Origin of the sequence: Pseudomonas huaxiensis, assembly GCF_003231275.1 — a bacterium.
Classification (GTDB): Bacteria; Pseudomonadota; Gammaproteobacteria; order Pseudomonadales; family Pseudomonadaceae; genus Aquipseudomonas; species Aquipseudomonas huaxiensis.
Genome location: NZ_QKVL01000012.1, coordinates 57,672 through 114,644, shown reverse-complemented (window position 1 = coordinate 114,644; position 56,973 = coordinate 57,672). Strand labels below are relative to the sequence as shown.

The 56,973-nt window shown below is 65.1% G+C and carries 51 protein-coding genes (2 of these 51 running past the window's edge); 21 read left to right on the top strand and 30 right to left on the bottom strand.

Annotated features, from left to right (window positions below):
- A protein-coding gene (locus tag DM374_RS33155; protein ID WP_157969700.1) for a hypothetical protein crosses the window boundary here: on the bottom strand, window positions 1–205 show its 5' portion. The gene continues 77 nt to the left of window position 1, outside the view; the window shows 205 of its 282 coding nt (coding positions 1–205); the start codon lies at window positions 203–205; its stop codon lies beyond the left edge, outside the window.
- Between the two features lie 523 nt (window positions 206–728).
- On the opposite strand from DM374_RS33155, the gene DM374_RS15335 reads away from it, so the two are divergent.
- From DM374_RS15335 to DM374_RS15315, 5 genes are all read left to right on the top strand, one after another.
- Entirely contained in the window at window positions 729–1,868 is a 1,140-nt protein-coding gene (locus DM374_RS15335; protein WP_110970622.1) for a tyramine oxidase subunit B, read from the top strand.
- Between the two features lie 33 nt (window positions 1,869–1,901).
- Window positions 1,902–2,324: a RidA family protein gene (locus DM374_RS15330; protein WP_110970621.1), complete on the top strand. Its 423-nt coding sequence runs from the start codon at window positions 1,902–1,904 to the stop codon at window positions 2,322–2,324.
- 30 nt (window positions 2,325–2,354) lie between these two features.
- Window positions 2,355–3,650, top strand: a complete 1,296-nt coding sequence (locus tag DM374_RS15325; protein ID WP_110970620.1) for an NAD(P)/FAD-dependent oxidoreductase — start codon at window positions 2,355–2,357, stop codon at window positions 3,648–3,650.
- A gap of 225 nt (window positions 3,651–3,875) precedes the next feature.
- Window positions 3,876–5,501, top strand: a complete 1,626-nt coding sequence (locus tag DM374_RS15320; RefSeq protein WP_110970619.1) for a methyl-accepting chemotaxis protein — start codon at window positions 3,876–3,878, stop codon at window positions 5,499–5,501.
- 84 nt (window positions 5,502–5,585) lie between these two features.
- On the top strand, window positions 5,586–7,055 hold the full coding sequence (locus DM374_RS15315; protein ID WP_110970618.1) for a glycosyltransferase family 9 protein: 1,470 nt from the start codon (window positions 5,586–5,588) through the stop codon (window positions 7,053–7,055).
- Here DM374_RS15315 and DM374_RS15310 read toward each other — a convergent pair.
- The 14 genes from DM374_RS15310 to DM374_RS15245 form a co-directional block, all read right to left on the bottom strand.
- A complete protein-coding gene (locus tag DM374_RS15310) occupies window positions 7,046–7,846 on the bottom strand; it encodes a glycosyltransferase (protein WP_225422510.1) in 801 nt (266 codons plus the stop codon). The two genes, DM374_RS15315 and DM374_RS15310, sit on opposite strands and share 10 nt — an antisense overlap.
- The gene (locus DM374_RS15305; RefSeq protein ID WP_110970617.1) at window positions 7,843–8,973 is read right to left on the bottom strand and encodes a hypothetical protein; all 1,131 of its coding nucleotides are present in this window, start codon (window positions 8,971–8,973) and stop codon (window positions 7,843–7,845) included. Before DM374_RS15305 ends, DM374_RS15310 begins: the two co-directional genes overlap by 4 nt.
- Window positions 8,970–9,836 carry a histidinol-phosphatase gene (locus tag DM374_RS15300; RefSeq protein WP_110970616.1) on the bottom strand — a complete coding sequence of 289 codons (867 nt, stop codon included), beginning with the start codon at window positions 9,834–9,836 and terminating at the stop codon, window positions 8,970–8,972. The genes DM374_RS15305 and DM374_RS15300 overlap by 4 nt, the downstream gene beginning before the upstream one ends.
- Window positions 9,833–10,861 (bottom strand): radical SAM protein, encoded by a 1,029-nt coding sequence (locus DM374_RS15295; protein ID WP_110970615.1) that lies wholly within the window; start codon window positions 10,859–10,861, stop codon window positions 9,833–9,835. Before DM374_RS15295 ends, DM374_RS15300 begins: the two co-directional genes overlap by 4 nt.
- 90 nt (window positions 10,862–10,951) lie before the next feature.
- Window positions 10,952–12,181, bottom strand: a complete 1,230-nt coding sequence (locus DM374_RS15290; protein ID WP_110970614.1) for a coiled-coil domain-containing protein — start codon at window positions 12,179–12,181, stop codon at window positions 10,952–10,954.
- Window positions 12,182–12,207: 26 nt separating this feature from the next.
- A complete protein-coding gene (locus DM374_RS33475; RefSeq protein WP_175650384.1) occupies window positions 12,208–12,348 on the bottom strand; it encodes a hypothetical protein in 141 nt (46 codons plus the stop codon).
- Between the two features lie 35 nt (window positions 12,349–12,383).
- The gene (locus tag DM374_RS15285; protein WP_110970613.1) at window positions 12,384–13,190 is read right to left on the bottom strand and encodes a ubiquinol-cytochrome C chaperone family protein; all 807 of its coding nucleotides are present in this window, start codon (window positions 13,188–13,190) and stop codon (window positions 12,384–12,386) included.
- A gap of 38 nt (window positions 13,191–13,228) precedes the next feature.
- Entirely contained in the window at window positions 13,229–13,837 is a 609-nt protein-coding gene (locus DM374_RS15280) for a helix-turn-helix domain-containing protein (protein ID WP_225422509.1), read from the bottom strand.
- 595 nt (window positions 13,838–14,432) lie between these two features.
- Window positions 14,433–15,272 (bottom strand): alpha/beta fold hydrolase, encoded by an 840-nt coding sequence (locus tag DM374_RS15270; protein ID WP_110970611.1) that lies wholly within the window; start codon window positions 15,270–15,272, stop codon window positions 14,433–14,435.
- Complete coding sequence (locus tag DM374_RS15265) at window positions 15,265–16,488, bottom strand: LLM class flavin-dependent oxidoreductase (protein WP_177431565.1); 1,224 nt, start codon at window positions 16,486–16,488, stop codon at window positions 15,265–15,267. Before DM374_RS15265 ends, DM374_RS15270 begins: the two co-directional genes overlap by 8 nt.
- Window positions 16,485–18,122 carry an ABC transporter ATP-binding protein gene (locus DM374_RS15260; protein ID WP_110970609.1) on the bottom strand — a complete coding sequence of 546 codons (1,638 nt, stop codon included), beginning with the start codon at window positions 18,120–18,122 and terminating at the stop codon, window positions 16,485–16,487. Before DM374_RS15260 ends, DM374_RS15265 begins: the two co-directional genes overlap by 4 nt.
- Entirely contained in the window at window positions 18,119–18,967 is an 849-nt protein-coding gene (locus DM374_RS15255) for an ABC transporter permease (RefSeq protein WP_110970608.1), read from the bottom strand. The genes DM374_RS15260 and DM374_RS15255 overlap by 4 nt, the downstream gene beginning before the upstream one ends.
- On the bottom strand, window positions 18,964–19,956 hold the full coding sequence (locus tag DM374_RS15250) for an ABC transporter permease (RefSeq protein WP_110970607.1): 993 nt from the start codon (window positions 19,954–19,956) through the stop codon (window positions 18,964–18,966). The genes DM374_RS15255 and DM374_RS15250 overlap by 4 nt, the downstream gene beginning before the upstream one ends.
- The gene (locus DM374_RS15245; protein WP_110970661.1) at window positions 19,953–21,500 is read right to left on the bottom strand and encodes an ABC transporter substrate-binding protein; all 1,548 of its coding nucleotides are present in this window, start codon (window positions 21,498–21,500) and stop codon (window positions 19,953–19,955) included. The genes DM374_RS15250 and DM374_RS15245 overlap by 4 nt, the downstream gene beginning before the upstream one ends.
- A gap of 338 nt (window positions 21,501–21,838) precedes the next feature.
- Here DM374_RS15245 and DM374_RS15240 point away from each other — a divergent pair, with 338 nt between their 5' ends.
- Window positions 21,839–23,206: a tetratricopeptide repeat protein gene (locus tag DM374_RS15240; RefSeq protein WP_110970606.1), complete on the top strand. Its 1,368-nt coding sequence runs from the start codon at window positions 21,839–21,841 to the stop codon at window positions 23,204–23,206.
- Here DM374_RS15240 and DM374_RS15235 read toward each other — a convergent pair.
- A complete protein-coding gene (locus DM374_RS15235; RefSeq protein WP_110970605.1) occupies window positions 23,193–24,197 on the bottom strand; it encodes a P1 family peptidase in 1,005 nt (334 codons plus the stop codon). The genes DM374_RS15240 and DM374_RS15235 overlap by 14 nt on opposite strands.
- A 307-nt stretch (window positions 24,198–24,504) precedes the next feature.
- Here DM374_RS15235 and DM374_RS15230 point away from each other — a divergent pair, with 307 nt between their 5' ends.
- From DM374_RS15230 to DM374_RS15200, 7 genes are all read left to right on the top strand, one after another.
- Window positions 24,505–26,925, top strand: coding sequence for a TonB-dependent receptor plug domain-containing protein (locus DM374_RS15230; RefSeq protein WP_110970604.1), 2,421 nt, complete (start codon window positions 24,505–24,507; stop codon window positions 26,923–26,925).
- 62 nt (window positions 26,926–26,987) lie between these two features.
- The gene (locus DM374_RS15225) at window positions 26,988–28,331 is read left to right on the top strand and encodes an LLM class flavin-dependent oxidoreductase (RefSeq protein WP_110970603.1); all 1,344 of its coding nucleotides are present in this window, start codon (window positions 26,988–26,990) and stop codon (window positions 28,329–28,331) included.
- Window positions 28,328–29,266, top strand: coding sequence for a 5'/3'-nucleotidase SurE (locus tag DM374_RS15220; RefSeq protein ID WP_110970602.1), 939 nt, complete (start codon window positions 28,328–28,330; stop codon window positions 29,264–29,266). The genes DM374_RS15225 and DM374_RS15220 overlap by 4 nt, the downstream gene beginning before the upstream one ends.
- Window positions 29,263–30,279, top strand: a complete 1,017-nt coding sequence (locus DM374_RS15215; RefSeq protein ID WP_110970601.1) for an LLM class flavin-dependent oxidoreductase — start codon at window positions 29,263–29,265, stop codon at window positions 30,277–30,279. Before DM374_RS15220 ends, DM374_RS15215 begins: the two co-directional genes overlap by 4 nt.
- Window positions 30,276–31,304 (top strand): LLM class flavin-dependent oxidoreductase, encoded by a 1,029-nt coding sequence (locus tag DM374_RS15210; protein ID WP_110970600.1) that lies wholly within the window; start codon window positions 30,276–30,278, stop codon window positions 31,302–31,304. The genes DM374_RS15215 and DM374_RS15210 overlap by 4 nt, the downstream gene beginning before the upstream one ends.
- A gap of 39 nt (window positions 31,305–31,343) precedes the next feature.
- Window positions 31,344–32,357, top strand: coding sequence for an LLM class flavin-dependent oxidoreductase (locus DM374_RS15205; RefSeq protein WP_110970599.1), 1,014 nt, complete (start codon window positions 31,344–31,346; stop codon window positions 32,355–32,357).
- Complete coding sequence (locus DM374_RS15200) at window positions 32,347–33,480, top strand: LLM class flavin-dependent oxidoreductase (RefSeq protein WP_110970598.1); 1,134 nt, start codon at window positions 32,347–32,349, stop codon at window positions 33,478–33,480. The genes DM374_RS15205 and DM374_RS15200 overlap by 11 nt, the downstream gene beginning before the upstream one ends.
- A gap of 43 nt (window positions 33,481–33,523) precedes the next feature.
- Here the strand turns inward: DM374_RS15200 and DM374_RS15195 are convergent, their stop codons facing one another.
- Window positions 33,524–34,600 carry a sigma-54 interaction domain-containing protein gene (locus DM374_RS15195; RefSeq protein ID WP_110970597.1) on the bottom strand — a complete coding sequence of 359 codons (1,077 nt, stop codon included), beginning with the start codon at window positions 34,598–34,600 and terminating at the stop codon, window positions 33,524–33,526.
- On the opposite strand from DM374_RS15195, the gene DM374_RS33150 reads away from it, so the two are divergent.
- The 4 genes from DM374_RS33150 (at window position 34,599) to DM374_RS15180 (ending at window position 39,655) form a co-directional block, all read left to right on the top strand.
- Window positions 34,599–34,820: a hypothetical protein gene (locus DM374_RS33150; RefSeq protein WP_157969699.1), complete on the top strand. Its 222-nt coding sequence runs from the start codon at window positions 34,599–34,601 to the stop codon at window positions 34,818–34,820. The genes DM374_RS15195 and DM374_RS33150 overlap by 2 nt on opposite strands.
- A 109-nt stretch (window positions 34,821–34,929) precedes the next feature.
- Window positions 34,930–37,215 carry a TonB-dependent receptor gene (locus DM374_RS15190; protein ID WP_110970596.1) on the top strand — a complete coding sequence of 762 codons (2,286 nt, stop codon included), beginning with the start codon at window positions 34,930–34,932 and terminating at the stop codon, window positions 37,213–37,215.
- 9 nt (window positions 37,216–37,224) lie between these two features.
- Window positions 37,225–38,799, top strand: coding sequence for an alkaline phosphatase D family protein (locus DM374_RS15185; protein ID WP_110970595.1), 1,575 nt, complete (start codon window positions 37,225–37,227; stop codon window positions 38,797–38,799).
- A gap of 88 nt (window positions 38,800–38,887) precedes the next feature.
- Entirely contained in the window at window positions 38,888–39,655 is a 768-nt protein-coding gene (locus tag DM374_RS15180; RefSeq protein ID WP_110970594.1) for a hypothetical protein, read from the top strand.
- A gap of 287 nt (window positions 39,656–39,942) precedes the next feature.
- Here DM374_RS15180 and DM374_RS15175 read toward each other — a convergent pair whose 3' ends face one another.
- From DM374_RS15175 to DM374_RS15125, 11 genes are all read right to left on the bottom strand, one after another.
- Window positions 39,943–40,830, bottom strand: coding sequence for a SphA family protein (locus tag DM374_RS15175; RefSeq protein WP_110970593.1), 888 nt, complete (start codon window positions 40,828–40,830; stop codon window positions 39,943–39,945).
- 93 nt (window positions 40,831–40,923) lie between these two features.
- Window positions 40,924–42,015 (bottom strand): hypothetical protein, encoded by a 1,092-nt coding sequence (locus DM374_RS15170; RefSeq protein ID WP_110970592.1) that lies wholly within the window; start codon window positions 42,013–42,015, stop codon window positions 40,924–40,926.
- Between the two features lie 18 nt (window positions 42,016–42,033).
- On the bottom strand, window positions 42,034–43,050 hold the full coding sequence (gene dmpG, locus DM374_RS15165) for a 4-hydroxy-2-oxovalerate aldolase (RefSeq protein WP_110970591.1): 1,017 nt from the start codon (window positions 43,048–43,050) through the stop codon (window positions 42,034–42,036).
- Window positions 43,051–43,058: 8 nt separating this feature from the next.
- Window positions 43,059–44,519: a 2-hydroxymuconic semialdehyde dehydrogenase gene (locus DM374_RS15160; protein ID WP_110970590.1), complete on the bottom strand. Its 1,461-nt coding sequence runs from the start codon at window positions 44,517–44,519 to the stop codon at window positions 43,059–43,061.
- 10 nt (window positions 44,520–44,529) lie between these two features.
- Window positions 44,530–45,453 carry a catechol 2,3-dioxygenase gene (locus tag DM374_RS15155; RefSeq protein WP_110970589.1) on the bottom strand — a complete coding sequence of 308 codons (924 nt, stop codon included), beginning with the start codon at window positions 45,451–45,453 and terminating at the stop codon, window positions 44,530–44,532.
- 29 nt (window positions 45,454–45,482) lie between these two features.
- Entirely contained in the window at window positions 45,483–45,788 is a 306-nt protein-coding gene (locus DM374_RS15150) for a 2Fe-2S iron-sulfur cluster-binding protein (protein ID WP_110970588.1), read from the bottom strand.
- A 16-nt stretch (window positions 45,789–45,804) separates the two neighbouring features.
- Window positions 45,805–46,728, bottom strand: a complete 924-nt coding sequence (locus tag DM374_RS15145; RefSeq protein WP_110970587.1) for a catechol 2,3-dioxygenase — start codon at window positions 46,726–46,728, stop codon at window positions 45,805–45,807.
- A 126-nt stretch (window positions 46,729–46,854) separates the two neighbouring features.
- Window positions 46,855–47,781 (bottom strand): acetaldehyde dehydrogenase (acetylating), encoded by a 927-nt coding sequence (locus DM374_RS15140; RefSeq protein ID WP_110970586.1) that lies wholly within the window; start codon window positions 47,779–47,781, stop codon window positions 46,855–46,857.
- A gap of 54 nt (window positions 47,782–47,835) precedes the next feature.
- Window positions 47,836–48,027: a tautomerase family protein gene (locus DM374_RS15135; RefSeq protein WP_110970585.1), complete on the bottom strand. Its 192-nt coding sequence runs from the start codon at window positions 48,025–48,027 to the stop codon at window positions 47,836–47,838.
- 21 nt (window positions 48,028–48,048) lie between these two features.
- Entirely contained in the window at window positions 48,049–48,837 is a 789-nt protein-coding gene (gene dmpH / locus DM374_RS15130) for a 2-oxo-3-hexenedioate decarboxylase (protein ID WP_110970584.1), read from the bottom strand.
- Window positions 48,838–48,854: 17 nt separating this feature from the next.
- On the bottom strand, window positions 48,855–49,640 hold the full coding sequence (locus DM374_RS15125; RefSeq protein WP_110970583.1) for a fumarylacetoacetate hydrolase family protein: 786 nt from the start codon (window positions 49,638–49,640) through the stop codon (window positions 48,855–48,857).
- 157 nt (window positions 49,641–49,797) lie between these two features.
- On the opposite strand from DM374_RS15125, the gene DM374_RS15120 reads away from it, so the two are divergent.
- Entirely contained in the window at window positions 49,798–50,691 is an 894-nt protein-coding gene (locus tag DM374_RS15120; protein WP_110970582.1) for a LysR family transcriptional regulator, read from the top strand.
- The gene (locus tag DM374_RS15115; RefSeq protein ID WP_110970581.1) at window positions 50,688–51,644 is read left to right on the top strand and encodes a site-specific integrase; all 957 of its coding nucleotides are present in this window, start codon (window positions 50,688–50,690) and stop codon (window positions 51,642–51,644) included. Before DM374_RS15120 ends, DM374_RS15115 begins: the two co-directional genes overlap by 4 nt.
- A gap of 1 nt (window position 51,645) precedes the next feature.
- On the opposite strand, the gene DM374_RS15110 is transcribed toward DM374_RS15115, so the two are convergent.
- Together DM374_RS15110 and DM374_RS15105 are read right to left on the bottom strand one after the other, a co-directional pair.
- On the bottom strand, window positions 51,646–52,785 hold the full coding sequence (locus DM374_RS15110; protein ID WP_110970580.1) for a glycerate kinase: 1,140 nt from the start codon (window positions 52,783–52,785) through the stop codon (window positions 51,646–51,648).
- Window positions 52,786–53,420: 635 nt separating this feature from the next.
- Complete coding sequence (locus DM374_RS15105) at window positions 53,421–54,515, bottom strand: sugar diacid recognition domain-containing protein (protein WP_110970579.1); 1,095 nt, start codon at window positions 54,513–54,515, stop codon at window positions 53,421–53,423.
- Between the two features lie 161 nt (window positions 54,516–54,676).
- Between DM374_RS15105 and DM374_RS15100 the strand changes: the two genes are divergently transcribed.
- The gene (locus DM374_RS15100; protein ID WP_110970578.1) at window positions 54,677–56,005 is read left to right on the top strand and encodes an MFS transporter; all 1,329 of its coding nucleotides are present in this window, start codon (window positions 54,677–54,679) and stop codon (window positions 56,003–56,005) included.
- 560 nt (window positions 56,006–56,565) lie between these two features.
- Window positions 56,566–56,973 carry the start of an aldo/keto reductase gene (locus tag DM374_RS15090; protein WP_110970576.1) on the top strand. The gene runs 600 nt beyond the window's last position, so the window shows 408 of its 1,008 coding nt (coding positions 1–408); it begins with the start codon at window positions 56,566–56,568; the stop codon falls past the right edge of the window.

Sequence of the window (56,973 nt, the reverse complement as noted above, 5' to 3'; positions counted from 1 at the left end):
TAACTTTCGACATATTGACAACGCAGTCTTCTATATAGCTATACCCATCGATCACCACTACTGATGCACTCCATGCATCGTTTTTATTTGAAGCCGCTGTTATATTTCCACCTTCGCCGGAAGGGCTGGTTCTTGTCGCGGTCGATTGTGTCGCGTACGCAGCCGGGACAAAAAGCAAAAGCGCTACTATTATGAGTTTTAACATGCCTGCCACCACCTCCTGACTTTCCACTCAAACCCTCGCCCCCAGGGATGGGTTGTAGTGGAAAAATGAAAAGCGCCTGCAATCTGCCAGTGGGGCTTACAAAAAAAAATAAGAGCAATCCTAAAAGCACTGAGGAGGTCTAGGCTTTTCATACAGAGCCTAGTAGAGCCGGACGCTCATTCATTGCAGTTCAGGCAACCAGACATGCAGTCAGGCGTTACAGTTAAGCTGCGGATGCAGCATTCACTTAGTAGTGTCCTTAATTCACGACCGTCACACTTCAACGCCTCCTTAAAACCACCCCTGGCAATATTGATTTAAATGCTCATACATGCCAGCTCCCACAGGGTTTGATCAGCCCCGAACCCAGAGCGCGGCAAACCTCCCGCACCTACTCCAGCCCCCCATGTCACGCACAGTCAAACCCTCTGGCGCTCAGGCTCAAGACAGCCTACCGCTCGTTAGCAAAACTTGTCCGACTGCTTTTTCTGCACAAGCCCACCTGAAGCGCCTCGAGACAACCATGACCACCGACACCAGAATCGACTTCATCTACCTCTCCGAACAAGACATGATCCGCGCCGGCGTGACCGACATGCCAGCCTGTGTCGACACCATGGAAGAAATGTTCGGGTTGCTGTACCAGGGCGACTACCGCATGGCCGGGCCGAACAACGATTCTCACGGCGCGATGATCACCTTCCCGGAAACCTCGCCGTTCCCGGACATGCCCAAACCCACCGCCGACCGCCGCATGATGGCCATGCCCGCCTACCTGGGCGGTAACTTCCGCACCGCCGGCGCCAAGTGGTACGGCTCCAACATCGCCAACCGCGACAAAGGCCTGCCACGCTCGATCCTGATGTTTACCCTCAACGACCCCGACACCGGCGCGCCACTCGCGCACATGTCGGCCAACCTGCTCTCGGCCTACCGCACCGGCGCCATTCCCGGTGTCGGTGCCCGTCATCTGGCGCGCAAGGACTCGAAAGTCATCGGCCTGCTCGGCCCAGGCGTAATGGGCAAGACCACCGTCGCCGCGTTCATGGCCGTCTGCCCGCTGGTGGATACCCTGAAGATCAAAGGACGCGGCCAGCGCAGCCTCGACAGCTTCATCAGTTGGGTGAAAGAAACCTACCCGCAGATCACTAACATCCGCACCGTCGACACCCTGGAAGAAGTGGTGCGCGATTCCGACCTGATCACCTACTGCAGCACCGGTGAAGTCGGCGACCCGAGCACCTACCCGCTGGTGCGCCGCGAATGGGTCAAGCCCGGCGCGTTCCTGGCGATGCCGGCACCGTGCAGCATCGACGCCGGCATGGAGCAGGACGATATCCGCAAGGTGCTCGACAACACCGGCATGTACAACGCCTGGTTCGAAGAGCTGCCCAAGCCCGCGCACAACTGCGTGCCGCTGGTGGGTGTGCGCTTCATGGACATGATCGCCGAAGGCAGCCTGCAGCCCGAGCAACTGGAAGACATCGGCAAGATCATCGCCGGTGATGCGCCGGGTCGCCTGAACGATGAGGAAATCATCCTGATGTCGGTCGGCGGCATGCCGGTCGAAGACCTGGCCTGGGGCACCGTGGTGTACCGCAAGGCGGTCGAGCTGGGCATCGGCGTGAAACTCAATCTCTGGGACACCCCTGTCCTTAGCTGAACCCACCATTCGAACCCACACGAGGAATTCCCCATGACGAAGATCGTCAAGGTCAAAAGCGGCTCCATTTTCGAAGAAAAAGCCAGCTACTCGCGGCTGGTCGCCGTGGACAACTGGATCTATGTGTCCAACACCGCTGGCCGCAATCCCGACACCAAGCTGATCCCGGAAGACGTGATCGAGCAGGCCGAACAGGTGTTCAACAACATCGAACGCGCTCTGGCCGCCGTCGATGCCAGCCTGGCCGACGTGGTCTGCTCCCGCGTGTTCATCCAGGACCCGGCCGACGTGCCGAAGGTCATGGACTTCATCGGCACCAAGTTCCGCGGCATCGACCCGGCCTGCACCGCAACCTGCCCGCCGCTGGGCTCGACGGTCTACAAGGTGGAGCTGGAAGTCACCGCCTACCGCGGCGCGTCGAAAGCCGAAGTCGTACAGATCAACCTCGGCCAGTAATCCGCTGAACCTTCATTCATAGAGCCCGCCATGTCGCCCACCATCGATCCCGTACAGACCAGCAACACGCTGCCGCCCGCCACCACCGTGGTGATCATCGGCGCTGGCATCATCGGCCTGACCGCCGCCCTGGCCCTTGCCGAGCGCAAGATCCCCGTGGTGGTGATCGAAAAAGGCCGGATCGCCGGCGAGCAGTCGTCGCGCAACCTCGGCTGGGTCCGCAAGACCAGCCGCCATGCCGACGACATTCCCCTGGCCCTGGCCGCGGATCGACTGTGGGCACAGATGCCGGAACGGGTGGGCGCCGACGTCGGCTACCGCCAGGCCGGGATCATGTTCATCGCCCGCAATGAAACCCAGATGAACATGCACCAGAACTGGCTCAAGAGCGTCGAGCACCTGTCGCTGGATACCCGCTTGCTCAGCAACCGGGAAATCAGCGAGCTGGTGCCCGGCGGCCAGGCCAACTGGGCGGGCGGCATCTTCACCCCGTCGGACGCCCGCGCCGAGCCGACCCTGGCTTCCAGCGCAATCGCTAAAGCAGCGATGGCCAAGGGCGCGGTCATCATCGAACACTGCGCGGTGCGCACCTTGCTGACCAGCGCCGGTCGCGTCAGCGGCGTAATGACCGAGCGCGGCGAAATCCGCTGCGAACAGGTGCTACTGGCCGGCGGCCTGTGGTCACGCAAGTTCCTCGGCAACCTCGGCGTCAACCTGCCGACCCTGCCGCTGACCTGCTCGGTACTGCGCACCAAACCCATGGACGGCCCGACCGACATCGCCGTCGGCGCGCCGGACTTCTCCTTCCGCAAACACCAGGATGGCGGCTTCATCATCACCCAGCGCGGCAAGCTGGACGCCTTCCTGACCCTCGACCACCTGCTGCTGGGGCGCCGCTACCTGCCGCAACTGAAAGCGCAACGCGATTTCCTGAAGATTTCCTTCGGCAAATACTTCTTCAACGACCTGACGCTGGCCCGCCGCTGGCAGGCCGACAGCGTCAGCCCGTTCGAAAAGGTCCGCGTCCAGGACCCGCCCGCCAACCACGGCCTCAACGACGATGCGCTGCGCAACCTGCGCGCCGCCTGGCCTGTATTCGAACAGGCGCAGATCGCCGATGCCTGGGCCGGGACCATCGACGTCACGCCCGACTCCAACCCGGTGATCGGCCCGCTGTCGAGCATTCCCGGCCTGACCCTGGCCACCGGTTTTTCCGGCCACGGTTTCGGCACCTCGCCGGCAGCCGGGCAATTGGCAGCGGACCTGATGTCGGGGGAAACCCCGATCATCGATCCCGCTCCGTACCGTTTCGAGCGCCTGGCCTGAGGCACACGGACGCGGCTAAGGGTGTCGGCTAAGGCTCTGGCGTAAGGGGCTGAAACGAATCACTGGTTTGAAACAACTCTTCACGAATACGGGGTACTCTGCGGGGAACGATGTCTAACTGACATCATCGAACAAAGGCGTCAACGCATCGGCCGCCACCCTGGGGCCGACGTTGGCTGTCCTGGCAGCCGCTTTCTGGCTGCCTGTTTTTCCCAAGGAGTCCCCATGCAGTTCCGCCACATGAAAATCGGCAAACGGGCCGCCAGCTTGTTCACCCTGCTCGGCCTTCTGGTCTTGGCACTCGGCCTGATATCGCTCTACGAGACCCGCCAGATGGACCGCGCCTCGGCTGAAATCCGGGTGACCTGGTTGCCCGCGGTGATCTCCCTGGGCGAAATCGGCACCGACGTCAACCGCTCGCGGGCCATCACCATGCGCAGCTTGCTCGAAGAGCAGCCCGAGGTCCGCGAAGCCACCCTGCACCGAGCAGAGGAGGTCAACCGGGGCTTACAGAAGAACCTGGACTTCTACGAGAGCACCATCATCGAACCCGAGGATCGCGCCCTGTTCGTCACGTTCGTCAACGCTCGCGACCGCTATTTCGGCATCCAGGCCAGCGTTGTCGAGGCGGTACGGAACAACCGCCTCGACAACGCCCGGCAACTGGTCAGCGGTCCGCTGAGCGATGCCGCCGACGCCATGCAGAGCACGCTGCGCACACTGGTCAAATACAACGCCGACGGCGCCGAAAAGGCCTCGCAACGCAGTGCCGATGCCTCCCAGGAATCCTTCTTGCTGATCATCGTTGCGCTGGTGCTGATCATGATCGGGCTGGTCGCCATCGCCACCCTGCTCACCCGCAGCATCGTCGTGCCGCTGGCGGAGGCGTTGGCGGTCGCCGATAGAGTCGCCACCGGCGACCTGACCCAGACGATCAAGGTCGAAGGCCAGGACGAACCGGCGCTGCTGCTTGGCGCCCTGGCCCGGATGCAGAGCAACCTGCGCTCGACACTGGCGCGGATCAGCGCCTCGTCCGACCAACTGGCCTCGGCCTCGGAAGAACTGCACTCGGTTACCGAGGACACCAGCCGCGGCCTGCAACAGCAGAGCGCGGAAATCGAACAGGCCGCCACCGCGGTCAACCAGATGACCGCCGCTGTGGAAGAAGTGGCGAACAACGCGGTCAGCACCGCCGATGCCTCCAAAGGTGCCGACCAGACCACCCGCGATGGCCGCGACCGGGTCAATCAGGCGCTGCAGTCCATCCAGGCGCTGGTCGGTGAAGTCACCAGCACCGCAGGCGATATCGAACAACTGGCAGCCAGCGCCAATGAAATCAGCCGGGTGCTCGACGTGATCGGCTCGATCGCCGGGCAAACCAACTTGCTGGCCCTCAACGCCGCTATCGAAGCCGCCCGCGCCGGCGAGGCCGGGCGTGGTTTCGCCGTGGTCGCCGACGAAGTCCGTGCCCTCGCCCACCGCACCCAGCAGTCCACTGGCGAAATCGAACAGATGATTGGCCAGATCCAATCCGGCACCGAGCGTGCGGTCACCGCCATGCACAGCAGCCAGGGCCGCGCCGCCGGCACCCTGGATGTAGCCGAGTCCGCAGGCCAGGCGCTGGAACTGATCGCCGAAGCCATTGCCGCGATCAACCAGCGCAACCTGGTGATCGCCAGCGCGTCGGAACAGCAGGCCCAAGTGGCCCGCGAGGTGGACCGCAACCTGGTCAACATCCGCGACCTGTCGATGCAAACCTCCGCCGGCGCCAACCAGACCAGCGCCGCCGCACAGGACCTGTCGCGCCTGGCGGTGGAGCTGAACGGGATGGTGGCGCAGTTCAAGGTCTGAGGACGCTGAAAATCAGGGCGCCGTGCTGGTAATAGCCGTTTGCAATCAATACCATCGGCGCCTTGTTCGCTCAGACCTGACCGCATGTGGATCACCCCGCAACACCGCAAGACTGCCGCTCGTTTGCTGATGCGCGTGCTCGCCGATCGCCGCCTCACGGCGCCGCTCTCCCGCGAGCCGCTGCACATCGTGGTGCCCCGCTGGGATGCCAAGCTGGGTGACGCCATCGTGTCTTCGTTCTTCTTTCGCGAAGCGAAAAAACTCAACGTCCGGATCACTGTGCTGACGGTGGAGCCCCTGGCCGATCTGCATCAAGCGCATTTCGGCGTCGATCAGGTCCTTGTCATCGATGAGAACCCCGGTGCCCTCGCGCTGTACCGGCTGGCCCGAAAGCTTGGCCGGGTCGATGTGTTGGTGCATCTGGTGGGGCGAATCCAGCCAGCGGAGATGCTGTTCATTCGGCTGCTCAATCCCGCACGGGTGTATTCCCTCGACGATGCGCTGCATTGCGTCAACCGCAAGTTCGGAGCGGCCAGCGCCGGGCTCGACGTGGCGGGCCGTTTCGCGCAGGTGCTGGCCGACCTTGGTCTGGACGCGATCCAGCGCGATTACATCGTGCCCCTGGCGCAAACGGCGCCGCAGAATCCACCGCACCTGCTGGTCAACCCGTATGCCAGCCGCGAGGACAAAAGCCTGTCCGCCGCCAAGGCGTGCCTGCTGCTGCGAGCCCTCGCCGATGCGTGGCCGGGAAAATCGATTGGCATCCTGTGCAGCCCGGCAAGCCGCGAACAGGCGCGGCGGTTGGCAACCGAGACCGTGCGCGACAACGTTCGCTGTCTGGATGACCTGCGCACACCCATCGACGCGGCCAGCTATATCAGCCGGGCGCAGGCGGTGGTCAGTGTGGACACGGCAATCGTGCATATGGCGGTGGGATTGCGCACACCGTTGCTGGCTCTCTATCCCGACAGCGGAGACGAGTTCAATCCCTGGCTACCGCCAGCCTCGCCGCGCACACGGATCATTTTCAGCCGGCAGTGCCCGGAGCACTACCGCCGTACAGGGAAGAAAGATATGAACGTATTCGCGGTCGAAGAGGTTATCGAGGGGCTCGCCGACCTGCTGCCCGCATCAGCGCCGCGGCCGGCATTGGCACTGGATGCCCGGATCATTGCCGGGCTCGGCGTGGCTCGCGGCACCCTCGCCCGCCAGCTTCCGTTGATCAGCCGCGAATTTCCCGAGGTCCACGCCTGCCATCCCGGCACGCTCAACCTGCAACTGGAGTATCCGCTGCATCTGCTGCGCCCGGATCACCGCACCGCGCCGCTGGCATGGACGCCCAGCGGACGCAGCACCGAAGTGTTCGACCTGCTGCGCATCGAGCTGGAATTCGCCCGGATGCCGGCGCGCATCCCGGCGTGGCTGTATATCGCCCACGGCTCGGTACACCGGCAAACACCTTCGGTGCATGAAGTGATCGCCGGGCGCCTCGACCTGAACGGCGCCGGCAGTTGCCGGATTCATATTCCCGCCGACGCGGTGCGCTACGGCTGATCCGCCGTCAGCCGAGCCGTTTCCGCCAGCCAGTATTCCCGGTCGGGCTCGATATGCAGGAACAGCCGCGCCAACAGGCTCCGGCCATCAAGAAACTGCTCCACCGACTCCGTGCGCGTGCTGGTGCGCTTGAAGTAGGTGTTGTAAAGCTTGAGCAGGCTGATATCGGCCAGCAGAAAGTCGGCGACGGTAACGTCCTCGCGACGCATCACCTCACAACCGTCGAAGTTGTAGCGCGGGTGATAGCCGGGATCGATCAGGTGCGACAAAACCGGCACTACCTCACCCGCCCGCCGCGCGACGATGTCCTTGATGCCGCCTGGGTTGCCCCAGGCGTGGGTTCCGCCCTCCAGTGCCGCAGCCAGCGCTTCCTCCAGCAACGGATTGCCCGCGCGTGAAGCGAACAGGCATTCGCTGTGCCAGTGCAGCTTGTCGCTGACGCCGTCGGGGAACAGATCCGCCGTCGGGTCCCGCAGCAACAGGGTGTCGGCATCGAGCCAGACGCCGCCATGACGGTGCACATAAGCCATGCGGATCAGATCGCTCTTGGCGACGATCGCCTCGATCCCGGCGTCGAGGGTGAAGGCCAGCGGATGAAAACCCCAGGCCTTGTCCACCACCCGCGGATCGATCTGCGCCTCAAGATCATGCGGTGTCAGCAGCGTGAAGCGCTCACCCAGCGCACGCTGAAACGACACCAGCGCCAGCGCGATCCACGGCGGCATCGTCTGGCCGGCGGCGGTCTCCCAGTAGCTGACGTACTGCACTGGCGCATCGTCGCCACGGCTCACCTGCGTACCGTCCTGCCATCGGCCCGCAACAGGCCGGCTTCGACCAGATGCCGGCGAACCCGGGCCAGTGACGGTACGCAACCGTCCTGACGCAGAAACTCGTTGCCCAGCGCCGACCGGTACAAGCGCAGCCAGTTGTCCGCTGGCACCCGTGGCAGAAACGCCTCCAGCGCGTCGCGGTTGTCCGCGCCGAACACCAGGCGCAAGGTGCGCAGGATCGGCTGGTACTGCGGGTCGGACAACAGCCGCGCGAGGTTCTCGCCAAGCCCGCGGCCGATCTGCGTCATGTTCAGGCGCTCTTCGATGGTCGCGTCGCTGAGCGCAACACGCGGATCGACGGCCACCGGATAGATCGCCTGGAACGACTTGGCGCCGGCGTGCATGGAGTGATGGAACACCTTGTCTGCGGTCGACCCGGTGACCAGCACGTCGTCGCCGAAGATCACATGTACCCCGCTCCAGCGATAGAAGTTCTCGGCGGGAATCACATGGTCCTGGACCAGATTGACCCGCTCACGCTCCTCAGTGCTCAGGCTCGCGTAGTTCTCGCAGGGCGGCGCAATGCGCGGCAGCTTGACGTTGATGATGGTCGGCAGGCCCTTGTGCGCCAGTGTGACGTTGATCTCCTCGACCACGATGTCGTAAAGCACGTTCGCCGTGGACGGCACGTTGCGCCAACCGGTGGTCATCATCACCACGTTGTCGCCGTGGACCCGGGCGTCGCTGAACAGTCGGGCCCAGTGCGACAACGGGTCCTCCAGTTGGGCCTCGAGGTAGTCGATCACCTGCCAGGCAAGGTGGCGGATATCACCGATGCTGCCGTACTTGGCGCGGCTGTAGATCGCCGCCAGGTCGGCGGCATCGCTGGCGTCGGCCATGTCGCGGAACACACCCGGCCCTGCCGGGGTAAGGCAGGTCAGCGCATGGCCGGCAAAGATCGACACGTACTGCGCCATGCTGATCAGACCACGGCTCAGCAGTTCTGCGGCAAAGGCACGGAAACCGCCCGACACGTCTTCGGGCCGGGCCAGTGCCAGCGCCTGATGGAACGCCGCCAGTTGTTCGGCTACGGGGGCGCTGTGCAGTTGGCTCCAGTCGGACGGCAAGCTGCAAGGGTTCAGGGTCATGGTGAAACGTATCCATTGATCAGGTGTTCAGCGCTGGCCGTGGTGGCCAGCAGGTCCAGGGGCACATCGACGCGGCGACGGGCTTCGTAGTAACTGATGCGGCGCAGCCCGAGTGGCTGCAACTGCTCAAGCATTTCGCCAATGCCCGCGCCGGCATCACGCGGATCGTGGGCGTCCGAGCCCACGGTGAACGCCGCGCCCCGCTCGACCAGCAGCGGCAGCAGTCCGCGACTCGGATACGACCATTGGCCGTGCACTTCACGCCCGGTGCCTGGCTCCAGGCTCGACTTGCGGATCCCCGAGGCATTCAGCTCAAAGGCCACCCCGCCGTCCGCGAACAACGGCAGCAACGGCTCGAAACGGCGCAGCACGATGTCTTCCGGGACTCCGCGCAACAACGTGTCGGCATGCCCGACCGCGTCGAACAGGCCACACTGCAACAGCCCTTCAAGATCGGCGAAATAGCGATCGAGAAACGCCTGTGCGGCCAGCCGCGGCAACTCCCAGACTTTCACCATGGGCTCGCCGGGCACCTCGACGTAATGCACCGAGCCGATGGCGAAATCCAGCTCATGGCGAGCGATCAACTCACGGTTCCAGGCATCGGCGCCGGGCATGTAGTCGAACTCAAGTCCGCGCAGGATCCTGATCTGGCCCTGGTAACGCTGGCGTGCCTGCTCGATATCGGCGAAATAGCGCTCGAGTTCGGCGTCCAGCAGGCGGTTGTGGGTGTCCACCGGAAACGGTGCGTGGTCGGTGATGGTCAGCACCTTCACCCCGGCGGCAATCGAGGCACGCACCAGCTCGTCCACCGTGCCCACGGCGTGCTTGGAGTAGAAGGTGTGGCTATGGGAGTCGATCATGCCGGCACCAGTTGTTCGAGCAAACCGTCGTGGTTGGCCATTTCCTTGACCAGCCAGTACGGGTTGTTGGCCTTGGCCAGGATCGAGCGCAGCAGGTCCGGTTTGTCCACCCGCGCCAGCAGATCGGCCAGCGGCTGGCTGTAGAGCGCCCGCACCAGCGGCGTCTCGCGCACATGGGACGCCAGGTGTTCCCAGCGGATCCGGTCGAAGTGGATATTACCCAGGCGCTGGTGCTCGATGCCGTACAGGTAGACATCGCCATTGGGCTTGATGGTCAGGTCCATGCCGTTGGCCGCGGGTGGCGGGTTCAGGCTGCCGAGGGTGAAGCGCTTGTTGACCTTGGCCTCGATGGCGCCGATGTAGCCGTGCAGATCCAGGTAGCCGGCGGGCGTGTCGGCTGCGGGATGCACCAGGTTCTTGTAGTCGATGCCGAAACGCGCGTCGCCGACCACCAGCACATCTTCAAGGGCGCTGCGTGGCTCGATGGCCGCCTCCAACCCCCAGCGCTGCAGTTCTTCCAGCAGGTAGCCACGGGTGAATTCACGGTCGGTGTCGATGGAACGGAACGAGAAACTCAGTCCGTCCAGACCCTGCCGGCGCTGGTAATCCAGGCTGAAACCGTGGGCTCGCCATTTGACCTTTTCAATATGGTGGCTGTCGGCACTCAGGCGGATGTTGCAGTGGTCGCCCCGTGCGGTGACGAGCTGCTGGGTGGTGTCGTAGAACGCCGCCATCTTGTCGTGGGGGAAGAAACCGCTGGTGATGAACTCGAACTGCTTGCCGCCGTCGGACAGCCCGAGGATCTCGTGGAACACCTTGGCGTTGTTGAGCGGCTCGCCTTCACCACTGATGGAAATGCGCTTGACCTCCGTGGCATTGATCAGCGCGGCGAGGTTTTCCCGGGCGAGGCTGGACAGTTCCATGCTCATCCCGGACTTGTGCTTGTCCGCGTACATGCAGAACGCGCAACCGATGCCGCAGATCTGGGTGATGTCGATGTACAACAGGTGACCGTGCAAATCCATGTCGATGGGCTCTTTCCTGCCCGCGCAACGGCGCGGGCATCTTTCTGCAAAGGCCCCGCAGGCACCATGCCTCGCGGGACCACCTTGTGTTCAGTAGCGTTGCTGCACTTCCAGTTGCGGGATCTGCACCGAATCGGGGTGGACGATCGGCCGCAGTACCCGCTCCTCGCGCACGGCGGCGCGGTCGGGGTAATCCGCGTAGCGGTCGCGGCTGATGGCGAATACGTTCTGGTCGAACTCCGCCGCGCCAAGCACCGCATCATCGGCATCGGTCTTGTTCGGTGCGATCAGCACGCGCGTGCCGGGAAACACCGTCTGCAACGCTTTTTCGTCCTTGCCGGTGAGTCGGGTGATGCTGGCGTCGAACACCAGGGTGACCTCGTAGCTGGCACACAGCTCCGGCACCAGCGCGCCCAGCGCGGCCAGGCCGATGAAACGTTGCTTGCCGTCCTTGTCATCGACGTAGCAGAGGTTGTTGCTGTCCAGCACCAGCCCGCGGATTTGCTTGTCCAGCAGGCGGGTGATGTCGCGCAGGCGGCGATTGAGCTTTTCTTCATCGCGCTGCAAGCGGCGCTGGGTCATCTGCGCCTCCCTGAGGACCGGCCCCGGACGGCCTTTGCCGCCGCCAAAGCGTTGTTCGCACTGGCTGTGAATAATTGCCCTGTCCTTGGCGCTTTGTGCATTGTCCAGCTCGTAGATAAAGCACTCGGCGTCGATGATGTCCTGCTCCAGTCCGCGCAATTGCTGGGTGATATGGCTCCAGTGCCGGAACACCTCCCCGGCCTTGGCCTCCCAGTGCTCGCTTTCGCGGTACGTCCGCTCGGTGGTTTCGCGCAGGCGTTGCAACTCATCGTTGAGCTGCCCACTCACGGCCTGCGCCTGCAGCGGATCGAAATCCCGGTAGCGCTGCAGTTGGGCGCTCAAGCCTTGCGCCTGACGTTCGTTCTCGCTGAGCTCGGACGCCACGGCGGCCTGGGTGCGCTGGAACTGCTTGAGGCGCCCTTCAAGGGTGGTCACCTGGCGTTTGGCAACGCTGCGCTCCGTCGAAATCCAGTGCGCCGGCGACCAACCGGCCGCGGCTTTTTCGCGGGCCTGCTGTAGCTCGGACTTGCTGGTGCGGACGCTCTTTTCCAGCAGTTCCAATTGTTCGCGGGCGCTGCCGGTGTCGCGATTGAGCTGCGCCAGCCGCGAATGGCTGGCGGCATTGTCGAAGCCCTCGAACCAACGCAGGTCGGTTTGCAGGTGATCAATGCTTGAGGTGATCCGCTCGGCTTCGCTTTTCAGCGCGACGAGTCTGCTGGCGTGATTGTTCCTGTACACGGCTGTATTTCCTTTTCCTGGAGGCGTCAGGCGGTTTTCGCGGAGCGCTTGCCGGCGGCATAGGTGGCTTTTGCCGCGAGCTTGAGCGCCACCACGGTTGCCGCGCCGGCGGCGAAACAGATGGCGTTGACCAGCAGAAATTCGAGTGGGGAAATCGTGTGGTTCATGGATATCTCCTGAAAATGGACCCGCAGTGGCTGTCTCAGCCGTTCAACCGCGTCCCGCACTTGCCGCAGAAATTGCTGCCCGGGGTGATCACCGCGTGGCAACCGGGACAGGTGGACTTGAGCAACATCTTCTGGCGCATATGGCCGATCTGGATGACGCACGGCACGGTCACGCGATAAGCCGGGCTGGCCAGGTCGAAGGCGGTCCAGATACCGGTGATGGCCCAGCCCAGCGGGCCGGCGAGTACCGCCAGGCCACGGCCGAGGGTGGCGGAGCCGGCCAGTGCGACGCCGCGTCCGACCAGGCTGCTCATGGTTGCGCTGGCGACGATGGCCGCCAGGTTGTAGGACGCCAGCCCCGACGCACCCAGCGAAGCCAGCCAGGCCGCCAGCGCCGCCGGGCCCATGCCCGGTTTATAGGCGGCGCCAAGGGACTCGAACAGGGTCGAGCGGTCTGCATCGCTCATGCGCCCCAGCGACTGGGTGAAGACCTTGGCGATGATCGCCATTTCCATCTCGGCGCAGGACGTGCTCGCCGTGGTGGCGGCACTCACATGGCTGGCGACATCGCTCAACAGCTCGCGGTAGGCCACCCCGCTGCCGCCACGGAACAGGTTCATCAGCGAGTTGCCGCCATAGCGGGTCAGCTCCTCGGCGAGCATGGCGCGGCTGGCGTCATTGGCGCCGTTGCTCTTGGCCTCGGTCAATTGCCGGCAGACCGACGCCGACAGCGAGATACGGCCATTGCCGTTGTCCGTGATCACGTCGATAAGCAAACCGAGGTCATCGGTACTGGCGCTCATCAGCACATCGGCAAGATCGGGGTCGTGGATGATCGGCATCTTTCGATTCCTCTGGGAAAAAGTGGGGTCCGGGGTTTTCAGGACGGGTCGTTGGGCGTGGAACGAGCGACAAAGGCACCGGCCATCGCAGTCAACAGCGGACGCAGGTAAACCGAGCTGGCATGACGCAGCATCAAGGCATCGAGCTTGAGGCAGGCGCGGCGGCGCCATTCATCGCGGGCCTTGGCGCGGACCACCTCCGACGATGCGCTGGCACCTCTGGGCAGCACGTCCGGATGGACCTTGCATTCGCGCAGGACCAACTCGACCACATTGATGTCGGACGGCTTGTCTTCCCGGCGCAGCTTTTCCGCGGCGGTCATATAGTCGCGACTGTCGGCGAACGCCGTCGCCAGGTCCGACCAGTCCTGCGGGCGCATCAGCAAAAACGCAGGCGGGACGCCGAGTGCATCGGCGAGTCGGCTGATGGTGGCGAGGTCCGGGTTGGCATCGACGCCGGGGACCTTAAGGGCGCGCAAGGTGCTGCGGGCAATCCCGGTTTCGCGCTGCATCCGCGCCGCGGGAAACGGCCCCGGCTTGTCGCCCTCGCGCGGCGCGCCAGCGACTGCCAGCACTGCCGAGAGGTTCGCGCTGAAGCATTGGCCCAGCGTTGAGGGGGTATCGGGTTGAAGAGAATGAAATTGCATTGCCATCATCCTGCGAGTGAGTGATGGCACTTTAACCACGGTTTTTGGGGTTTCAAAGGATGAATGGAGTGCTAGCGCTCCAGATAATGGAGAATTTTAAAAATGGTGGAGCGCAAACACTCCATTACTACGTAAGCCCCATGGGCGCGGGCTTGAATTGTGCAAAGGCCACGAGTCGCCTGTCAGAGGATCCGGTGATGGCCACCAGGTGCTAGTCGACAGGCCTTTAGCGTCCTTGAGAACGAGCGCCGCCCGCGCGGCGCATCGCCGGCAAGCCGGCTCCCACATTGGTTGCAACGCGCCATGGCCTGTGGGATTGGCGTTGCCCGCCTTGGCGCATGGCTGGAGAGTACGGGGCGGCTAAAGCGTCAGACTTGAAATTGAGCCGAACCACCAAGGCAGTCAACCAGGGCCTGACAGGCATAGGCGCGTTGCAACCAATGTGGGAGCCGGCTTGCCGGCGATGCGCCGCGCGGGCGGCGCTCGATCTCAAGGGCGCTGAAAATCTTTCGGCTAGAGCCTGGTCGCCATTACCCGGTCTACTGGCAAGCGCCTCATGGCCTTAATAGAGCCACGAGATCCCACAGATTCAGCATTAAACCCCACCCGCCAAGGCACGAAACGCCGCCAACACCTCCCCCGGCTTCTCCAACATCAACTGATGCCCACACCGCTCCAGCAACTCGAACTCTCCTCGCGGCAACTGCCGGGCCAACGCTTCGCCGCCGCTGGCGGGGGTCAGGCCATCACGGTCGCCAGACACCACCCGGACTGGCAACGTCAACCCGGCCACGGCATCCGCTTGCGGCCATTGCGCATTCGCCACCAGCGACTTGAACACATACAAGCGATTGCGCCGGGTCAGACCCTCTTCATACGCCACCAGCGCCTGATCCGCCTCGGGGTGCCAGGCTTTTTCACGAAAACCCTTCGACAGCAACGGCCGGATGATCTCCAGCGCCCACGCCGGCAGGTTGAGCAATCCACCACGGGCCAGCGGCCGGTGCAACTGCGAGCCCAGCAGCAAGGCGCCATCGATGCTCACCTGTGCCTGTTCCAGCAGGGCGCTGAGGGTCACGCCGGTGCCAAAGGAATGCGCCACTACCAGGTTGCGCGCGCCGGCATGGCGGCGGACGATTTCCAGTTGGTCCGCCACCAGCTCGGACCAGGCATAAGCCGCCGCCGCACGCGGTTTGTCGCTGTCGCCATGACCGAGCATGTCCCAGGCCACCAGGCTGTAGCCTTCTTCGCCAAGGCTGCGCCACAGCTCGCGCCACTGGTCTTTGTTGCCACCACCACCGTGGGCGAAAAACACCACGGTGTCGGCCCGTTCGGTGCCGGGCTGGTGGGCCACGCTCAAGCGCCGGCCGGGCCGGACTTCCAGCAGTTCGCCGCGAACCCGCGGTAATTCGGAAAATGCAGGTGCATCAGCCATGGGCAGTCAGGGCCTCTTCGGGGTCAAGGTAAGTGGGCCGCGACAGGCCCAGGTGATCGCGCAGCGTGCGGCCCTGGTAGGCGCGGCGGAACAGCCCGCGCCGTTGCAGTTCGGGCACGACGCTGTCGACAAAGCGCTCCAGGCCACCGGGCAGGAACGGCGGCATGATGTTGAAACCGTCGGCGGCGTCTTCGCTGAACCACTGTTCCATGCAGTCGGCAATCGTCGACGGCGTACCGACCACCACCAGATGCCCGCGTGCTGCGGCCATGCGCAGGTACAACTGGCGGATACTCAGGTTCTCGCGACGGGCCACGGAGATCAGCAAGTCGCGGCGGCTGACCCCGGAGTTGGTCGCCGGCAGTTCCGGCAACGGCCCGTCCAGCGGGTACACGGACAGATCGCTACCACCGGCGATATCCGCCAGCAGCGACAAGCCCACCTGCGGCTGCACCAGCGTCTGTAATTGCTGGTACAGCGCCTCCGCGTCGGCCTGGCTGTCGGCAACCACCGGCAACAGACCGGGCATGATCTTCAGTTGCCCGGCGTGCCGGCCGTAACGCGGCAGCAGCGCCTTCAGTTCGCGGTAGAACTGCTGGGCGCCGGCCAGTTCCGGTTGGGCGGTGAAAACCATCTCGGCATGGGCCGCGGCCAGCTCGCAGCCCGCTTTCGACGCCCCCGCCAACACTTGCACCGGCGACACGTTGCGCGCCTTCCAGTGTTCGCGCACCTTGCCGAGGAATTCCCGTGCCAGGCCATAGCGCCGGGCATGTTCGAAATGAGTCTGGCGACCGAAGTTGAAGGCTTCCTCAGCATTGCTCGACGTCACCAGGTTCCAGCCGCCGCGCCCGCCACTCAGCGCTTCCAGCGAAGCAAAGCTGCGCGCCACGGTATCGACGCTGTTGTAGGAGGTGGTGACCGTGGCCACCAGGCCGATACGTTCAGTCACCGCGGCCAGTGAGGCCAGCAGGGTCAGCGGCTCGAAATGCTCGGTACGCGCCATGCGGCTCAGGGCGTCGAGATTGCCCGGCAACATCGCCAGGGTGTCGGAGAGGAACAGTGCGTCGAAGCAGCCACGCTCGGCAGTCAGCGCCAGGTGCTGATAGTGCTCGATATCCAGGCCGCCATTGGCCTGGGCATCGGGGTGCCGCCAACCGGCGACATGGTGCCCGGTGGCCATGACAAAGGCGTTCAGACTCATCATCCCGCGGCTCATGACGCTACCTCCGCACCGCTCAAGTGGTCAGCTTTGGGCAGTGCCAGCGACACGCCGCTGAGCAGCGCGCGGGTGTAAGGGTGTTGCGGCTGGGTCAGCACTTGCGCCGTGGCGCCCTGCTCCACCACCTGACCGCCCTGCATCACCGCGATGCGGTCACACAGCCGCGCGGCGACCCGCAGGTCGTGGGTGATGAAGACAATGCTCAGTTTCAGGCGCCGCTGCAGCGATTCCAGCAATTCGAGGATCTGCACCTGGATCACCGCGTCGAGGGCCGATACGCATTCGTCGGCGATAAGAATCTTCGGCTCCACCGCCAACGCTCGGGCGATGCCGATACGTTGCCGTTGACCACCGGAAAACTCATGGGGAAAACGCTCCAGCGCGGTGGCCGGCAAACCCACCAGTTCCAGCACCTGCCGTGCGCGCCGCGCCGCCTCGGCCTTGCTCACGCCCTGGGCCAATGGTCCGGTCATCAGGATGGTATCGATGCGCTGGCGTGGATTGAGGGAGGCGAATGGGTCCTGGAAGATCATCTGCACATCGCTGCGCAGGCCGCGCAGCCGGCGCTGGGACAAGCCCGCCACTTCCCGGCCTTGCCAGGTGATGCTGCCGGACTCCACCGGCAGCAGCCGCACCAGGGCACGGCCCAGGGTGGATTTGCCGGAGCCCGACTCACCCACGATGCCGAGGGTTTCACCCTGCGCCAGTTGCACATCGACGCCGGCCAGCGCCCGGGTACGTCGGCGTTTCCACCAACCACCACGGCTGGAAAAGCTCTTTTCCAGCGCCCGGGCCTGCAACACCACGGGCGCATCGTGCAGCGCAGGCCGTGCCTCCAGCGGGCTGGCCGTCACCGCCGCGATCAGTTGCCGGGTGTAAGGCTGGTGTGGCGCATCGAGAACGTCACGCGCCGTGCCCTGCTCCACCAGATGCCCTTTTTCCAGTACCAGCACACGGTCGGCGATGGCCTGTACCACACCGAAATCATGGGTGATGAACAGCATCGCCATGCCCTTGTCCCGCTGGATCCGCCGTAGCAACACGAGAATCTGCGCCTGGGTGGTGACGTCCAGCGCCGAGGTCGGCTCGTCGGCGATCAGCAGCGCTGGATCGAACACCAGCGCCATGGCGATCACCACCCGCTGGCGCTGGCCGCCGGACAGTTCGAACGGATAGGCGTGGCGCAGCCGCTCCGGGTCAGGCAGGCCGACATAACCGAGCAGTTCGACCACTCGCTGGCGGCGGGCGCGGGCATCCTTGACACCATGGGCCTGCAAGGTTTCGTCAATCTGCCGGCCAACGCTGAGCAATGGATTGAGGGCGCTCATCGGCTCCTGGAAGACCATGCTGATATCGCGGCCGCGCAACTGGCGCATGGCGTCTTCATCGTGGCTTGCCAGGTCCTCGCCGCGAAACAGCAGCCGTCCGCCATCTACCTGCAACGGCGACGGCAGCAGGCGCAACAGCGCCTTGGCCAGCATGGACTTGCCCGAGCCGGACTCGCCGACCACGCACAGGCATTCGCCGCGTTGCAGCTCCAGCGACAGGTCATACAGCGCGTGGCTGCGGTCGGCACCGGCCGGCAGGGCGATGCGCAGGTGTTCGATGCTCAGCAACGTAGCTGCGCTCATAGGGAATCTCCTGGCCGGCGGGCCGGTTCGAAGGCGACCCGCAGGCCCTCGCCGACGCGGTTGACCGCCAGCACACACAACAGAATCGCCAGACCCGGCAGCAGACTCATCCACCAGGCCTCGCGCAGCAGGCCACGGGACGCGTTGATCATGTAGCCCCAGCTCATGGCCTCGGGGTCGCTGAGACCGAGAAAGGCCAGCGCTGCCTCGGTCAGGATCGCCGTGGCCATGACGAAGGTCATGGTCACCAGCAGCGGCGCCAGGGCATTGGGCAGAATCTGCTGGAACACGATGGCCAGCGGCGATTGCCCGAGCACCCGCGCCGCCTGGACGAATTCACGCTGACGCAGGCTGAGGAATTCGGCGCGCACCAGCCGCGCCACCGCAGGCCAGGCCACCAGCGAAATAGCCAGGACGATGGAACCCAGGGACGGTTCCAGCACCGCCACCAGAATCACCGCCAGCACCAATTGCGGAATGATCTGGAAGAACTCGGCCAGGCGCATCAGCACGGCGTCCAGCCAGCCGCCGAAGTAGCCGGCAAGTGCGCCAACCAGCAGGCCGGTCAGCAGGGTCGCCAGGCTGCTCAGCACACCGACCGCCAGCGATACCCGGGCGCCGTACAACAAGCCGCTGCCCAGATCACGCCCGAGCAGGTCGCTGCCCAACCAGTGGCCGGCGTCCTGCAACGGTTTGAGCATCGGCTGGGCGTTCATTTCCCAGGGCGAACCCTGGCTGATCCACGGCGCTGCGACGGCCAGCAAGGCCACCAGCAGCAGCCAGGCGGCGCCGATCAGCGCCGACGGTTGCGCGAGAAAACGTCGCGTCACGCTTGACTGGCTCATGCGCCCTGCCCTCCGGCGCCAATGCGCGGATCAAGCAGGCGGCAGGCCAGGTCGGTCAGCAGGTTGAAGCCGACCACCAGCAGCGAAATCACCAGAAAACCTCCCATCAATACGCCGTAGTCGCGCTGGGCCAGGGCGTCGTACATCAGCCGGCCGATGCCCGGCCACGAATAAACCACTTCCACCAGCAACATGCCGCTGGCCAATTGGCCCAGTTGCAGCCCGGCGAAGGTCACCACCGGCAGCAGCGCATTGCGCAGCACATGCACCAGCAAAATCCGTCGCGGCGCCAGGCCCTTGGCCCGGGCGGTGTAGACGTATTCCTGGTTCATCGCTTCGAGTGTGGCGGCGCGGGTCAGGTGGATATACAGCGCAAGAAACAGAAAGCTCAGCGACAGGCACGGCAGCAGCAGATGGCGCAGACGGTCCGCCAGCCAGGCGCCGCCGTGCAGCTCGCGGGCCACGGTTTCCATGCCGAACGCCGGCAGCCAGTCGAGGTTCACCGAGAACAGCAGGATCAGCAGCATCGACAACCAGAACGTAGGGATCGCATAGAGCAGCAGCGCACCCTGGGAAATCACCCCGTCCAGCCAGTGCCGACGTTGCCGCGCGCGGGCCGCCAGCACGCCGAGGCTCACCCCGAGCAGCGACGACAGCAAAAATGCCGAGCCCATCAGGCTCAGGGTCGCCGGCAGACGCTCGGCCAGCAGGGTCCACACCGGGGTCTGGTTACGGTAGGAATACCCCAGGTCGAGGTGCGCCACCTTGCCCAGGTAGATCAGCAATTGCTGGCCCAACGGCAGGTCCAGGCCCATCTCCTGGCGCAGGTCGGCGATGAACGCGGCGTCATCGACCCCGGCTTCACCGGCCATCAGCAGCGCCGGATCACCCGGCGCCAGGCGGATCAGCAGGAACGCGAGCACCAGCACCCCAAGCACCATCAGCCCGGCGCGGCCCAGGCGCGCGCCGAGGAACAGCAGCGCACTCATGGCGCCGGGGCGTCGAGGTAGACGCTCTCGTAGTCTTCATTGAGGCTGGTAGCGGTGCGCAGCAGGTTGTGCACCTGCGTGTGGTACAGCGTCGGGTAGCGCATCTCGAAGATCGGCGCGATCGGCAACTCGTCGTTCAGCAGATTCTCGAGCTGGCCATAGGTTTTCTGCCGCTCGGCGCCCTCGGGAGTATCGGCCACCTGACGCCACAGGCGGTCCACCTCGGGGTTGCTGTAGCCGCCGACATTGGCGAAGGGCGAGGTCTTGAGGATGTAGTCGCTGCGGTACAGGTAAGCGTTGGTCAGGTACGGGTCGCCGATCTGGAAGATGAAGTTGTAGGTCAGATCGAAGTCCCAGTCGCTGACCCGCTGGAACCAGGTCGCGGCGTCGGACGTCACCACCTGGACCTTGAAGCCCAACGGCTGCAGCACCTGCTTGGTGTACTCGGCCAGCCGCTCCCAGGCGCCGCCCTTCTCGCCATTGAGCAGGCGGATACGCACCGCACCGACATCGACGCCGGACTCGGCGATCAGTGCCTTGGCCTTTTTCAGATCATGGGCGTATTGCGGCAGTTGCGGGTCGTGGTACGGCGAGCCGGCGGCGAACGGCCCCCGGGCCACCTGACCGGCACCGAAGAAGATGTTGTTGACGATGAAATCGCGGTTCAGCGCGTAGAGGATCGCCTGGCGCACCTTGGGGTTATCCAGCGGCGGCTTGCGCGTGTTGATCTGCAGGAAGGCCAGCCCGGCGTACAGTTCCCAACCCTTGTCGGACGCGGTCACGTCCGGCAGCGCACTGAGGCGCTTGAGGTCGGAATAATCGGCGTCGCCGCCGCGTAGTACCTGCACGTCGTTGCGTTCGAAGGCTGCGGCCCGCGACGAGCCATCCGGGATCACATGGAAGATCACCGCATCCAGATGCGGCAGGCCCTTTTTCCAGTAGTCGGGGTTCTTCGCCAGCTTGATCCAGGCGCCGCGCTTCCATTCCTGGAAGACGAACGGCCCGGTGCCCACCGGCTTCAGGTTGTAAGGATTGGCGCGAAAATCGGTGCCCTCGTAGAGGTGCTTCGGCACCACCGGACGCAGGCCGCTGCCCAGCAGCGACAGCAACGGCGCGAAAGGCTTTTTCAGGTGGAAGGTGACTTGCAGCGGCGCGCTCGAGTCGATCGACGCCACATACTCCTCGAAAACGCTCCCGACGCGCTTGTCCACGTCCGGGTAGAAGGTGTTGAAGCTGAACAGCACGTCCTGCTCGCTGAGCGGCTCGCCGTCATGCCATTTGACGTCTGGCTGCAAATCGAAGGTGTACGTCAGGCCGTCCGCCGACACCTTCCAGGACTTGGCGAGCACTGGCTGCGGCGTGAGCGCGGTGTCGAAGGTCAACAAGCCCTGCAGGACCTTGCCGCTGACGTACTGGGTCGAGACATGGGTGACCACGCCGTGCATCAACGACGGCGGCTCGGGCTGGGCGACGAGGTTGAGCACGCCGCCGTCGCGCGGTTCGGCCTGGACGCTGCCGGTCAGCAGCGCGGCGCAGGCCAGCATGGCGACGCCCAGCCCCTTGAGCAGATGACGCGGCCCGACCCGGGATGACTGACGATGAGGGTGACTGGGCATGGTGACTCCTTGGCAATGGTCCAGCGACTGTGCCAAGGGTTTTAGCAAGCGCTGTGCCACGGCCTGCGCATCCCGTAAAGCCTGGCGATACGCCGCGTTGCGGGCACTGAAGTGATGAAAAAGCCACACCTGCCAGCGGCGGCTGTGGAAAAAGCAACAGTGCCGGCAGCGGCCTGCTCGCGGATAGCCGCGTAACCCGGGCCTGACCGCGCTGGCACAGGGTTTGCCCTGTCAGTTGAATTCGAACCACTGAACGTGTGAGCACCATGTCCCTCGACTACCTGGGCAACCCCATCGATACCGACGACCACGACGCGCGTCAGGGCCTGGATGACTTCATCGCCGGCTTCATCGGCTACCAGCCCCGCGCCGAAGCCATCCTTGCCAGCGCCGACCGCCATCCGGAATCCGCCCTGAGCAACGCCCTGGCGGGCATCCTGCTGATGTTCGTCGAATCCCCCGAAGGTCCGGCGCTGGCCGAGCGTTATCGGCAGCGCGCGGCCAGCGTAGAGCCGCTGCATCCGCGGGCGGCGTTGTACCTGGCGCTGTTGCAGGCGTGGATCGCCGACGACCTCGACCGGGTGCTGCTACTCGCCGGGCGCGTGCAGGCGCAGTACCCGCGCGACCTGTTTGCCGCCAAGCTCAACCAATACGTGGAATTCAATCGCGGCAACTGGCCGGCGCTGCTGCGCATCGGCCTGAATGCGGTGGCGGCGGCGCCGGACATCGCCCAGAGCCACGGCATGCTGGCCTTTGCCTACGAGCAATGCCACCTGCTCGAAGAGGCCGAAGCCAGTGCGCGCCAGGCCCTGGCCCTGCAACCGAGCGAGCCTTGGGCTCAGCATGCGCTGGCCCATGTGATGCTGACCGAAGGCCGTATCGACGAAGGCATCGCCTTTCTCGAAGGCGTGAAGGTTCATTGGCAGGGCCTGAATTCGTTCATGTACACCCACAACTGGTGGCACCTGGCGCTGTTCTACCTGGCCCGCGGCGAGGAGGCTCGGGTGCTGGAAATCTATGACCGGCATGTCTGGGGCATCCTGCCCGAGTACTCCCAGGACCAGATCGGCGCGGTGTCACTGCTGGCGCGGCTGGAGGTGGCCGGTATCGACGTTGGCGAGCGCTGGCAGGAACTGGCGCCCTGGCTGCAGAAACGCCACGCCGACACCGTACAACCCTTCCTCAGCCTGCAATACCTCTACGGCCTGGCCCGGGCCGACAAACCAGAGGCGGATCTGCTGCTGCAAGCCCTGCGGATCCATGCCCACCAGGCCCCGAGCTTCAGTCGGGCGGCCTGGGCCGATGTCACCCTGCCGGTGGCCGAAGCGTTGCTGGCCCATGCCCGTGGCGATTTCCCGCGGGCCGCGCGGTTGCTCGCCGGCAGTCTGCCGCGCCTCAACGAGATTGGCGGCAGCCATGCCCAGCGCGACCTGTTCGCCCAGATCGAGCTGGATGCGCGGCTGCGCGGCGGTGAATGGGAAGTCGCCCAGCAGATCCTGGAACTGCGCCGCCGCTACGACGCTCTCGACGTACCGACCAACCGCAGCCTGGCGCGGGTTTATCGTGAACTGGCCTTGCCGGCCCTGGCCCGACAGGCCGAGGACCGGGTCGAGCAGGTGCTCAGCCAGCGCTAGCCCGACGCGCTTCGAACACGCCCCGGGCAATCGCCCGGGCCACGCAATCGGCGGCGGCCGAACCGATGCTGCCAATGCGCACCTGACGCTGGGCGCCACTGCCCAGTTCCACCGCGCCAGAAGCCAGGGCGAACACTGTGTCGCCATCGAACGGCAAGTGCGCCGGACGCACCGCCCGGGCGATGCCGTCCTGGGCCATGATCGCCACCCGCTTGCACTCGGCAGTGTTCAGCCGCGCAGTGCTGGCCACCACTACCAACGTGGTATTGGCCCCGGCCTGCAGACGACCCATGGAGTCCAACCGTGACAGCTCCGGGATCGGATCGCTGCAATCCTGATCGCCTTGCGGCCGGGCGCCGCCGAACTCGCCAGCGATTTCCCAGGGCCAGGCCCAGAAGGTCTTGCCGTCGGGCATGTACACCGAACCAATGGGGTTGGCGACCACCAGCGCGCCAACGATCAGGCCGTCACCCAGATCCAGCGATGCCGAACCGAGGCCGCCTTGCAACACCCCGGCCATGGCACCGCGCCCTGCACCGACCGCACCGAGGGCGAAGTCACTGGCACTGTTGGCCAGCGCTTCGAAGCCGAGGCGACGGTATGGCGGCTCCAGGCCCCATTGCTTGTCGCCACCGTTGGCCAGGTCGTGCAGCACCGCAGCGGGGACGATCGGAATGGCCGGCGCACCGGCTTTCAAATGCAGGCCGACGCCTTCGACGGACAGCGCCGCCGCCACCGCATCGGCGGCGCCGAGGCCGAACACCGAGCCGCCGGCGAATACCAGCGCGTGCAACTGGCCAACCATGTTTTCCGGCTCCAGCGCCGCCGTCTCCCGCCCGCCCGGCCCGCCGCCGCGGATATCGACGCTGGCGGTCCAGACGCTGTCGGTGCGAATCACCGTGACCCCGGTATCGACCTGGGGATCGGTGGCGTGGCCGACGGTCAGGCCGGGAATATCGGTAAGAGCGTTGCGAGGACCGGGGAGCGGCATAAGCGGGAATCCTGAAAATCGTTGTGGTGGTGCCAGGGTCCTCAGCAAGTCATATGCCATGTGGGACAGGTGTGCAGCCCATCACGATGGCTCGGCACCCCGATACGTCCGCGCTGGCCTGATCACTGTAGAAAAACCAACACCCTGCCCCCGCCACCGCTGAAAAATCACCACACAACCTCACCATCCCGCATCAAACCGCTGTTTTAAAAGACTTTTTCCGAATGGCACAGCCCTTGCTCCTGTCCCATCACCAGAGCTTGCCCCAACAAGCCGCCCCTACTGACCTCATCGGAGTAAGCCCCCCATGCGTTCCTCGAATTTCGGCGGATTGCGGCCGCCTCATAAAGTCTTCGCCTTCAGCCTGCTGTTCCTCGCCCTGAGCGACGCGGCATCCCCGGTGCTGGCCGCCGACAGCGACAACCCGCTGGACACCGTGGTGGTGATCGGCAACCGCGGCCAGGCCCGCACCCTGGCGGAAAGCCCGGCGCCAGTAGATGTGATTTCCTCCAAACAATTGCTCGCCACCGGCCAGGGCGACCTGACCCGCGCCCTCAGCCGGGTGCTGCCGTCGCTGAACCAGCCGGCCTCGTCGGGCTTCGGCTCGACCTCGGTGGTACGCCCCATCAGCCTGCGCGGCCTGAACGGCGATCAGGTGCTGGTGCTGGTCAACGGCAAGCGTCGGCACAACAGCGCGCTGCTCAACAACGGCACCTATCTCAACTCTGGCTCGCAGCCGGTGGACCTGGACACCATCCCCACCGCGCTGGTGGACCACGTCGAAGTCCTGCGCGACGGCGCCTCGGCCCAGTACGGCTCCGACGCCATCGGCGGCGTGGTCAATATCGTGCTGAAACAGACCGACCACGGCGGTAGCGTGTCCACCACCTACGGTCAGAACTACGAGAACGGCGACGGCGAAACCACCCGGCAGACCGGCAACGTCGGCCTGGCCCTGCCCAACGACGGTTTCATCAACCTCGCCCTGGATGTAAAGCAGCAGAAGGTTTCCGACCGCTCGGACAAGGCGCCGTACACCGACAGCGCCGGCAACACCAGCCTGCAGCACACCTATTACGGCACCGGCCTGCCGGAAGCGCGCAACTTCAGCCTGGGCTACAACGCCGAGCTGCCGGTCAGCGACGCGCTGAACCTGTATTCCTTCTCCACTTACACCCGGCGCAATTCCGAGAAGCCGCTGGCGTTCCACCAGCCGCCCAGCTTCGACGGCATCGCCACGCCATTCCCGGAAGGCGTGGAAGACACCCTGGGCTTCATCGAAAACGACTTCCAGGTAGCTTTCGGTGGCAAGGGCAACGTGGTCGGCTGGGACTACGACCTGTCCACCACCTACGGCCAGGATCACGCCGAAGCCACCCTGCGCCACACCTACAACCTCAGCTACGGCGCCAACTCGCCAACCTCTGTGGACACCGGGGTGAAGACCTTCAGCCAGTGGACCAACAACCTCGACCTGACCCGCGCCTTCGACTTCGGCCTGGCCAAACCGACACAGATTTCCTGGGGCCTCGAGCACCGGTACGAGAACTACAAGATCGGCAAGGGCGACTACGCCTCCTATGCCAGCGGCCCGTTCACTACCGGTGCCAGCGGCAACCCGATCGCCCCGGGGACCATCTCCGGGGCCGGCACTACCCCGGCCGACGCCGCAGAAAAAGGCCGTACCAGCCTCGGCGCCTATGCCGAGATCGGCCAGGACCTGACCGATAAATGGCATGTCGACCTGGCCGGGCGCTACGAGGACTATAACGACGGCTCGGGCACCACCAGCAACGGCAAGTTCTCCACCCGCTATCAGTTGACCCCGATCCTCGCCGTGCGCGGAACCTTCAGCACCGGCTTCCGCGCGCCATCCCTGGCCCAGCAGATCTACAGCTCGACCTCGCAAAGCAACGTCAACGGCAACCTCATCGACTACCGCAACGTCGCCGTCGACTCCGCCGTGGCCAAGGCCCTCGGCGCCACCACCCTGAAACCGGAGAAATCCACCAACATCGGCTTCGGCCTGACCCTGCAGCCGAACGACGCCACCAGCGTCACCCTCGATGCCTACCAGATCAAGATCAAGGACCGCATCGCCCAGACCGGCTATCTCGGCGGCACGCCACAGATCAACGCCATCCTCGCCGCCGCCGGCCTCGCCACCAACCAGTCGGTGACCTACTTCACCAACGCCCTCGACACCACCACCCGTGGCATCGACCTGGTCGGCGACTACCGGCAGAACCTCGGCGCCTGGGGCGGCCTGCGCTACACCCTCGGCTTCAACTGGAACACCACCGAAATCGATGACATCAAGGCCTCGTCCGTGGCCCAGCAAGCGCTCGGCCCGACCGGTGGCTACGACCGCCAGCGCCAGGGCAACCTCAAGCACGGTCTGCCGGAATCCAAGCTGCTGCTGGGCGCAACCTGGACCTTCGACAAGATCGACCTGAGCCTGAACCTGACCCGCTACGGCGAATACACCCAATACGGCACCGTGGAAATCTACGACCGCACCTTCTCCCCGGCGTGGATCACCGACCTCAACCTCGACTACCACCTGACCCCGGCCCTGACCCTCACCGCCGGTGCCAACAACCTGTTCAACAAGTACCCGGAACGCACCGGCCTGCCGAGCAGTTCGGGTGCCTTCCCCTACGGCAACTTCTCGCCCTACGGCACCACCGGTGGCTACTGGTACACCGGCCTGAGCTACAACTTCTGACCCGCCGCCCTGCCGGCGTCGGTGCCGGCAGGGATTTCGTCACCCCACGGGAGCGCGATTCCATGACCCGCCGTACCGATCAACTCAAGCTGGGCGCCTTTCTCGCCAACAGCGGCCATCACGTCGCGGCCTGGCGCCATCCGCTGGCCCAGGCCGATGCCAGCCTGGATTTCGAGCACTTCAAGGCCATTGCCCGCAGCGCCGAACGCGGCAAGTTCGACGCCCTGTTCGTTGCCGATGTGGTCGCCCTCTGGGGTCACCACCTCGACGCCCTGAGCCGCACCGCCCGTGGCGAGCACTTCGAGCCGCTGACCTTGATGGCGGCGCTGGCCGCGGTCACCGAACGCATCGGCCTGATCGCCACCGCCACCACCAGCTACAACGAGCCGTACCACATCGCCCGCAAGTTCGCCTCCCTCGACCACCTGTCCAAGGGCCGCGCGGCCTGGAACCTGGTGACCTCAGTGGTCTCCGACGAAGCCTGGAACTTCGGCCGCGAAACCCACATCGAGCACGCCGACCGCTATCAGCGTGCCGAAGAGTTCCACGACGTGGTCAAGGGCCTCTGGGACAGTTGGGACGACGACGCCTTCCCCCGCGACAAAGCCAGCGGCCAGTACTTCGACCCGGACAAACTGCACACCCTCAACCACCGCGGCGCGCATTTCGCCGTACGTGGTCCGCTCAATGTCGCGCGCCCGCCCCAGGGCCACCCGGTGCTGGTCCAGGCCGGCGCCTCGGAACCGGGCAAAGCCCTGGCGGCGCGGGTCGCCGAGGTGATCTTCGCCTCGCACCACGAACTGCCGGCGGCGCAGGCGTTCTACCAAGACATCAAGCAGCGCGCAGCGGCGCTGGGCCGCGACCCCGAGCACATCAAGATTCTTCCCGGCGTCACCCCCTTTATCGGCGAAACCCGCGAGCAGGCGCAGGCGCTGTTCGAGGAATTCCAGGCGCTGATCGACCCGGTACTGGGCCTGCGCCTGCTGGCCGACACCCTGGGCGAAGACATCGACCTGTCCGGCCATGACCTGGACGGTCCGCTGCCGGAAACGCCGCCCGGCCAGCGTGGCAGTCGCCGTGATCAGGTGCTGGAACTGGCCCGCCGCGACAACCTGAGCATCCGCCAGTTGTATCTGCGCCTGGCCGGCGGCAACCCGGTCATAGGTACGCCCGAAGACATCGCCGACAGCTTCGAAACCTGGTTCCAGGGCCGCGCCTGCGACGGTTTCAACGTGTTCTTCCCGTATTACCCGGGGTCGATAGACACCTTCGTCGACCGGGTAATCCCGCTGCTGCAGGCGCGTGGGCTGTTCCGCCGCGAATATGAGGGCCGCACCCTGCGGGAAAACCTCGGTCTGCCGCGCCCGGCCAACCGCTTCAGCGCGGCGGCGGAGGTCGGCGCATGAAAACACTGCCCTGTGTGGTCCTGGCGCTGTGCGGCCTGGCCGCGAGCCCGGCCTTTGCCTTGAATATCCTGCTGAGCAACGACGACGGCTATCGCCATCCGAATATCCGCGCCCTCTACAGCGCGCTGAAAAGCGCCGGCCACCAGGTGAAGATCGCCGCGCCGCAAAGCGAACAGAGCGCCCGTGGCGGCGCCTTCATCTATGGCCGGGAAGTGACTGTCGGTCGCGACGACGACCCGGCCTACCCCGACAGCTACTACATCAGTACCCACGAAACCGGCCTGTGCAGCAGCGCCGCCTGTGCCGGGCAGGAGGTACAGATCGAGATCAGCGGCACGCCGGTCATGGCGCTGCTGATGGGCCTGAAAAAGGTGCTGCCGGAACCGGACCTGGTGATCGTCGGGCCGAACCCCGGCAACAACGTCGGCGCGATCAATACCGCCTCCGGCACCTTCAACGCCGCCAGCTTCGCGGTGCGCGCCGGCTACCCGGCACTGGCGGTGAGCACCGACCTCAAGGACAAAGACCCGCAACGGGTCGCCACCCAGGTGGTGAAGCTGGTGGATGCCCTCGACCGCCATCGCCAGCCCGACGGCAAACTGTTGCCGGCCGGCCTCGGCCTGAATATCAACTTCCCCGCCGACACCAGCCTCAAGGGTGTACGCCTGACCCAAATCGGCAGTTACGTGGGCTTCGACACGCGCTACACCGACGACCTCGGCACGTTGTTCCCGAAACTCGCCGGCAAGCCCGGCATCAGCTTCGAGTACAGCGCAGCGGCCACCCCCGCCCAACAGGACGACGAAGCCGTGTGGCTGGCCAAGGGTTACCTGACCATCAGCCCGTTCAACGGCCAACTGCAATCCAGCGACCAGGCCGGTGCCGCCAAGGCCCTCGCCGGTTTGCCGCTGATCCCGCAGGAGCAGCAACCATGAGCGGCGGATTCTCCCTGGGCTTTCTCAATCGGGTCTATCACCCGCATTTCGACGCCAAGGTCTACCGCGAGACGATCGAGCTGTTCCAGGTCGCCGAAGAGCTGGGCTTCGACAGCGGCTGGGTGGCCCAACACCATTTCGCCAGCGAACAGGGCCGCCTGCCCTCGCCGCTGGTGCTGCTTGCAGCGGTAGCCCAGCGCACCCGGCGCATCGCCCTCGGCACCGGGATCATCGTGCTGCCGCAAGAGCTGCCGCTGCGCCTGGCGGAAGACGCCGGAGTGCTTGACCTGCTCAGCAACGGCCGGCTGGAACTGGGCCTGGGCGCGGGTTTCGACCCGGACAGCTTCCGTGCCTTCGGCCTGCCCCACGAACAGCGCCACCGCGACTACGAAAACCACCTGCACGTGCTGCAGGCGGCCCTCGGCAACGCGCCGTTGAACAGCGAAGGGCTGCGCCTGCAACCGCTGTCCCCCGGTCTGGGCGGCCGGCTCTGGGAAGCGACCTCGCGGGTGGAACTGGTGGCGGCCCGTGGCAACGGCCTGATCATGGCGCCCAATCCGCACCTGCCGGCCGAAGCCGGTATCGAGGCGGTACAGCGCTACCGCGCCGCCTGGACCGGCGACAACGGCACGCCGCCGCGGGTTGCCCGGGTCCAGGGGGTGTTCCCTACCGCCGGTATCGGCGGCGACGACAGCGCCCTGCGTCGCGATATCCAGACCTACCTCCAGCGCCAGCACAGCATCGGCGTCTACCATGGGCCGCTGGATGCTGACTTCGGCGACACCCTCACGCGCCTCGGCGTGCTGCATGGTCCGGCGCAGTCGATCATTGATGGTCTGCGCAGCGGCCCGCAACTGGGCGTGCATGACCACCTGATCGTCCAGGTGCAAAGCGCGAGCACGCCGCTGCGTGACGCCATCCGTGCCCTGGAAATCATCAGCGAGCAGGTCGCCCCGGCCTTGGGCTGGCGTCGCGCTGTCACCACCACCGCCAAGGAACCCGCCCTGTCATGACTGCTGCCACACCACGTCCATTCAAGCTGGGCTTTCTCACCCACGCTTTCGGCGAAGAGCCGAAACAGGTCTACGACGACTTGCTGGAGCAGTTCGAAGTCGCCGAAGCCCTCGGTTTCGACGGCGGCTGGATTGCCCAGCACCATTTGAGCAACGGTTTTGGCCGCTTGCCGTCACCGCTGCTGTTCCTCGCCGCCGTGGCCGAGCGGACCCGTCATATCGAACTGGGTACCGGGGTCATTGTGCTGCCCTTCGAAGACCCGGTGCGCCTGGCCGAAGACGCCAGTGTGCTCGACCAACTGAGTAGCGGTCGGGTGCAACTGGGGCTTGGCAGCGGCGGTGCCAACCTGGACAGCTTCAGCGCCTTCGACCGCGACCCGGCGCAGCGCCAACAGCGTTTCAGCGCCGATCAACAGCGCCTGCAACACCTGCTTGACGGCCAGCCCGCCAGCCCCGACAGCGCGCAAACCCTGCAACCGCCCGCCGCTGGCCTGAGCCAGCGCCTGTGGCATTCCCACGGCAGCGTCGAAGGCGCGGCCTACACCGCGCAACAAGGCAACGGCCTGCTGCTGGGCACCGCGACCCATGATCCGCTGACCGTGCAAAAACCGTTGGCCGACGCCTATCTGCAGGCCTGGGCGCATGCCGACCGCGCCCCGCGAATCGGCGTGGTGCGCGCCGTCTTCCCGGCCAACGACCGGGCCACCGCCCAGGCCGAACTGGCGCCGGACATCGAGCGGCATATCCCGCGTTTGCAGCGTGAGGGCCTGATCGACGAGGCCATCGATCTGGAGGAACACCTGCGTCTGATGAACGTGCATCACGGCCATCCCGACGAGGTAATCGACAGCCTGCGCCAGGACCCGTCGCTGCTGCCCTACGCCGATTACCTGATCGTGGTGGTGCAGGCGGAAAGCTCGACCCAGGCTCAGGTGCTCAAGCGCCTGGAGATCATCGCCCGGGATATCGCTCCGGCACTGGGCTGGCAACCCCGCGCTACCCAGACCCAGACGGCGGTGGGATGATGACCAACCTTGTTTCCTTCACCCTTGCGGAGCCCGTGCATGGCCCTTGAGTTCAGTTGGCAACTGCCGCTTTGCGGGCCGGATGGTGCCAGCGACTGGGGCGCGCGGCCGGGGCAGTGGATCCAGTTGGCCCAGGCGGTGGAATATGCCGGCATCGATGGCCTGTGGATTCCCGGCGGCGCACCCTGCGCCGACAGCCTCGGCGTTGCGGCGGCGCTGTGCGCACACACCCGCCAGTTGCACCTGACCGTCAGCGTGCCGCCAGAGGTGGTGCTGCCGGCCGCGTTGGCCGCCACGCTGCAGAGCCTGCAATCGATCAGCGCCAACCGCGTGCGCCTGCACTTGCCGGACAGCGAGCGCGACAGCCTGCGCCACGCCTTCGGCGAATGGCTCAACCGCGACCAGCGCAGCGAACGGATCGGTGAATACCTGGAAATTCTCCAGCGCCTGCTCAGCGGCGACGAAGCCGGTTTCAACTACAGCGGGCGTTACTTCCAGCTGGAGAATGCCGGCTTTGCCCGCCGCCAACTGCCTGCCCCGCCGCTGCTGCTGGACGACAGCCAGAACACCGCGCTGATCGCCGCCCATGCCGGCACCTGCCTGCTGCGCCCGTCGGCACCGGCCTGGCTGGAACAGGAAGTCCAGCGCCTGCGCAGCGCGCAACCGGCGCTGAATTTTGCCTGCACTTTCGGCCTGATCCAGGGCGACAGCGAAGCCCTGGCCTGGGACGCCGCCGCCCGGCACCTGGCGGTGGATGTCCAGGCGCTGCCGGCCAGCGCCGCGTTGCCGAGGCTGTCCCGCGATCGCCACCCGCTGCGCCGCTTCGAAATCCACCCCAACCTGCTGCAACTGCAGCCCGGCCAGCCGCTGTACCTGGTGGGCACGCCGCAGCAGATCGCCACGCGGCTACAGGAGTTGCACGGCCTGGGCATTGAACACATCGTTATCCAGGGTCAGCCGGCGGTCAGCGAAGTGCTGCGTTTCGGCGAGCGGATCCTGCCCCTGCTGCACGAGCAGGGCCTGCGCAAGGAGCGCCTGCACCATGGCCAGTGAACGCCGCCCGCCCATCGAACTCGACTGGTTCCTGCCCACCAACGGTGACGGTCGTCACCTGACCAGCAGCGGCCTGCCCAAGGTCGGCCTGTTCCAGCAGGGTGAGCGCACACCGACCCTGGATTACTTGCGGCAGATCGTCCGCGCCGCCGAGCTGTCCGGCTTCGACGGCATCATGGTGCCGACTGCCAGCGGCTTCGAAGACCCGTGGTTGATCACCGCAGTGCTGGCCCAGGAAGTGCGCCGCCTGCGTTTTCTGCTGACCTTGCGTCCGGGTCTGGAACTGCCGGCCTGGAGCGCCCACCGCGCGGCAACCTTGCAACTGCTCAGCGACAACCGCCTCGACCTGCATGTGGTCAGCGGTTCCAGCCGTTTCGAACAACGCTCCCTCGGCGACTTTCTCGAACACGACGAACGCTACGCCCGCACCGCCGAATTTCTCGACGCCTTCCAGGCGGTCTGGGCCGGGCGCCGCCAACCGCACCACGGACGTTACTACCGCTGCGCTGGCGACAGCCCGATCGACCCACGGGCGCAGGCGCCGGCGATCTATTTCGGTGGTGCCTCCAGTGCCGCCGAACAGGTCGGTGCCGCCCATGCCCAGACCTACCTGATGTGGTGCGAACCGCCTGCGATGATCGCCGAGCGTATCCGCCACATGCGCGAACTGGCCGCCGCCCGTGGCCGCACGCTGCGTTTCGGCTTGCGTGTGCACGTGTTCGCCGCCGCCACCGATGATGCGGCGTGGAGCCATGTCGAGCGCTTGCTGGACGAGATTCCCAAGGAAGCCATCGACCGCGCCCAGGTGCAGATGGCGGCGTATGAATCGGTGGGTCAGTCACGCCAGACCGAACTGGTCAAAGGCCGTGGAAGACGGGCCCGGGAACTGGAAGTGTCGGCCAACCTCTGGGCCGGGGTCGGCCTGGTGCGCGGCGGCGCCGGCACCGCGCTGGTGGGCAGCTACCAGCAGGTGGCGGAGCGGATCGAGGAATACCATCAGTTGGGCGTCGACTGCTTCATCCTGTCCGGGTTTCCCCATCTGGAAGAGGCGATCCACCTCGGGGCGGAGCTGTTGCCACAGTTGCGGCGGCTGGGGGCGGGACGGGCGCGGCGCAAGGGGTGATTCTTCGACAGCCTTGAGGGCGTCATCGCCCTCAAAAGCACCCTCAGCTCGAGGATCGCCCCTTCAACATCCCATGATTCACCAACAAGGTCCGCATGGCATTGCGGGTAATCCCGAGCAATTCCGCCGTGCGCAATTGGTTGAAGCTGCAATGGGCAAACGCCTCGCGCACGATCAGGTCCTCGATATCGTGCAACAACGAGTCTCCCGGGGTTTCGAACAGGCGCAGCAGTTGTTCGCGAATCACTTCCTGCGGCAGCTTCGGCGCGCCTGAAGGCCCTGCCTGCAGGGCGCTGAGCCCCGCCGAGAATTTCAGGTGCTCGGGCCGGATCGGCTTGTCACCCGCCACCAGCAAGGCCAGGTGCACGACATTCTCCAGCTCGCGAATATTCCCCGGCCATGGATAATCCAGCAGCGCCTGGGCCGCCGATTCCGACAGCATCGGTTCATTGATCTTCAACCGCGCGCTGTACAGCTTCCGGAAGTGCTCCACCAGCGGCAGGATGTCCAGCGGCCGCTCACGCAGCGCCAGCACCGCGACCTGGGCGACATTGATGCGGTAGAACAGGTCGAGACGGAAGTTGCCCGCCTCCACCGCCTGTTCCAGGTTGACGTTGGTGGCGGTCACCAGGCGGATGTCGATCTTCACCGGCTTGCGCGAGCCGACCCGCACCACTTCCTGCTCCTGCAGCACCCGCAGCAGTTTCACCTGCAACGGCAGCGGCAGGTCGCCGATTTCATCAAGGAACAGGGTGCCGCCGTCAGCCTCTTCGAACCAGCCGGCACGTCGGCCGGTGGCCCCGGAGAAGGAGCCCGCCTCGTGCCCGAAGAACTCGCTCTCGGCCAGGTTTTCGCTGACAGCGCCGCAGTTGACCGCAATGAACGCGCCCTTGCGGCCACTGGCGGCATGGATATACCGCGCCACCAATTCCTTGCCGGTACCCGTCTCGCCATTGATCAGCACCGGCGCGTCACTCGGGCCGACCCGTTGCAGGTATTCCAGCAACTGGCGCGAGCGCGGATCGGCGAAGACCAGCGCCTTGGCGCGAATCGACAACGGGTCCTTCTCACCCTGGGGCAAGGTCAGGATGGGGTTCAGATGTCCCTGAGAACCGCTCATGGCAAATACGTCCCGGTGTCAGCGTCTGGTGGGTAAGGCTGTACTCTACTGGCGCTTGCTTATAGCCAGAAAGATTAAAAAAGCATTAGAAAATAACCGCTTGAACAACCTGCTGATTCCGCAACAACCTGCGCCGGGCGCTGTTGCTAATCAACCGCGCGCCCCGCTCCACGCCCCGCCATTTGGCAAAAATTCTTTCAGAATCATGACAAAACGATGATGGCATAGCGCTTGCTATTGGCTCGTCTGCTTACTCTTCACAGAGCGGCCCTTACGCGATCCGGCCCTGAAGCCGGCGTTCGCTTCGCATTTTTCAAGGGATACCCGCCATGCCCACACTGCTACGCAACCGTCATCCACTTCGCCCGCTCGGCCGTCGCCCGTTACTGCTCGCCAGCGCGCCGCTGCTGTCGCTGCTGGCCAGCGATGTCTTCGGCCAGCAGACTGATGCCGAAACCACCACCGCCTTGCCGAGCGTCACCGTCACCGCCCAGCGCCACGAAGAATCCGCTCAGGACATCGGCATCGCCCTTACCGCCCTCAGCGGCCAGGACCTGCAGGACAAGGGGGTCACCGCAGTCAACCAGTTGCAGAACTACGTGCCCAACCTCGACATCGCCCCGCAATACGGCAGCGGCAACCCGCTGTTCCGCATCCGCGGCGTCGGCCTCAAGGACTACGGCAGCAACAACACCTCCACCGTCGGTGTTTACCTCGACCAGGTGGCGCTGCCCTACCCGATCCAGACTCAAGGCCAGCTCTTCGATCTGGAGCGGGTGGAAGTGCTGCGCGGTCCACAGGGCACCCTGTACGGCCGCAACAGCACCGCCGGTGCGATCAACTTCATCACCAACAAACCGACCCGCGAACTGCACGGCGGCCTGACCGGCAACTATGGCTCGTACGATGCCGGCAGCGTCGAAGGCTTCATCTCCGGGCCGTTCAGCGACACCCTGCGCGGGCGCCTGTCGTTCATCACCGAACAGGGCGGCGCCTGGCAGGACAACCGCGTCACCGGGCAGAGCCTCGGCGACAAGGACACCACCTCGCTGCGCGGGCAACTGGACTGGGACGCCAGTGACAGCGTCAACTTCAACCTCAGCGTGCACGGCGGCCAGGACAAATCCGACAGCCGCGGTTCGTACCTGTATCAAGGCCTTAAACCCAACGCCACCTACGGCGGGCGCTATGCGACCATCGCCCCGGAAAACAATGGCAAGAAAACCGGCTGGGGCCTGACCCCGGGTTTCGCCGGGTTGACCGGGCTGTCGGTGAAAGACAAGCCGCACCGCGACAACGACAACACCGGCTTTGCCCTGACCGGCACCTTCGACCTTGACGACCACCTGACCCTCACCAGCGTCACCGCGTCGGACAGGTTCAGCCGCCGCGAGTACATCGACTGGGACGCGTCGGAGATCCCGCAATCCGACGAGTTCTTCGATTCCCAGGTCGAGGTGTTCTCCCAGGAACTGCGCCTGGCCTCCCACGGTAATGAGCGCTTCAACTGGCAGACCGGCCTGTACTTCGCCAAGGACCGCCTGGACGAAGAGTTTTACTCCGACTTCAGCGCCAACCTCGGCTACGGCACCTTTACCTCCTACGGCCAGCGCTCGCGCACCTACGGCGTGTTCGCCCAGGGCGACTACCGCCTGACCGACGACCTCAAGCTGATCGTCGGCCTGCGCCAGGAAAAGGAAAACCGCGAACTGAACGACTTCAGTACACGGCGCATCCTGGTCAACAACGGCGCCTACAGCTACGGCCCGAGTACCTTCCCCGCCGCCGACAGCGACCTGGACAGCAACTCCACTTCGTGGAAGCTCGGCCTGGAATATCAACTGACGCCCTCGACCCTGGTCTATTCCACCGTCAGCCGCGGCATCAAGTCCGGTGGTTTCACCGCTTACAACTCCACCTATGTCGAGCAGATCGCCCCGGTCAAACCGGAGAAACTGCTGGCCTATGAAGTGGGCTTCAAGAGCGACCTGAGCAACACCCTGCGGCTGAACGCGGCGGCCTTCTATTACGACTACCGCGACCAGCAATACCAGTCGCAGGTGTGGATCAGCCAGCAGGTGGGCAACGTCGGCCGTCTGGTGAATATTCCCAAGTCGAAGATCTACGGCTACGAGCTGGAGCTGCAATGGGAACCGCTGGCGGGCCTGACCATCGGTCAGTACTTTGGCACCAAGAAAGGCAAGTACATCGACTACGAAGGGCTCAACAGCACCGCCACCCGCGCGGTCAATTTTGCCTACCCGGTGTTCACCGACTTTTCCGGTTCCAGCCTGAACAACTTCCCTGAAACCAGCTACGGCGGGCAGGTGGCGTACGTCTGGGAAATTCCCGGCTTCATCCTCAGCGCCCAGAGCGATTACTCGTACCACGACAGCATCGCCGGCAGTAACGGCACCACCACCGAGGCGTATTGGCTGGCCAACGCCCGCCTCGGCCTGAAACCGGTGGGCGGCAATTGGTCGGTGGCGCTGTGGGCACGCAACCTGTTCGACAAGAAATACGACCTGTACCACGGCTCGTTCCTCTCCAACGCGCAAATGGCCACGCCCGGCGATCCGCGCTCGGTCGGCGTTCAGGCCGGCTACAGCTTCTGAGGAGTATCCATGACCCGTGATCTGCACCGCCGGCAGGCCTTGCGCCTGCTGGCCGGCGTCGCTGCGGCGCCCTTGCTGCTGCGTTATGGCCGGGCCCTGGCCGGCGTGAGCACGCCTTTCAGCCTGGGGGTCGCCAGTGGCGATCCCTGGCCGGACGGCTTCGTCATCTGGACCCGTCTCAGTGCGGGGCTGCCCGTACCCGGCAACGAGCAGGCGCTGCCGTCGAGCATTCCGGTGGACTGGGAAGTCGCGCTCGACCCGGACTTTCGCCGCATCGCCCAGCGCGGTCGCACTCACGCCCTGGCGCTCAACGGCCATGCCGTGCATGTCGAACTGCGTGGGCTGGCCCCCGGCCGCGAGTACTGGTACCGCTTTATCGCCTTGGGCGAACGCGGCCCGAGCGGTCGGGCGCTGACCCTGCCGGGGCTGGGTGCGCCGGCCGAGCGCTTGCGCATCGGCGTGGCCTCCTGCGCCCACTACGAGCGCGGCCTGTTCAGCGCCTATCGGCACATGGCCGAGGAGCGGCCGGACCTGGTGCTGTTTCTCGGCGACTACATCTACGAGTACAGCAACGCGCCCGGCACACCGGGGCTGGCCCGTTCGTACAACGCGCCGGAAGCCACTGACCTTGCCGGGTATCGCTACCGCTACGCCCTGCACCACAGCGACCCGGACTTGCAGCAGTTGCACGCGGCCGCGCCATGGATCGCCACGTGGGACGACCATGAAGTGCAGGACGATTATTCGTCGGTGTACTCCAAAGATCCGGCCATCAACGTGGCGCGTTTCCAGGAACGTCGCGCCGCGGCCTATCAGGCGTTCCTGGAAAACCTGCCGCTGCGCCGGCCACCGCTGGGCAGCAATGGCAGCCCGCTGATCTACCGCCGCTTCGCCTGGGGCGATCTGGCCAGCCTGCCGGTACTGGACGGCCGCCAGTACCGCTCGAAACAGCCGTGCTATCAGGCGCCGGCCTTCGGCAAGGGCCATATGGAAGTGGAAAGCTGTCTCGACCTCGCCGACCCCAAACGCACCTTGCTCGGCTTCGAGCAGGAGCGCTGGCTGTACGACGGCCTCAAGCGCAGCGAGGCGCGCTGGAACCTGCTGGCGCAGAACCTGTTGGTGGCGCCGTTGCGCGCGCAGCGCCCGGAAAGCGGCGAAGCACGCTACTGGACCGACAACTGGGACGGCTACCAGGCTGCCCGTGGTCGCCTGATCGAAAACCTGCGCGACAGCCGCGTGGCCAACCCGGTGGTACTTAGCGGCGACTATCACTCGTTCTGGGCCAACCATCTGTACGAACGCCCGGAAGACCCGGCGTCGCGGCTGGTGGCGGCGGAATTCGTCGGCACCTCCATTACCTCCAACGGACCAAGCTACGAAGCCATCCAGTCGATCCTGCCGGCCAATCCGCAGATTCGCTTCTACGACAGCCGGCCGCGAGGCTACCTGTCGCTGGACCTGAACCGGGAGCGGCTGGAGGTGAAGATGCAGGCGATTTCGGATCGGCTCGACCCGCATGCCAGCGTTTCGACCCTCAAGCGTTTCGTGGTGGAAAGCGGCAGCCCGCAGGTGCTGGAGGCGTGAAGGACCGGCCAGCGGTCCATGGCCAGCCATGGGCCGCAAAAACAGGTATCCTGCGCAACCGTTTCCGCGCACTTATCAAGGACGTTTCGTGTCGAACAGCCTGTCCCGCTTCTACCGCCCCGCCCTCATTCCCCTCGCTCTTGGCCTGACTCTGCTCAGCGCGTGCAGCACCTCTCCGGAGAAACCCAAGGTGGAGGTCGATCCGAAAGTGATGCAGCAATTCCAGAGCGATTTCCAGACCGCGCTGCGCCGGACCATCGCCAACAACGTCCTGCAGGATCAGGTGGGCACCACGCGCCTGCGTCTGATCGTCAACCGTGAAGGGCGCGCGGTCGCCTGCAAGACCTTGCCGGCCAGTCCCAAAGTGGCGCAAGGCATGTCCGGGCAGATACCGTTCACTAACCGCGCGGCGTTTGATCAGTTCATCGAGCAGCAATGCTCGCGGTCGATCTTTCCCGCAGCGCCGGAAGCGCTGTACGACGAGAAAGGCCAGGTCGAAGTGGTTGCCCCGGTAGGCGTGTCTTTCAGCAGCACACAGCCCGCGCCATGGTTGCAGCAAAATGCGCAACGCGCGTTCTTCCGCAAGCAATTGCTCGGAAACGAGCGGGTGAACAGCGTTGGCGTGGCGGTGGCCAGCTACCAGGCCGACGCCAAGGGCAAGATCACCGGTTGTCTGGTGTACCTGATCCCCGCTGAAGTGCGGCCCAACGACTTCAAGCTGGACGGTGACCTGCAAAACCGGCTCAACAGCGCCTGCATGAAGCTGGACCTGAGCCAGATGCCGGGCTTTGAACCGGATAAAGCGCAGGGGATGTTTTCGCTGGAATATGCGCCCTGGACGGTAGGCATACAGTAAGACCTTGTGGGAGCCGGTCTTGCCGGCGATGAGGCCATCAATAGCAGCGATTTTGTCAGCCAATCGCTGCGGCTCGGCGCCCAGACAAACCAGCTCCCAGTGATAGCCCGCCCCCTAGGCCTGTACGAAACGTATTCGAGCGAAGGCCAGGCAAGGCGAAAACAGGCGAGGAACGGCCGGGGTCGCGCTCGACGTTGACTGGTTGTCAATGAGCATTCCGACCGGGCTCGCGCACGAGCCTGTTTTCAACGCAGCATGGCCGAGTTCGGATGCGTTTCGTACTGAGCCTACAACGGCATCGTCAACTTCAACCAATACGCATCCCCCTCCGGCCGATTGCGTACGTCGGTTTCATGCTGCCACTTGGCGGTGATGAACCACCCCGAGGCGTCGCTGTACTTGATCGACGGCCCGATCGCGAACGCCTTGCCCTTGTTGTCCTCGACCCGGTCGCCGTGCTGCCGGTCATCGGTGACCTGCTGGTAGATATACCCGCCAACCCCCACCACCCAGCCATTGCCCAAGCCCCAGCCCAGTGCGTAGTCGGCATGCGCTTCCTGCCCGGAGCGGTAGTCGGTATCGCGGTTGCGGCCGTTGAAGTCATACATCAGTTTCAGGTCCAGGTTCGGCCCGTTCGGGTCCACGTAGCTGAACGCTGCCACCGGTTCGGCGGCCCAGTAGTTGCGGCCGATATTGGTCTGGCGGTCGCGGTCGTAACTGCCGGTCGGGGCGATGATGTCCAGCGCGTACACGGCATGGAACTTGTCGCTGTAGTGGTAGCCCAGCGCCGGGCCGAAGATCACATCGCCGAGGCCACGACGGTGGTCGCGGTTGCCGTTGACCGTCACGCTCAGGTCCACCAGCGGGGCGATGGCCTGGAACGCCAGGCTGCCGCCGAGCACCGTTTGCTGGGTCACCCACACCAGGCGCGGCGCGACAACGTTGGCGCGCAGGCGAAAGTCCAGCGGCAGCGCGTGGCCGTCGTTGCCCATCAGGTCGTCCGCCGCGTAGTGCTGGGCATAGACCTGGGCGTACCAGCCCGGTGGCGGCAAGGCGCCGGACATGTAGTTTTCCGCGCCCATCGGGTAGGACGAACCACCGCCCTCGGTGGCCCAGCCCGGCGTCATCACGCTCAGCAGCGATGCAGAAGCAGCGATCAGGATCTTGTTGTTCATCAGGTAAGTCCTTTGTTCAGGGCGAACGCCGCCCACGCGCAAGCCGCGCGGCTGTGCACCACGGCGTTCAGGAGGAAATGGGAAAGCGCGGAATCAGCGGCGGCGCAGCGGCCAGAAATCGAAAAACTGGCTGAGCACCACTAGCAGCGGGAAGGTCATCGCCAGCAAGGCCGACGCGAGCCAGAACTCCCGGGTGTACCCCGGCGCGCCGGCGTCCATCGGCCCGCCGATCCATGGCGCAAGCGCCCAGTACAGCGACGACAGCAGCGCCCCGGCGACAATCGCCACCAACAGTTGCAGCACACCGCGCCCCGCCCGGCCGGCGAACAACTGCCCTTCGAACATCAGCAGCGGCACCAGCACTCCGAACAGCAAGGCAATTGCCCCGCGGGCCATGAACGGCACCGGCTCGATGCCCAGACCGCGAGTGCCGGCGAAGTAGACCACGGCGCTGACCAGCAACACCCAGGCGCTGCGGGCGAGACCGGCCCAGGGTTGGCCGCTGATCCGCGACACCGGCCAGAAATCCAGCAACAGGCAAGCGAAGGTCACGGCCACGGTGGTTACCGAGAACGCCAGTATCTCCAGCGCCGGCAACGCGCCGTGCGGATCGAGGCGATCAAGGTAGAACGGCGCCCCGGCCAGGGCCGAGAAGTCGAACAGCAGGCTGAACAGCCCATAGCCCAGCAAGTACGCCACGACGAGAATGCCCAACCCCAGCGCCAACGGCTGCCGTACCCACGCCGCCAGCGGCCAGCATTCCCACACCAGCACCAGCCAGAAGGTCACCAGCACGCAGAAGATCACGTACATCAGGGTGAACGGTGTCGGCGGCCCGACCTGTTGCGCCTGGGTGACGAATACCAGGCTGGCGATCAGCGCCGCCGTGAGCAAGGTCAACGCCAGTTGCACGAGCCCCCGCCACGGCTGCCCCAGCCCGTTCAGCCAGCCTGGGTACTGGTTGCGCCAGACCATCGCCAAAACGATTTGCGGCGGCACGCAACACACCAGGAAAAACGTCGCCCAGGTGGCGAAGAATCCGGCGCTGACACTGCCGATCGCCGCCCACGACACCAGCACCACCAACGCCAGCCCGAGCAGGCCGGTCAGCGGCTGGCGGGACGGCACGGCGGCCGCCCCGGGGTTTTCTACAACGGCCACATCGATATTGTTCTTGTTGTTCATGTGCGTTTCCCGTTGGCCTCAACCGGCCTTTTTCAAGAGATCCAGCGCCACGTCGACGATCATGTCTTCCTGACCGCCCACCATGCGCCGCTTGCCCAGCTCCACCAGGATGTCCAGGGTCTTCAGACCGTGGCGCGCGGCGGCGGCCTCGGCATGCCGGAGGAAGCTGGAATAGACCCCGGCATAACCCAGGCCGAGGGTTTCCCGATCGACCCGCACCGGGCGGTCCTGCAGCGGCCGGACGATATCGTCGGCCGCGTCCATCAAGGTGTAGAGGTCGGTGCCGTGGTTCCAGCCGAGGCGTTCGGCGGCGGCGATAAACACTTCCAGCGGCGCATTACCGGCGCCGGCGCCCATGCCGGCGAGGCTGGCGTCGATGCGGTCACAGCCCTCCTCCACGGCAACGATGGAGTTGGCAACGCCGAGGCTGAGGTTGTGATGGGCGTGCATGCCGGTCTGGGTGTGCGGGTCGAGCACTGCCTTGAAGGCGCGCATGCGCTCGCGGATGTCCTGCATGCTCATCGCGCCGCCCGAGTCGGCCATGTAGATGCACTGGGCGCCGTAGCTCTCCATCAATTTGCCCTGGGCTGCCAACTGCTCGGCCGGGATCATGTGGCTCATCATCAGGAAACCGACGGTGTCCATGCCCAGTTCGCGGGCGTATTCAATGTGCTGGCGAGACACATCCGCCTCAGTGCAGTGGGTGGCGACGCGGACCACCCGCGCGCCGGCGTCGTAGGCAGCTTTCAGGTCGTGGACGGTGCCAATCCCCGGCAACAGCAGCGTGGCGATCTTCGCGTGGCGGACCACATCGGCCACCGCCTCGATGTATTCGAGGTCGGAATGCCGGCCGAAGCCATAGTTGAAGCTGGAGCCTTGCAGGCCGTCACCGTGGGCCACCTCGATGGAGTCGACCTTGGCCGTGTCCAGCGCCCGGGCGATGTCCCGGGCGTTGTCGAGGGTGTACTGGTGGCGGATGGCATGGCTGCCGTCACGCAGGGTGACGTCGGAGATATAGAGTTTCTTGCCGTTCATGGGGCGCCTCAGAGTTTCACGCAGATGTTCTTGAGCTCGGTATAGAACTCAAGCGAATGGACGCCGCCTTCGCGGCCGATGCCCGACTGCTTGCTGCCGCCGAAGGCGGTGCGCAGGTCCCGCAGGAACCAGCTGTTGACCCAGATGATCCCCGCCTCCAGTTGCCCGGCAACGCGGTGAGCGCGGCCTAGATTCTCCGTCCACAGCGTGGCCGAGAGGCCGTAGCGGGTGTCGTTGGCCAGGGCGACGGCTTCTTCCTCGCTGTCGAACGGGCGGATATGGCAGCACGGACCGAAGATTTCCTCGGTGACCACCGACGAATCGTCCGGCAGGTCGGTCCAGAGGGTCGGCTGCACCCAGGCACCGCCGGCCAGTGCGCTCGGCATGTCCGGCACGCCACCGCCGGTGACGACGGTCGCGCCCTGGTCGCGGGCCTGCTGGTAATAGGACAAAACCTTCTCACGGTGAGTCAGACTGACCAGCGGCCCGAGGGTGGCTTTCGGGTCATCCGGGGCGCCGATCACCAGTGCTTCGGCGCCGGCCTTGAGGCGTGCGACAAAAGCCTCGAACAGCGGCCGCTGCACATACAGGCGCTCGGTGCCCAGGCAGACCTGGCCGCTGTTGGCGAACACCGAGCGCAGCGTGCCTTCCACTGCCTTGTCCAGATCGCAGTCGGCGAAGACGATGCCGGCGTTCTTGCCGCCCAGCTCCAGCGATACCGGCCGTACGCCACGGGAGGCAGCGCGCATGATGGTCTCGCCGGTGCCGGTTTCGCCGGTGAAGGTAAAGGCATCGACGTCCGGGTGCGCGGTAAGGAACTCGCCCGCAGAGTTACCGCCCAGGCCCTGCACCACGTTGTACACGCCCTTGGGCACGCCAGCGGCGTTCATCACTTCACCCAACAGCGCGGCGGTGCTCGGGGTTTCTTCCGACGGTTTGACCACCACGGTGTTGCCGCAGGCCAGCGCCGGGCCGACTTTCCAGGTCATCAGCAACAGCGGCAGGTTCCACGGGCTGATCACCCCGATCACACCGCGCGGGCGGCGCACCGCGTAGTTCAGCGCGCCGGCACCATCGGGGGTGTCCATCTCGAAAGTCTCGGCGGCGACGTTCTTCACCGAGTCGGCGAATACCTTGAAGTTGGCTGCGCCACGCGGGATGTCGATATGGCTGGCCAGTGAACGCGGCTTGCCGGTGTCGCGGCATTCGGCGGCGAGGAACTCTTCGAAACGGGCGAGGATGCCGTCGGCAACCTTGTGCAGGATCGCCCCGCGCTCGGCCACGCTCATCCGCGCCCACGGGCCTTTGAGGGCCGCGCGGGCCGCGCGCACGGCGGCGTCAACTTCCGCTTCGCCGGCTTCATGAACCTTGGCGAAGACCTCACCGGTGCTCGGGTCGAGCTTGTCGAAGGTGCGGCCGCTGGCCGAGGCGACATAGGCGCCGTCGATGAAATGCTTGATCTCTTGCATGGGACAGCCCTCAGGTCAGTACGGTCAGGAAGCGTTCGTTCAGGGCACGGTCGTGGTAGAAGATCGCCTTGCCCAGTTCATCCGCCGACCAGGTCTGCGGCTTGTGGTCCGGGTAGTTGTAGTCACCCCCGGCGAACACCTCGTTGCGGTTGCCCGACGGGTCGAAGAAGTACACCGTCTTGCCGTGGGTCAGGCCGTGGCGGGTCGGGCCGATGTCCAGCGAGGAATTGGTCATGGAAATCAGGTCGGCGGCGCGCAGCACGTCGTCCCAGGTTTCCAGGTAGAACGACACGTGGTGCAGGCGGCCCTGCTCGGCGTGCTGGATAAAGGCCACGTCGTGGGCCTTGGTGGCCAGGCTCATGAACTGGGCAATGCGCTTGCCCTGGTCGTCCACCACTTGCTCGGCGAGGTAGAAACCCAGCACCTCGACCAGCAGGTCGTAAGTGGCCTGGAGTTCGCCGCCGTACAGCAGGCAGTGGTCGAAACGCACCGCGCGCATGCCTTTCAGGCCACGCGGCCAGGCTTCCGGGTTGAAGTCAGAGACGCCCCACTTGCCGGTGTATTCCTTGTCCGCGTACAGCTCGAAGACATGCCCGGACGGCAGGTCGAACTGCACCCGCCGCCCGCAACCCTGCAGGTCGCCGGCGGGCAGGTTGCGCACCGTGCAGCCCCAGGCGCGCAGTTCGCCTTCGAGGCTTTCCAGGGTTGGCTCGTCGATCACCTTGTAGGCCATGAAGTCCATGCCGGCCTCGTCGGCTTCCACCAGCACCACGGAGAATTTCTCCACCTCGGTCCAGGCCTTGAGGTAGACCCGGCCTTGCTCGTCACGCCCGGTTTCGATCAGACCGAGCAGGTTGATGTAGTGCTCCAGTGCCTGGGCCATGTCCAGCACCCGTAACTGGACGTGGCCAGGACGCAATACGCCTTTTTTCATGATGAATACCTGTTGTCATTGTTATGAATTCACCCGGCGACCCGACGTACCGGATCGACCGTTCTTTCAATCAGCAGGTCACTGCGCGGATAAGTCCGGCAGGCCAGCGCATAGCCCTGCTCTCGTTCTTCGGGGGTGACCCGCGCGGCGCTGGTCGGGCCGCGATGGACCTCGCCTTCGAGCACGCGGATCTTGCACACGCCGCAGCCCCCGCCGCGGCAGCCCACTTCAATGCAATGCCGGCCCTGGCGCTCCATGGCGCCGAGCAGCGATTCCTGCGGCAGCACCCGGAAACGCTCGCCACTGGCCAGGCGCACCTGAAAGCCATCGTCCATGCCCGTGCCTCCCGACTCAGGTCATCACCGTGAGGAAGCGCTCGTTGAGCACGCGGCTGTGATAGAAGATCGCCTTGCCCAGGTCCTGCTCGCGCCAGATCACCGGCTTCTGGTCCGGGTAATGCACGTCGCCCCCGGCGAACACTTCGTTGCGGTTGCCGGACGGGTCGAAAAAGTACATCGACTGGCCGTGGGTGATGCCGTGGCGGGTCGGGCCGACATCCAGCGAGGTGTCGGTCATCGACAGCAGGTCGCCGGCGCGCAGCAGCCCTTCCCAGCTATCCAGCAGGAACGCGGCGTGGTGGAAGGCGCCGGTGTTGCCGTCGCCGACGAAGGCGATGTCGTGGGCCTTGATCGACAGCGACAGCCAGTCGGCCACGCTCTCGCCGTCGTCACCGACCACCTGCTCGGTGACGTGGAAGCCCAGCACCTCGCAGAACAGCTCGCGGTTTTCGCGCAGGTTGGCGCCGTGCAACTGGCAGTGGTCGAAGGCGGTCACGCGCATGCCGCGCAGGCCACGGGGCCAGGCCTCCGGATTGATTTCCCGCACGCCCCATTTGCCGGTGTATTCCTTGTCGGCGTACAACTCGATCCAGTGGCCGGTCGGGCACAGGAAGCGCACGCGACGACCGCAGAAATCCAGCTCGCCGGCGGGGATCTGTTCGACCTGGCAGCCCCAGGCCTTGAGGTCTTCGGTGAGGGACAGCAGGGTCTGCTCGTCGCGGACCTTGAAGCCCATGAAATCCATGCCCGGCACCTCGGCCTGGACCAGCACCACGGAGAAACGGTCGGTTTCGGTCCAGCCCTTGAGGTAGATGCGGCCCAGGTTGTCCTGATGCGTCACGATCAGGCCCAACAGTTCGACGTAGTGCTTGAGTGCCTCGGTCATGTCCATGACCCGGATCTGCACGTGGCCGGGGCGGAGTACGCCTTTTCTCATTTCTTCACCTGTTGTTGTCGTTATTGTTGTGAACCCCGTAGGAGCGAGCTTGCTCGCGATGGCGCCAGACCGGACATTGCGCTATCGCGAGCAAGCTCGCTCCTACAAGAAGGGGGGCAAGGTTCGTTACATATTCGCGGCAATTCGCTCGGCGCACGCCAGCGCTGCCGAGGTCATGATGTCGAGGTTCCCGGCATACGCCGGCAGATAATGCGCCGCGCCCTCCACTTCGAGGAAAACCGACACCTTCAGCCCCTGCCGCCAACCCAGACCCGGCACGTTCACCGGCACCTCCAGGTCCTCGAACTGCACCGACTGCTTGAGCCGGTAACCGGGCACGTAACCCTGTACCCGCTCGACCATGGCCTGGACACTGGCCCCGATCGCCTCGCGGTCCGCCGGCTCGCACAGCACGAACACGCTGTCGCGCATGATCGGCGGCGGCTCGGCCGGGTTTAGGATGATGATCGCCTTGCCCCGCTGCGCACCGCCCAACTGCTCGATGGCACGGCTGGTGGTCTCGGTGAATTCGTCGATATTGGCTCGGGTGCCGGGACCGGCGGAGCGGCTGGAAATCGAGGCGACGATTTCGGCGTAATGCACCCGGGTCACCTGCGACACCGCCTTGACGATGGGGATGGTCGCCTGGCCGCCGCAGGTCACCATGTTCAGATTGCCGGCATCGAGTTGGTCGTCCAGGTTTATCGCCGGGATCACATAAGGGCCGAGCGCCGCAGGCGTGAGGTCGATGACCCGCACGCCGTGGGCCTGCAACACCTGATTGTGGCGAGCATGGGCCTGGGCCGAAGTGGCGTCGAAGACGATGCCGATGTCCTTGAAACCCGGCAGTGCCAGCAGCCCGTCGAGGCCGCCGTCGGTGGTCGCCACGCCCAGGCGCCGGGCCCGGGCCAGGCCGTCGGAGGCCGGGTCGATGCCGACCATCGCGGCCATCTCGACGTGATGCCCGTGGCGCAGCACTTTGATCATCAGGTCGGTGCCGATATTGCCCGAACCGATGATCGCCACTTTGCTGCGTGTCGTGGTTGCGTTCATGGGATTCCCTGTCGTTATCATTATTCAGGAACCGCGAGGCTGGCTTTCAAAGCCCTAGCGTCCGCGTTGCTTGGCGGTCTGCCCGGCGATGCCGAAATCGCTGGCGGGGATCTCGTTGATGATCACCCGCACCGACTCCAGCGGCGCATCCAGCGCCTCGACCGCCGCCGCCGACAGCGCTTCGATCAGGCGCGCCTTCTGTTCTTCACTGCGTCCGGCAATGAGGTGGACCTGCATGATGGGCATGGTCAATGCTCTCCCGTGAATTCAAACGAACCGCATGGATACGCTGCCCAGATGCTGGAAGCGCACGTTGATGTTGTCGCCGGCTTCCACCGCTACCGCTTCGGTGACGCCGCCGGTCAGGATCAGGGTGCCGGCAGGAATTTCCCGACCGCGCTCGCCGAGCATGTTGGCCAGCATCGCCACGCTCTGCGCCGGATGGCCGAGCACCGCGGCGGCCGAGGCCGTGGCGACGATGCGCCCGTTGCGCTCCATGACCACGCCGAGGTTGCGCAGGTCCAGGCCCTGCACCGACAGCGGCTGGCCGCCCAGCACATAGCGCGCCGAGGAGGTGTTGTCGGCGATCACGCTCTTGAGGTCGAAACGGAAGTTCTCGTAACGCGAGTCGATCACCTCCACCGCCGGCAGGACGAAGTCGGTGGCCGCCAAAACCGTGCCGATATGGCAGCCCGGCCCGGACAGCGGCCGGTTGGTGACGAAGGCGATTTCCGCCTCGACTTTCGGGTGGATCAGTTCGCGGGTATCGATCACGCCGCCTTCGGGCACCGAGCCGTAGTCGGTAATAAAGCCGTGGATCGGATCGATCACGCCCATCTGGCGCATCTTGGCGTGGGAGGTCAGGCCCATTTTCAGCCCGGCGATGCGCACGCCGCGTTGCTCCTTGATCGCGCGGATGGCGTCCTGGATGGCATAGGCGTCCTGCCAGTCCATGTCCGGGTAATCGTCGGTAATCTTGTGCACCGCGTTGACCGAACGCTCGGCGTTTTCCAGATGGCGCGCCAGGTGTTCGATGGTCTGGGTATTCAGTGACATGTAGGATTCCCCGTCGCTCAGATGAATCGCACGCTGGCCGAGCCGATGCCGCCCAGGCTCATGCGCAGGTTGTCGCCGGCCTTGACCGGCACCATGGCCGACAACGCGCCGGAGAGGATCACTTCGCCGGCCTTCAGGCCCATATCGAAGCGCCCCAGGGTGTTGGCCAGCCAGGCCACCGCGTTGGCCGGATGGCCCAGGGCCGCGGCGCCCGCGCCGGTGTGGGCGATTTCGCCGTTGAGTTCGAGGGTCATGCCGGTCAGGCACAGGTCGATGGCGTGGGGCGACACCGCCGCATCACCGAGCACGAACAGCCCGGACGAGGCGTTGTCGGCGATGGTGTCCTGAATCGCGATTTTCCAGTCGCGGATTCGCGAGTCGACGATTTCGAAGCACGGCATCACGCATTCGGTGGCGCGCAGGACATCGGCGACGGTCAGGCCCGGACCGGACAGGTCGTGCTTGAGCAGGAAGGCAATCTCGCCTTCGGCCTTCGGCGCGATCAGACTCGCGGCCTCGATGGCGGCGCCGTCTTCGCGCAGCATCGCCGAGGTGAGGTGGCCGAAGTCCGGCTGATCGACCTTCAACTGGGCCATCACTGCCGCGCTGGTAACACCGATTTTCTTGCCGATGACCTTCTCGCCATCTTCTTCCTGGCGCCGCGCCAACACCCGCAGTTGCAGGGCGTAGGCCTGCTCCAGGGTGATCTGCGGGAAGCGCGCGGTGAGCGGCTCGATCGGCTGGTTGTGCTTGAGTGCGCGGTACAGCTCGTCACTCACGGATTCGAATTGATTTGACTGCATGGGTACCTGCCATGGATGCCGTATTGGGCCTGCCGCAGTCAGCGGCGGTGGAGCCAAGGTACGACCGGGAAACAATGCAGTCCAATACTGTATAGTCACCGAACGATGCGTTTGGCGCATCGTTGTATTTCACCTCAGTTGGTCAGGGACATTGCCGATGGAAATCAGGCAGTTGCGTTACTTCGTCGCCGTTGCCGAGGCGCTCAACTTCAACCGTGCGGCCGAGCGCGTGCACATTTCCCAGTCGGCCCTGAGCCGGCAGATCCAGCAACTGGAAGAGGACGTCTCGGCGGTACTGCTGGAGCGCAACTCCAAGCGCGTGGCGCTGACCGAGGCCGGCGAATCCTTCTATCACCACGCCTTGCGCATCCTCGGCGATCTGCAGTTCGCCGCCGAAGAGTCGCGGCTGCTGTCCTCCGGTCAGCGTGGCAGCCTGGCCATCGGTATCTTCGGTTCGTCGATCCTCGACCTGATTCCCCAGGTGCTCAAGCGCTTCACCACGGCCTACCCGGACGTGCACATTTCGCTGCACCCGATGGATAAGGACGCGCAGATCCAGGCCCTGCGCGAACGCCGCCTGACCATCGGTTTCAACCGCCTGGTGCCGGTCGAGCCGGATATCGAACAGGAGGAGGTACGTCAGGAGCCATTGATGCTGGCCCTAGGCGAAGGCCACCCGCTGGCGGGTGAAAGCTGCATCGACCTGGAGCAGATCCTCGACCAGCCGATGATTCTCTACCCGCGTGGCGTGCGCAGCAGCCTGGCGCTGCAGATCCGCGAGATGTTCGGCGAATACGGCGCGCAGCCGCACGTCGCCCATGAAGTCACCGACGTCACCACCGCCATCGCTCTGGTCGGCGGTGGCATGGGTCTGAGCATCGTGCCGCGGGCAGCCACCAACCTGCGCTTGCCGGGGGTGGTCTATCGCGAGCTGGCCTGTCGGCGGCCGTCGCTGATCGAGCTGAATTGCCTGTACCGCAAAGGTGATCTGTCGCCGGTGTTGCAGGCATTCCTGACTATCCTTCGTGAATTCCGCGAGACTGCCGCATGAACACGATCGACCAATACCTGCAAGCTGCGGTGCGCGACAACACCCGTCGCAGCTACCGCTCGGCCATCGAGCACTTCGAGGTGACCTGGGGCGGCTTCCTCCCCGCCACCGCCGACAGCATTGCCCGCTACCTGGCGGATTTCGCCGGCGAGCACTCGATCAACACTCTGCGTCAGCGCCTTGCTGCGCTGGGACAGTGGCATGTCAGCCAGGGGTTTCCCGACCCGACCAAGGCGCCGCTGGTGCGGCAGATGCTCAAGGGAATCCGTGCCCTGCACCCGGCGCAGGAGCGTCAGGCCGCGCCGCTGACCCTGGACCATCTGCAACGCACCATCAGCCACCTGCAGCAGTGCGCCGAACAGGCCCAGCGCGAGCAGGCATTGCCGGCGCTGCTGCGTGCCCGGCGGGATGCGGCGCTGTTGCTGATCGGCTTCTGGCGTGGCTTTCGTGGCGATGAGTTGGCGCGTTTGCGCGTCGAGCACATTCAGGCCCAGGCCGGTGGCGGCATGCTGTTGTACCTGGCGCAGAGCAAGGGCGACCGCCAGGGACGCGGGGTGACCCACCGCATGCCGGCGCTGAAAAGCCTGTGCCCGGTGCAGGCTTACCTGGAATGGATTCGCGTGGCGGGGATCGCCCGCGGGCCGGTGTTCCGCAAGCTCGACCGTTGGGGCAACCTCGGTGAGGAAGCGCTGAACAGCGGCAGCCTGATCGCGCTGTTGCGGCGAATCTTTGAAGGCGCCGGGCTGCCCGCCGAAACCTACAGCGCCCACTCGTTGCGGCGCGGCTTCGCCACCTGGGCCAGCAGCAACGGTTGGGATACCAAGGCGCTGATGAGCCACGTGGGCTGGCGGGACATGAAATCGGCGCTGCGTTATGTCGACGCCAGCGCCTCGTTCGGTGAGCTTGAGCTGTCAGCGCCGCTGGTGCCGGCGCTGAGCCAGTTGCCGGGCTGAATCAACCGCGCCGGGCGCTGCTCCACAAGCGGATGATGTCACCCGCCCGGGCCGCCAGCAGCGGCGCGGCATTGGCGCAGGCCTGTTGCAGGGTCATCGGGCCGTTGGTGACGGCAAAGGCGGCGTCGATGCCGTGGTCATACAGTTCCTGATAGCCCTCACCGAGGGTGCCGGCGATCACCACCACCGAAACACCGTGGCGGCGGGCGATGCGGGCTACGCCGAACGGCGTCTTGCCGCGCAGGGTCTGCGCGTCGAAACGACCTTCGCCGGTGATGACCAGATCGGCGCCCTGCACCGCCTGCTCCAGGCCCGCCAGTTCGGCGACCACTTCGATGCCCGGCCGGAACTGCGCGTCGAGAAAGGCCTTGGCGGCGAAACCCATGCCGCCAGCAGCGCCGCAACCGGGGAAGTCCCGCACATCGCGGCCCAGCAGTTGCGCGCAGTGATCGGCGAAATGGCCGAGGGCATGATCTAGCAGTTCGACCTGTTCAGGGCTCGCGCCCTTTTGCGGACCGAAGATCGCCGAGGCGCCGTTGCTGCCACACAGCGGGTTATCGACGTCCGCCGCCACTTCCAGGCGCACTCCGGCCAGACGCGGATCGAGACCACTGGCGTCCAGGCGAGCGACCTGCGACAAGGCCAGACCGCCCTCCTCCAGCTCGCTGCCTTGGGCATCGAAGGTGCGCAGACCGAGGGCCCGGAGCATGCCGCTGCCAGCGTCGTTGGTGGCGCTGCCGCCGATGGCCAGGATGATCCGCTCGGCGCCGGCATCCAGCGCCGCGCCGATCAACTGGCCGGTGCCGAAGGTGCTGGTGCGACAGGCGTCGCGTTGATCCAGGGTCAGCAATTGCAAGCCGCTGGCCTGGGCCATCTCGATGATCGCGGTGCGGCTGTCGGCCAGCCAGCCCCAGTGCGCGGCAACCTCAAAGCCCAGTGGGCCGCGGACATTCAGTGCGCGTTGCTCACCGTGGCAGGCGGCGACGATGGCGTCCATGGTGCCCTCGCCGCCGTCGGCCATCGGGCAGCAAATCAGTTGTGAATCCGGCCGCACTGCGGCAATGCCCTCGGCAATGGCGGCGGCGACCCCTTCGGCGCTGAGGCTGTCCTTGAACGAGTCGGGGGCGATGACGATTTTCATGAGGAACTCCTGTTGCAGATGCCTGCATGCTGCCAGTTGCCGCAGTGGCCGGCCTCGGTCGAATGCACAAGTTTTTTGAGGGGTGTTTGGGCGCTTGGACAAGGGGGCCGCTTTAAGTTGGAAGCTTTAAGCGGCAAGTAGAAGCGATGCATGGCTTGGGGCTGATCAGCATGGGTATCTACACATCTTCTGCCATGTGGTGGCTGGAATGCGTTTGTCAAAAAACCGAGTAATGGCCGCGAGGCACATGCCGGAAGTTTTCTAGCGCTCTCAAGACCGAGCGCCGCCCGCGCGGCGCATCGCGAGCAAGCTCGCTCCTACACTGGTTGCAACGTGCCATGGCCTGTGAGAGTTGGGTTGCCAGCCCTTGGCGTTTGGCGATGGGTCGCGGGGAAGCTGTTGAGGTCAACTCGATACCGCGTCGTGCAAACAAGGCGGTCAACCATGGCCTTGCAGATATGGGTACGTTGCAAAAAATGTAGGAGCGAGCTTGCTCGCGATGCGCCGCGCGGGCGGCGCTCGATCTTGAGAGCGCTGAAAAACTGTCGGCTAGCGAATGATCGCCGCTACCCGGTCTCCTGACTGGCGCCTCATAGGCTTCATACAGTCATCAGATGTAGATGCCTATGGTCTGGTCAGGCTGGCAGTAGCTGCAATCCCAGATACAAACTCAACATCCCCTCCAGCCGCAACGGGTCCACGCCGCTCAATTCGCCAATCCGCTCCAGCCGGTAACGCAGGCTGTTGCGGTGGATGCCCAGTGCTTCGGCGCAGGCCTGGCTTTGGCCGTCGTGGGCGCACCAGGCACGCAGGGTTGCGAGCAACTGGCCGCTGACGTCCTTGGCGCGGATGCGTTGCAGGGGCTCGAGCAGTTCATCCAGGGCGTCGTCCTGGCGATGACGCCAGAGCAATGCCGGCAAACGGAAACGGGCCAGGGTCAGCAGGCGCTCATCAGGCACTACGTCTTGCCCGTAGGCCAGCAGGTCGCGCACGCGGCGGTAGCCTCGGCGCAGTTTGTCCACGCCATCGGCGACGCCACCCACCGCCAGGCGTTGTACCTGCCAGCCCTGGCCCTGGAGTTTTTCCAGCAGCCGCGTTTCATCCAGCACCAGGGTTGCCGGGCGGCACCAGAGCAGTGATTGTCGCGCCGGGCTTACGCACCAACTGTCCGGGTAGCGCTGCATCAGCCACACCGACAACGCTTCCGCGCCCGGGCCCTCATCCAGTTCGAACAGGCAGGGAATCCGCGGCAGTTGCGGTTTCAGGCCCAGTTGCCGGGCTTCGTCCACCAACCGCGGCGCGTCGCCGCTGCCGCCCAGCAACAAGGCCAGCAGGTCGTCGCAGCGCTGCCGGCGCCATTGCTGTTCGACTTGCAGGTGACGCTGGGCCAGGAGCATTTCTGCGGTCATCCGCACCAGTTCGGCGTAGGTGCGCAGTTGCTGCGGCTCACCGGTGATGCCGAGCACACCGATCAGCCGGCCATCGAGCATCAACGGCAGGTTGACCCCCGGCTGCACGCCCTTGAGGCATTTGGCGGCTACGCTGTCGATTTCGACGATACGCTCGTTGGCCAGCACCAGTTGCGCGCCCTCATGGCGGGTGTTGATGCGCTGGCGCTCGCCGCTGCCAAGGATCAGGCCCTGGCTGTCCATGACATTGACGTTGTGGGGCAGAATCGCCATCGCCCGGTCGACGATGTCCTGCGCCAGGTCATGGTCCAGTTCGAACATGCGCAGTTCCTTGAAGGTCTACAGGTTGGTCGGCAGCACAGCCGTGCGCCGTAAATGCTGTGCAAAAGCACAAAGACAGGGCTCCTGCGCTGGTCGAGACTTCGTTGAAGCGCCCGCCTCGCCGCGGGATGCCGCACAACCATAACAACAGAGAGAGAACCATGTCATCCAGCCCTGCCTCTGACCACGGCCACGACATCAACCGCGACGCGCTGTACCGGCGCATCACCCTGCGGCTGATCCCCTTCATCTTCATCTGCTACCTGTTCAACTACCTCGACCGGGTCAACGTCGGCTTTGCCAAGTTGCAGATGCTCGACGCCCTGAACTTCAGCGAAACCATCTACGGCCTCGGCGCCGGGATCTTCTTCATCGGCTATGTGCTTTGCGGCCTGCCCAGCAACCTGGCGCTGAACCGCTTCGGCCCGCGGCGCTGGATCGCGCTGATGATGATCACCTGGGGCACGCTGTCGACCTGCCTGCTGTTCGTCACCACGCCGACCCAGTTCTATGTGCTGCGCCTGTTCACCGGCGCCGCAGAGGCCGGGTTCTTCCCGGGTATCGTGCTGTACCTCTCGCAGTGGTTCCCGGCCCAGCGCCGCGGCCGCATCATGGCCCTGTTCATGTCGGCGATCCCGGTCTCGGGCCTGCTGGGCGGGCCGTTCTCCGGCTGGATCCTCAACCATTTCGCCGCGGGCCAGGGCGGCCTCGCCGGCTGGCAGTGGATGTTCCTGATCCAGGGCCTGCCAACCGTGGCGCTGGGCTGCATGGCGGTGTTCCTGCTCAGTGACGGCTTCGCCAAGGCCGGCTGGCTGAGCCCGGCCGAGCGTCAGGCGGTGGCTGCCGACCTGCAGCAGGACGCGGCGAACAAGCCGAGCACCATCAGCGACGGCCTGATGTCGGTGCTGACCAACCCGCTGATCTGGACCTTCGGATTCGTTTATTTCTGCATTCAGAGCGGTGTCTACGCGATCAACTTCTGGCTGCCGTCGATCATCAAGAGCCTCGGTTTCAGCGATGCCCTGCTGATCGGCTGGCTGAGCGCGATCCCGTATCTGCTGGCCGGCGTATTCATGTTGCTGGTGGGGCGCTCGGCGGACCTGCGCAATGAGCGGCGCTGGCATCTGGTGGTGCCGATGCTGATGGGGGCCATCGGCCTGCTGATCGCGGTGAACTTCGCCCATAACCCTGTCATCGCCATCCTCGGCCTGAGCATCGCCACCATGGGCGCCCTCACTGGCCTGCCGATGTTCTGGCCAATGCCCACCGCCCTTCTCAGCGCCGGCACGGCCGTTGCGGGTCTGGCGATCATCAACTCGGTCGGGCAGATGGCGGGCTTCCTCAGTCCGTACCTGGTGGGCTGGATCAAGGACCAGACGGGCTCGACCGATGCGGCGCTGTATTCGCTGGCGGGCTTGATCGTGTTTGGCAGCCTGGTGGCGTTGCGGGTTTCGCGGAATCGCCAGGGGGCGGCGGTTACTGCTCGCTAGGGGTTCTTACTTGAGGGCCTCATCGCCGCATGGGTATCTACACATCTTTCGGTCATGTGGTGGCTGGAAGGCGCTTGTCAAAAGACCGAGTAGTGGCGACTAGGCGCATGCCAGAAGTTTTCTAGCGCTCTCAAGACCGAGCGCCGCCCGTGCGGCGCATCGCGAGCGAGCTCGCTCCTACAGTGGTCGCAACCTACCATGGCCTGTCAAAGGCTGTTGGGGCGACTCGATACCGCGTCGTACAAACATGGCGGTCAACCATGGCCTGACAGACATAGGTACGTTGCAACCACTGTAGGAGCGAGCTCGCTCGCGATGCGCCGCGCGGGCGGCGCTCGATCTCACGGGCGCTGAAGGCATGTCGGCTGACGCATGGTAGCCACTGCATAACCATAAATTGTGTAGATACCCATGCTCATCGCCGGCAAGCCCGGCTCCCACAGGATCTGTGTCATGCCCCAGTTTTTGTGACTGACCCAGCCCACGGCGGGAGCTGGCTTGCCAGCGATGCTTTTCCCCCTGTACAACACCCCTTCCATACCGCGAAGGGGCTTTCGACCATGATCTACCGTCCTCTCGGCCGCAGTGGCCTGCAAGTCTCCGCCCTGACCCTGGGCAGCATGATGTTCGGCGAGCAGACCCGTACCGAGGATTCTCTGCGCATCATCGACAAGGCCTGGGACCAGGGCGTCAATTTCATCGACACGGCGGACGTCTACAACGCCGGTCGCTCGGAAGAGATCGTCGGTGAAGGCATCGCCCGCCACCGTCACGACTGGGTCCTCGCCACCAAGGTCGGCTATGGTCCGGCAGACGGCGTGCCAAACCGCAGCGGGCTGTCGCGCAAGCACATCTTCAACGCCATCGAAGCCAGCCTGACCCGCCTCGGCACCGATTACCTGGACATCTATTACCTGCACCGCGAAGACCACGCCACGCCGCTGGACATCACCGTCTCGGCCATCGGC

Excerpts from the sequence above, each read along its gene's own strand:
- DM374_RS33475 (WP_175650384.1), bottom strand. The coding sequence starts at position 12,348 with ATGAACCACACGATTTCCCCACTCGAATTTCTGCTGGTCAACGCCATC.
- DM374_RS15160 (WP_110970590.1), bottom strand. The coding sequence starts at position 44,519 with ATGCAAGAGATCAAGCATTTCATCGACGGCGCCTATGTCGCCTCGGCC.
- DM374_RS15295 (WP_110970615.1), bottom strand. The coding sequence starts at position 10,861 with ATGGATTTGCACGGTCACCTGTTGTACATCGACATCACCCAGATCTGC.
- DM374_RS15115 (WP_110970581.1), top strand. The coding sequence starts at position 50,688 with ATGAACACGATCGACCAATACCTGCAAGCTGCGGTGCGCGACAACACC.
- DM374_RS15185 (WP_110970595.1), top strand. The coding sequence starts at position 37,225 with ATGACCCGTGATCTGCACCGCCGGCAGGCCTTGCGCCTGCTGGCCGGC.
- DM374_RS15315 (WP_110970618.1), top strand. The coding sequence starts at position 5,586 with ATGTGGATCACCCCGCAACACCGCAAGACTGCCGCTCGTTTGCTGATG.
- DM374_RS15200 (WP_110970598.1), top strand. The coding sequence starts at position 32,347 with ATGGCCAGTGAACGCCGCCCGCCCATCGAACTCGACTGGTTCCTGCCC.
- DM374_RS15330 (WP_110970621.1), top strand. The coding sequence starts at position 1,902 with ATGACGAAGATCGTCAAGGTCAAAAGCGGCTCCATTTTCGAAGAAAAA.
- DM374_RS15255 (WP_110970608.1), bottom strand. The coding sequence starts at position 18,967 with ATGAGCCAGTCAAGCGTGACGCGACGTTTTCTCGCGCAACCGTCGGCG.
- DM374_RS15250 (WP_110970607.1), bottom strand. The coding sequence starts at position 19,956 with ATGAGTGCGCTGCTGTTCCTCGGCGCGCGCCTGGGCCGCGCCGGGCTG.
- DM374_RS15175 (WP_110970593.1), bottom strand. The coding sequence starts at position 40,830 with ATGAACAACAAGATCCTGATCGCTGCTTCTGCATCGCTGCTGAGCGTG.
- DM374_RS15105 (WP_110970579.1), bottom strand. The coding sequence starts at position 54,515 with ATGTTCGAACTGGACCATGACCTGGCGCAGGACATCGTCGACCGGGCG.
- DM374_RS15110 (WP_110970580.1), bottom strand. The coding sequence starts at position 52,785 with ATGAAAATCGTCATCGCCCCCGACTCGTTCAAGGACAGCCTCAGCGCC.
- DM374_RS15220 (WP_110970602.1), top strand. The coding sequence starts at position 28,328 with ATGAAAACACTGCCCTGTGTGGTCCTGGCGCTGTGCGGCCTGGCCGCG.
- DM374_RS15225 (WP_110970603.1), top strand. The coding sequence starts at position 26,988 with ATGACCCGCCGTACCGATCAACTCAAGCTGGGCGCCTTTCTCGCCAAC.
- DM374_RS15155 (WP_110970589.1), bottom strand. The coding sequence starts at position 45,453 with ATGAAAAAAGGCGTATTGCGTCCTGGCCACGTCCAGTTACGGGTGCTG.
- DM374_RS15325 (WP_110970620.1), top strand. The coding sequence starts at position 2,355 with ATGTCGCCCACCATCGATCCCGTACAGACCAGCAACACGCTGCCGCCC.
- DM374_RS15125 (WP_110970583.1), bottom strand. The coding sequence starts at position 49,640 with ATGCAGTCAAATCAATTCGAATCCGTGAGTGACGAGCTGTACCGCGCA.
- DM374_RS15100 (WP_110970578.1), top strand. The coding sequence starts at position 54,677 with ATGTCATCCAGCCCTGCCTCTGACCACGGCCACGACATCAACCGCGAC.
- DM374_RS15135 (WP_110970585.1), bottom strand. The coding sequence starts at position 48,027 with ATGCCCATCATGCAGGTCCACCTCATTGCCGGACGCAGTGAAGAACAG.
- DM374_RS15305 (WP_110970617.1), bottom strand. The coding sequence starts at position 8,973 with ATGACCCTGAACCCTTGCAGCTTGCCGTCCGACTGGAGCCAACTGCAC.
- DM374_RS15285 (WP_110970613.1), bottom strand. The coding sequence starts at position 13,190 with ATGCCGATCATCCACGACCCCGATCTTGCCGATGTGCTGATGAGCGCC.
- DM374_RS15245 (WP_110970661.1), bottom strand. The coding sequence starts at position 21,500 with ATGCTGGCCTGCGCCGCGCTGCTGACCGGCAGCGTCCAGGCCGAACCG.
- DM374_RS15270 (WP_110970611.1), bottom strand. The coding sequence starts at position 15,272 with ATGGCTGATGCACCTGCATTTTCCGAATTACCGCGGGTTCGCGGCGAA.
- DM374_RS15170 (WP_110970592.1), bottom strand. The coding sequence starts at position 42,015 with ATGAACAACAAGAACAATATCGATGTGGCCGTTGTAGAAAACCCCGGG.
- DM374_RS15145 (WP_110970587.1), bottom strand. The coding sequence starts at position 46,728 with ATGAGAAAAGGCGTACTCCGCCCCGGCCACGTGCAGATCCGGGTCATG.
- DM374_RS15280 (WP_225422509.1), bottom strand. The coding sequence starts at position 13,837 with ATGCAATTTCATTCTCTTCAACCCGATACCCCCTCAACGCTGGGCCAA.
- DM374_RS33150 (WP_157969699.1), top strand. The coding sequence starts at position 34,599 with ATGGCAAATACGTCCCGGTGTCAGCGTCTGGTGGGTAAGGCTGTACTC.
- DM374_RS15265 (WP_177431565.1), bottom strand. The coding sequence starts at position 16,488 with ATGAGCCGCGGGATGATGAGTCTGAACGCCTTTGTCATGGCCACCGGG.
- DM374_RS15205 (WP_110970599.1), top strand. The coding sequence starts at position 31,344 with ATGGCCCTTGAGTTCAGTTGGCAACTGCCGCTTTGCGGGCCGGATGGT.
- DM374_RS15235 (WP_110970605.1), bottom strand. The coding sequence starts at position 24,197 with ATGCCGCTCCCCGGTCCTCGCAACGCTCTTACCGATATTCCCGGCCTG.
- DM374_RS15120 (WP_110970582.1), top strand. The coding sequence starts at position 49,798 with ATGGAAATCAGGCAGTTGCGTTACTTCGTCGCCGTTGCCGAGGCGCTC.
- dmpG (WP_110970591.1), bottom strand. The coding sequence starts at position 43,050 with ATGAACGGCAAGAAACTCTATATCTCCGACGTCACCCTGCGTGACGGC.
- DM374_RS15300 (WP_110970616.1), bottom strand. The coding sequence starts at position 9,836 with ATGATCGACTCCCATAGCCACACCTTCTACTCCAAGCACGCCGTGGGC.
- DM374_RS15260 (WP_110970609.1), bottom strand. The coding sequence starts at position 18,122 with ATGAGCGCAGCTACGTTGCTGAGCATCGAACACCTGCGCATCGCCCTG.
- DM374_RS15320 (WP_110970619.1), top strand. The coding sequence starts at position 3,876 with ATGCAGTTCCGCCACATGAAAATCGGCAAACGGGCCGCCAGCTTGTTC.
- DM374_RS15335 (WP_110970622.1), top strand. The coding sequence starts at position 729 with ATGACCACCGACACCAGAATCGACTTCATCTACCTCTCCGAACAAGAC.
- DM374_RS15240 (WP_110970606.1), top strand. The coding sequence starts at position 21,839 with ATGTCCCTCGACTACCTGGGCAACCCCATCGATACCGACGACCACGAC.
- DM374_RS15230 (WP_110970604.1), top strand. The coding sequence starts at position 24,505 with ATGCGTTCCTCGAATTTCGGCGGATTGCGGCCGCCTCATAAAGTCTTC.
- DM374_RS15150 (WP_110970588.1), bottom strand. The coding sequence starts at position 45,788 with ATGGACGATGGCTTTCAGGTGCGCCTGGCCAGTGGCGAGCGTTTCCGG.
- dmpH (WP_110970584.1), bottom strand. The coding sequence starts at position 48,837 with ATGTCACTGAATACCCAGACCATCGAACACCTGGCGCGCCATCTGGAA.
- DM374_RS15190 (WP_110970596.1), top strand. The coding sequence starts at position 34,930 with ATGCCCACACTGCTACGCAACCGTCATCCACTTCGCCCGCTCGGCCGT.
- DM374_RS15215 (WP_110970601.1), top strand. The coding sequence starts at position 29,263 with ATGAGCGGCGGATTCTCCCTGGGCTTTCTCAATCGGGTCTATCACCCG.
- DM374_RS15140 (WP_110970586.1), bottom strand. The coding sequence starts at position 47,781 with ATGAACGCAACCACGACACGCAGCAAAGTGGCGATCATCGGTTCGGGC.
- DM374_RS15195 (WP_110970597.1), bottom strand. The coding sequence starts at position 34,600 with ATGAGCGGTTCTCAGGGACATCTGAACCCCATCCTGACCTTGCCCCAG.
- DM374_RS15210 (WP_110970600.1), top strand. The coding sequence starts at position 30,276 with ATGACTGCTGCCACACCACGTCCATTCAAGCTGGGCTTTCTCACCCAC.